The 57,138-nt window shown below is 60.2% G+C and carries 51 protein-coding genes and 1 pseudogene (2 of these 52 cut by a window edge); 37 read left to right on the forward strand and 15 right to left on the reverse strand.

Annotation, left to right across the window (positions count from 1 at the left end; genetic code table 11):
- Positions 1-977, forward strand: the 3' portion of a protein-coding gene (locus U0023_RS25090) for an ABC transporter substrate-binding protein (protein WP_009762386.1). 592 nt of this gene lie to the left of the window's left edge; only the last 977 of its 1,569 coding nucleotides appear in the window; the start codon falls outside the window, past its left edge; it ends in the stop codon at positions 975-977.
- A 20-nt stretch (positions 978-997) separates the two neighbouring features.
- Here the strand turns inward: U0023_RS25090 and U0023_RS25095 are convergent, their stop codons facing one another.
- Positions 998-1,660, reverse strand: a complete 663-nt coding sequence (locus tag U0023_RS25095) for a GntR family transcriptional regulator (protein ID WP_009762387.1) — start codon at positions 1,658-1,660, stop codon at positions 998-1,000.
- A 208-nt stretch (positions 1,661-1,868) separates the two neighbouring features.
- Between U0023_RS25095 and U0023_RS25100 the strand changes: the two genes are divergently transcribed.
- The 7 genes from U0023_RS25100 to U0023_RS25130 all read left to right on the forward strand — a co-directional run bounded on the left by U0023_RS25100 (position 1,869) and on the right by U0023_RS25130 (position 10,001).
- Positions 1,869-2,759 (forward strand): hydrolase, encoded by an 891-nt coding sequence (locus tag U0023_RS25100; RefSeq protein ID WP_009762388.1) that lies wholly within the window; start codon positions 1,869-1,871, stop codon positions 2,757-2,759.
- 4 nt (positions 2,760-2,763) lie between these two features.
- On the forward strand, positions 2,764-4,311 hold the full coding sequence (locus U0023_RS25105) for an ABC transporter substrate-binding protein (protein WP_009762389.1): 1,548 nt from the start codon (positions 2,764-2,766) through the stop codon (positions 4,309-4,311).
- Positions 4,312-4,332: 21 nt separating this feature from the next.
- Positions 4,333-5,277, forward strand: a complete 945-nt coding sequence (locus tag U0023_RS25110; protein ID WP_009762390.1) for an ABC transporter permease — start codon at positions 4,333-4,335, stop codon at positions 5,275-5,277.
- Complete coding sequence (locus U0023_RS25115; RefSeq protein WP_009762391.1) at positions 5,274-6,089, forward strand: ABC transporter permease; 816 nt, start codon at positions 5,274-5,276, stop codon at positions 6,087-6,089. Before U0023_RS25110 ends, U0023_RS25115 begins: the two co-directional genes overlap by 4 nt.
- A 1-nt stretch (position 6,090) precedes the next feature.
- Positions 6,091-7,791 (forward strand): ABC transporter ATP-binding protein, encoded by a 1,701-nt coding sequence (locus tag U0023_RS25120; RefSeq protein ID WP_009762392.1) that lies wholly within the window; start codon positions 6,091-6,093, stop codon positions 7,789-7,791.
- A gap of 775 nt (positions 7,792-8,566) precedes the next feature.
- Positions 8,567-8,785, forward strand: a complete 219-nt coding sequence (locus tag U0023_RS25125) for a hypothetical protein (protein ID WP_009762394.1) — start codon at positions 8,567-8,569, stop codon at positions 8,783-8,785.
- A gap of 424 nt (positions 8,786-9,209) precedes the next feature.
- Positions 9,210-10,001 carry a MarR family transcriptional regulator gene (locus U0023_RS25130; protein WP_245272950.1) on the forward strand — a complete coding sequence of 264 codons (792 nt, stop codon included), beginning with the start codon at positions 9,210-9,212 and terminating at the stop codon, positions 9,999-10,001.
- Between the two features lie 452 nt (positions 10,002-10,453).
- Here the strand turns inward: U0023_RS25130 and U0023_RS25135 are convergent, their stop codons facing one another.
- Entirely contained in the window at positions 10,454-10,765 is a 312-nt protein-coding gene (locus U0023_RS25135) for a hypothetical protein (RefSeq protein WP_154661070.1), read from the reverse strand.
- Positions 10,766-10,852: 87 nt separating this feature from the next.
- On the opposite strand from U0023_RS25135, the gene U0023_RS25140 reads away from it, so the two are divergent.
- The 8 genes from U0023_RS25140 (at position 10,853) to U0023_RS25175 (ending at position 22,654) form a co-directional block, all read left to right on the forward strand.
- Positions 10,853-15,853 carry an autotransporter domain-containing protein gene (locus U0023_RS25140; protein WP_154661071.1) on the forward strand — a complete coding sequence of 1,667 codons (5,001 nt, stop codon included), beginning with the start codon at positions 10,853-10,855 and terminating at the stop codon, positions 15,851-15,853.
- 332 nt (positions 15,854-16,185) lie between these two features.
- Entirely contained in the window at positions 16,186-17,097 is a 912-nt protein-coding gene (locus tag U0023_RS25145; protein WP_009762398.1) for a LysR family transcriptional regulator, read from the forward strand.
- A gap of 137 nt (positions 17,098-17,234) precedes the next feature.
- Positions 17,235-18,041: a carbon-nitrogen hydrolase family protein gene (locus U0023_RS25150; RefSeq protein WP_009762399.1), complete on the forward strand. Its 807-nt coding sequence runs from the start codon at positions 17,235-17,237 to the stop codon at positions 18,039-18,041.
- An 11-nt stretch (positions 18,042-18,052) separates the two neighbouring features.
- Positions 18,053-18,724 (forward strand): RraA family protein, encoded by a 672-nt coding sequence (locus U0023_RS25155; protein ID WP_009762400.1) that lies wholly within the window; start codon positions 18,053-18,055, stop codon positions 18,722-18,724.
- A 48-nt stretch (positions 18,725-18,772) separates the two neighbouring features.
- Positions 18,773-19,822 (forward strand): ABC transporter substrate-binding protein, encoded by a 1,050-nt coding sequence (locus U0023_RS25160; RefSeq protein ID WP_040638814.1) that lies wholly within the window; start codon positions 18,773-18,775, stop codon positions 19,820-19,822.
- A 37-nt stretch (positions 19,823-19,859) separates the two neighbouring features.
- Entirely contained in the window at positions 19,860-20,972 is a 1,113-nt protein-coding gene (locus tag U0023_RS25165; protein WP_009762402.1) for an ABC transporter ATP-binding protein, read from the forward strand.
- Positions 20,969-21,850 carry an ABC transporter permease gene (locus U0023_RS25170; protein ID WP_009762403.1) on the forward strand — a complete coding sequence of 294 codons (882 nt, stop codon included), beginning with the start codon at positions 20,969-20,971 and terminating at the stop codon, positions 21,848-21,850. Before U0023_RS25165 ends, U0023_RS25170 begins: the two co-directional genes overlap by 4 nt.
- A gap of 9 nt (positions 21,851-21,859) precedes the next feature.
- A complete protein-coding gene (locus U0023_RS25175) occupies positions 21,860-22,654 on the forward strand; it encodes an ABC transporter permease (protein ID WP_009762404.1) in 795 nt (264 codons plus the stop codon).
- A 220-nt stretch (positions 22,655-22,874) separates the two neighbouring features.
- Here U0023_RS25175 and kdgD read toward each other — a convergent pair whose 3' ends face one another.
- The 3 genes from kdgD to U0023_RS25190 all read right to left on the reverse strand — a co-directional run bounded on the left by kdgD (position 22,875) and on the right by U0023_RS25190 (position 25,629).
- Entirely contained in the window at positions 22,875-23,795 is a 921-nt protein-coding gene (gene kdgD, locus U0023_RS25180; protein ID WP_009762405.1) for a 5-dehydro-4-deoxyglucarate dehydratase, read from the reverse strand.
- Between the two features lie 57 nt (positions 23,796-23,852).
- Positions 23,853-24,833, reverse strand: a complete 981-nt coding sequence (locus U0023_RS25185; RefSeq protein ID WP_009762406.1) for a mannonate dehydratase — start codon at positions 24,831-24,833, stop codon at positions 23,853-23,855.
- Between the two features lie 73 nt (positions 24,834-24,906).
- The gene (locus tag U0023_RS25190; protein WP_009762407.1) at positions 24,907-25,629 is read right to left on the reverse strand and encodes a FadR/GntR family transcriptional regulator; all 723 of its coding nucleotides are present in this window, start codon (positions 25,627-25,629) and stop codon (positions 24,907-24,909) included.
- A gap of 115 nt (positions 25,630-25,744) precedes the next feature.
- On the opposite strand from U0023_RS25190, the gene U0023_RS25195 reads away from it, so the two are divergent.
- From U0023_RS25195 to U0023_RS25215, 5 genes are read left to right on the forward strand one after another with little or no spacing between them, the layout of a single operon-like run.
- Positions 25,745-27,343 carry an ABC transporter substrate-binding protein gene (locus U0023_RS25195; RefSeq protein WP_009762408.1) on the forward strand — a complete coding sequence of 533 codons (1,599 nt, stop codon included), beginning with the start codon at positions 25,745-25,747 and terminating at the stop codon, positions 27,341-27,343.
- 15 nt (positions 27,344-27,358) lie between these two features.
- On the forward strand, positions 27,359-28,384 hold the full coding sequence (locus tag U0023_RS25200; protein WP_009762409.1) for an ABC transporter permease: 1,026 nt from the start codon (positions 27,359-27,361) through the stop codon (positions 28,382-28,384).
- Positions 28,385-28,431: 47 nt separating this feature from the next.
- A complete protein-coding gene (locus U0023_RS25205; protein ID WP_407667444.1) occupies positions 28,432-29,286 on the forward strand; it encodes an ABC transporter permease in 855 nt (284 codons plus the stop codon).
- Entirely contained in the window at positions 29,273-30,124 is an 852-nt protein-coding gene (locus U0023_RS25210; RefSeq protein WP_009762411.1) for an ABC transporter ATP-binding protein, read from the forward strand. Before U0023_RS25205 ends, U0023_RS25210 begins: the two co-directional genes overlap by 14 nt.
- Positions 30,121-30,858 (forward strand): ABC transporter ATP-binding protein, encoded by a 738-nt coding sequence (locus U0023_RS25215; protein WP_009762412.1) that lies wholly within the window; start codon positions 30,121-30,123, stop codon positions 30,856-30,858. The genes U0023_RS25210 and U0023_RS25215 overlap by 4 nt, the downstream gene beginning before the upstream one ends.
- Before the next feature lie 133 nt (positions 30,859-30,991).
- Here the strand turns inward: U0023_RS25215 and U0023_RS25220 are convergent, their stop codons facing one another.
- Together U0023_RS25220 and U0023_RS25225 are read right to left on the reverse strand one after the other, a co-directional pair.
- Positions 30,992-31,408 (reverse strand): hypothetical protein, encoded by a 417-nt coding sequence (locus tag U0023_RS25220; RefSeq protein ID WP_009762413.1) that lies wholly within the window; start codon positions 31,406-31,408, stop codon positions 30,992-30,994.
- Between the two features lie 21 nt (positions 31,409-31,429).
- Positions 31,430-31,561 carry a hypothetical protein gene (locus tag U0023_RS25225; RefSeq protein ID WP_009762414.1) on the reverse strand — a complete coding sequence of 44 codons (132 nt, stop codon included), beginning with the start codon at positions 31,559-31,561 and terminating at the stop codon, positions 31,430-31,432.
- A 66-nt stretch (positions 31,562-31,627) separates the two neighbouring features.
- On the opposite strand from U0023_RS25225, the gene U0023_RS25230 reads away from it, so the two are divergent.
- Complete coding sequence (locus U0023_RS25230; protein ID WP_322883839.1) at positions 31,628-33,937, forward strand: putative bifunctional diguanylate cyclase/phosphodiesterase; 2,310 nt, start codon at positions 31,628-31,630, stop codon at positions 33,935-33,937.
- Positions 33,938-34,245: 308 nt separating this feature from the next.
- Positions 34,246-35,088 (forward strand): transporter substrate-binding domain-containing protein, encoded by an 843-nt coding sequence (locus U0023_RS25235; protein ID WP_009762416.1) that lies wholly within the window; start codon positions 34,246-34,248, stop codon positions 35,086-35,088.
- Positions 35,089-35,144: 56 nt separating this feature from the next.
- Here the strand turns inward: U0023_RS25235 and U0023_RS25240 are convergent, their stop codons facing one another.
- From U0023_RS25240 to U0023_RS25250, 3 genes are read right to left on the reverse strand one after another with little or no spacing between them, the layout of a single operon-like run.
- Entirely contained in the window at positions 35,145-36,047 is a 903-nt protein-coding gene (locus U0023_RS25240; protein WP_009762417.1) for a polysaccharide deacetylase family protein, read from the reverse strand.
- A 14-nt stretch (positions 36,048-36,061) separates the two neighbouring features.
- Entirely contained in the window at positions 36,062-36,835 is a 774-nt protein-coding gene (locus U0023_RS25245) for an SDR family NAD(P)-dependent oxidoreductase (RefSeq protein WP_009762418.1), read from the reverse strand.
- 14 nt (positions 36,836-36,849) lie between these two features.
- Positions 36,850-37,626, reverse strand: a complete 777-nt coding sequence (locus U0023_RS25250) for an IclR family transcriptional regulator (RefSeq protein WP_009762419.1) — start codon at positions 37,624-37,626, stop codon at positions 36,850-36,852.
- A 94-nt stretch (positions 37,627-37,720) separates the two neighbouring features.
- On the opposite strand from U0023_RS25250, the gene U0023_RS25255 reads away from it, so the two are divergent.
- From U0023_RS25255 to U0023_RS25265, 3 genes are all read left to right on the forward strand, one after another.
- Positions 37,721-38,461: an SDR family NAD(P)-dependent oxidoreductase gene (locus tag U0023_RS25255; RefSeq protein WP_009762420.1), complete on the forward strand. Its 741-nt coding sequence runs from the start codon at positions 37,721-37,723 to the stop codon at positions 38,459-38,461.
- A 95-nt stretch (positions 38,462-38,556) separates the two neighbouring features.
- Positions 38,557-39,669 carry an oxidoreductase gene (locus tag U0023_RS25260; RefSeq protein ID WP_009762421.1) on the forward strand — a complete coding sequence of 371 codons (1,113 nt, stop codon included), beginning with the start codon at positions 38,557-38,559 and terminating at the stop codon, positions 39,667-39,669.
- Between the two features lie 54 nt (positions 39,670-39,723).
- Entirely contained in the window at positions 39,724-39,873 is a 150-nt protein-coding gene (locus U0023_RS25265) for a hypothetical protein (protein WP_154661072.1), read from the forward strand.
- 192 nt (positions 39,874-40,065) lie between these two features.
- On the opposite strand, the gene U0023_RS25270 is transcribed toward U0023_RS25265, so the two are convergent.
- Together U0023_RS25270 and U0023_RS25275 are read right to left on the reverse strand one after the other, a co-directional pair.
- Positions 40,066-41,181, reverse strand: coding sequence for an IS110 family RNA-guided transposase (locus tag U0023_RS25270; RefSeq protein WP_009762422.1), 1,116 nt, complete (start codon positions 41,179-41,181; stop codon positions 40,066-40,068).
- Positions 41,182-41,312: 131 nt separating this feature from the next.
- Positions 41,313-41,887: pseudogene (locus tag U0023_RS25275) on the reverse strand (IS6 family transposase).
- Between the two features lie 466 nt (positions 41,888-42,353).
- Between U0023_RS25275 and U0023_RS25280 the strand changes: the two are divergent.
- A complete protein-coding gene (locus U0023_RS25280; RefSeq protein WP_009762423.1) occupies positions 42,354-43,292 on the forward strand; it encodes an N-acetylglucosamine kinase in 939 nt (312 codons plus the stop codon).
- A gap of 109 nt (positions 43,293-43,401) precedes the next feature.
- Entirely contained in the window at positions 43,402-44,397 is a 996-nt protein-coding gene (locus U0023_RS25285; protein WP_009762424.1) for an SIS domain-containing protein, read from the forward strand.
- 30 nt (positions 44,398-44,427) lie between these two features.
- On the opposite strand, the gene U0023_RS25290 is transcribed toward U0023_RS25285, so the two are convergent.
- On the reverse strand, positions 44,428-45,459 hold the full coding sequence (locus U0023_RS25290) for an ROK family protein (protein ID WP_245272951.1): 1,032 nt from the start codon (positions 45,457-45,459) through the stop codon (positions 44,428-44,430).
- 616 nt (positions 45,460-46,075) lie between these two features.
- Here U0023_RS25290 and U0023_RS25295 point away from each other — a divergent pair.
- The 5 genes from U0023_RS25295 (at position 46,076) to U0023_RS25315 (ending at position 51,153) form a co-directional block, all read left to right on the forward strand.
- Complete coding sequence (locus tag U0023_RS25295; protein ID WP_009762426.1) at positions 46,076-47,347, forward strand: ABC transporter substrate-binding protein; 1,272 nt, start codon at positions 46,076-46,078, stop codon at positions 47,345-47,347.
- Between the two features lie 74 nt (positions 47,348-47,421).
- Complete coding sequence (locus U0023_RS25300; protein ID WP_009762427.1) at positions 47,422-48,315, forward strand: carbohydrate ABC transporter permease; 894 nt, start codon at positions 47,422-47,424, stop codon at positions 48,313-48,315.
- Between the two features lie 14 nt (positions 48,316-48,329).
- Positions 48,330-49,229 carry a carbohydrate ABC transporter permease gene (locus tag U0023_RS25305; protein ID WP_052600626.1) on the forward strand — a complete coding sequence of 300 codons (900 nt, stop codon included), beginning with the start codon at positions 48,330-48,332 and terminating at the stop codon, positions 49,227-49,229.
- Positions 49,230-49,338: 109 nt separating this feature from the next.
- On the forward strand, positions 49,339-50,445 hold the full coding sequence (locus U0023_RS25310; RefSeq protein WP_009762429.1) for an ABC transporter ATP-binding protein: 1,107 nt from the start codon (positions 49,339-49,341) through the stop codon (positions 50,443-50,445).
- Positions 50,446-50,475: 30 nt separating this feature from the next.
- On the forward strand, positions 50,476-51,153 hold the full coding sequence (locus U0023_RS25315; RefSeq protein ID WP_009762430.1) for an HAD family hydrolase: 678 nt from the start codon (positions 50,476-50,478) through the stop codon (positions 51,151-51,153).
- 285 nt (positions 51,154-51,438) lie between these two features.
- Here the strand turns inward: U0023_RS25315 and U0023_RS25320 are convergent, their stop codons facing one another.
- Together U0023_RS25320 and U0023_RS25325 are read right to left on the reverse strand one after the other, a co-directional pair.
- Positions 51,439-52,428 (reverse strand): SIS domain-containing protein, encoded by a 990-nt coding sequence (locus tag U0023_RS25320; protein ID WP_009762431.1) that lies wholly within the window; start codon positions 52,426-52,428, stop codon positions 51,439-51,441.
- 77 nt (positions 52,429-52,505) lie between these two features.
- Positions 52,506-53,396, reverse strand: coding sequence for an AraC family transcriptional regulator (locus tag U0023_RS25325; protein WP_009762432.1), 891 nt, complete (start codon positions 53,394-53,396; stop codon positions 52,506-52,508).
- Positions 53,397-53,650: 254 nt separating this feature from the next.
- Here U0023_RS25325 and dctP point away from each other — a divergent pair, with 254 nt between their 5' ends.
- The 4 genes in view from dctP to U0023_RS25345 are tightly spaced (at most 8 nt apart) and all read left to right on the forward strand, a layout consistent with a single transcriptional unit that may run on beyond the window.
- Positions 53,651-54,673, forward strand: a complete 1,023-nt coding sequence (dctP, locus tag U0023_RS25330) for a TRAP transporter substrate-binding protein DctP (protein ID WP_195904191.1) — start codon at positions 53,651-53,653, stop codon at positions 54,671-54,673.
- Between the two features lie 8 nt (positions 54,674-54,681).
- On the forward strand, positions 54,682-55,161 hold the full coding sequence (locus U0023_RS25335; RefSeq protein ID WP_009762434.1) for a TRAP transporter small permease: 480 nt from the start codon (positions 54,682-54,684) through the stop codon (positions 55,159-55,161).
- Positions 55,158-56,450 (forward strand): TRAP transporter large permease, encoded by a 1,293-nt coding sequence (locus tag U0023_RS25340; protein WP_009762435.1) that lies wholly within the window; start codon positions 55,158-55,160, stop codon positions 56,448-56,450. Before U0023_RS25335 ends, U0023_RS25340 begins: the two co-directional genes overlap by 4 nt.
- Positions 56,450-57,138 carry the 5' portion of an L-tyrosine/L-tryptophan isonitrile synthase family protein gene (locus tag U0023_RS25345; RefSeq protein WP_009762436.1) on the forward strand. It continues 424 nt past the right edge of the window, so 689 of the gene's 1,113 nt are visible here — the first part of the coding sequence; its start codon is at positions 56,450-56,452; the stop codon falls past the right edge of the window. Before U0023_RS25340 ends, U0023_RS25345 begins: the two co-directional genes overlap by 1 nt.

Consider the following 57,138-nt stretch of genomic DNA (forward strand, 5'->3'; position numbering starts at 1 on the left):
CTGAGTGGCGCCGCGGCGAATTCGTCAAGCTTACCAAGTTCGACGGCTATGCAAACCGCGGCGAAGGTAAGCCTGACGGCTATGCCGGATCGAAGCGCCCGCTCGTGGACGAGGTCCGCTTCATCGTGATTCCGGACAGCGCCGCCGCGAAGGCCGCGCTGCTGCGCGGCGACGTGGACGTGGTGCCCGACGTCGCGAATGCGGATGTGAAAGAGATTAAGGGCAACGCAAATCTGGGTCTGTCCATCGCACAGAACATGGGCTTGAGCACACTCCTGATGCAGACGCGCGATCCGCTGCTCTCGAACGTGAAGATGCGCCAAGCCATTGCGGCTGCGCTCGACACGCCTCAGATCGCCCAGGCGGTCACTGAAGGTTTGGCGCAGCACAACAACTCCGTCGTCCCGCTGAGCTCGTCCTTCCACACTGCGGCGCACGACAAGGGATATACATACGACCCTGAGAAGGCGAAGAAACTCCTGCAGGAAGCCGGTTATAAGGGCGAGCCGCTCGTAATCCTCACCAACAAGCGCTACCCCCAGACTTTCGCGTCATCGGTCATTGCCCAAGCCATGCTCCAGGCGGTCGGAATCAACGCGAATCTGGAAGTGCTGGAATGGGGCACCCAGCTCGACCGATACAGCAAGGGCAACTACCAGATGATGGCGTTCCCGTATTCGGCGCGGCTCGATCCCTCGCTGAGCTACGAATCCGTCATGGGTCCCAAAGACAAGCAGCCACGCAAGGTCTGGGACAGCCCGGAAGCCCAGGCCCTGCTTGAGAAGTCCATGGTCACGACGGCTCCCGAGGAGCGCCAAAAGATCTTCGACGAGCTCCAGAGCCGGTTCCTGACGGAGGTGCCGTTCGTGATGCTCTACAACGGCGTCGAGGCGAGCGCCTTCCGCAAAAACGTCCAGGGCTACACCGCGTCCGTCCTGTCCAAGCCGCGCGCTTGGGAGGTGAGGATCGCCAACTAACGGCGCGCTCAGTCCAAGGCTCAGCCTCTCTCGATCGGGGAAGGCTGAGCCTCTGATGCCGAGGACATTCCCGTTTGCCGGATGTGGGCGGCCAGAACATGCCTGAGTGCCTCTACATTTCGTGCCTCGAGCGCATCGATCATCATGACGTGCTCGCGGCCTGACTGTTCGATCCGCGCGCGGGTCTTCCACTGTGTTGCGGGCGCCGAAGGGCCGCGCCCACGCAGTTCTGTGACGACGTTGACCAGTTCCCTGTTGGTGCAAAGCCTTAGGAGACGCACATGAAACGCGATGTTCGCCTCGTATTGCTCGAGAATCGTGCCAGTCAGGATCAGTTCCTCAAATCGGGCGGCGAGCCGACGGAGATCTCGAAGGTCAGCCGCGCTGACGCTTTGGATCATGGACTCGGCGGCGGCCGTTTCAAGAATGACCCGGACATCTCGGATTTCGTCGGCCTGCCGGTCGTCGAGCGCATGGACGTGGTATCCGCGGTTCGGCACATGGCGGACCAAGCGCTTCGCGGCCAATTGATCGAGGGCGCGGCGAATATCCATACGGGTTGCGCCGTAGCGGTTCTCGAGATCGATCTGTTTCAGCCAGGTCCCCGGGGTAAAGACGCCGGCCTGGATGTCGCGCGCCATGACGTCGACGAGCTTGGAAAGGGATTCAGTCGTGGCAGTCATCAGGGTAGCGGGCCCTCGGTTGCAAGAAGCGGCGTCATTCATGCGGGAGCCGGCTGGCTGGAACGACCGCCGAAGATGCTCATCGTGCAAAGTCAATAAATGGCCGGTCGCACACCGTACAAGAAAAAATGCCGTCATCAGTATTGCCAAGATCGGTTCCAGGTGCAAACATTTTGGCGCCAATCTTCGAGCCAATCAGGTTTGCCTCATGGACATAGCTCAAGCCTCCCCTCGCGCCGAGGGGCTCAGCAAGGTCGATCAAGGACAACAGATCTATGATCGTGGTCACACCACGGTCGTGGCCAGCAGGAAGGATCCCCGCTTCTCCTATTGTCTCTACGTGCCGCCGACCCTGGGCTCGGGCGAGTCGCCGGCTCTCGTCGTGGCGATGCACGGGACGGGGCGGGCCTTCATGACCTATCGCGATGCCTTCGCGGAGTTCGGGCGCTGGAACAACTGCATCATCTTGTGCCCGCTGTTCCCGGTTGGAGTACTGGGCGACGGGAACCGTGACGGCTTCAAGTACATGCAGGAAGCCGATATCCGTTACGATCACGTGCTCCTGTCCATTGTCGAGGAAGTTGGCGAACGGTACGGGATCGACGTCGCGCGGTTCGCCCTCTTCGGCTACTCGGGAGGCGGCCACTTCACCCACCGGTTTCTCATGCTCCACCCGGATCGCCTCTGGGCCGCGTCCGTAGGCGCGCCCGGTTCGGTGACGTTGCTCGACCCGACCCGCGACTGGTGGGTTGGAACGCGGAACGTGAAGGAGCGCTTCGGCATCGACATCGACGTGAAGGCCATGGCCCGCGTTCCGGTGCAGATGATCGTCGGTGCTGCGGATCTTGAGACTTGGGAGATCACGCACCGGGAGGGCGGACGCCATTGGATGCCCGGCGCCAACGATGCGGGACGGACCCGCCCCGAGCGCTTGGACAGCTTGCGCCGCTCCTTCGAGGCGCATGGCATCAAGGTCCGCTTCGACCTGGTGCCGAATGTGCCCCACGATGGCAACCGTGTCGTCAAGCACGTTCAGACTTTCTTCGCCGATGTCCTGAAGGACGGGCGCGTCGCACGGAATGCGAAAGCGGAGGGATAGGACCATGAAAAAGACCATTGCGGCCGCACTCGGGGCGGCACTCGCGACGGCGGCTCCCGCTGCGGCCCAGACCGTAACGGTGGCGCTCAATGCCGACATCCGCAGCACCAATCCAGGCGTGAACCGGGACGACAATACTGATGCAGTGGTGCTGCACATGGTGGAAGGACTCGTCGGCTATAAGCAGGACGGAACTGTCGCGCCGCTCCTGGCCGAATCCGTCTCCCAGTCGCCGGACGGGAAGACCTACACGTTCCGCCTCCGCAAGGGCGTGAAGTTCCACAACGGGGCCGATCTGACTGCCGAGGACGTCCTATGGAGCTGGAACCGCTACATGGACACCAAGACGGACTGGCGCTGCCGCTCGGACTTCGACGGCCGCTCCGGCCTGAAGGTCGAGAAGGTCGAGGCGCCCGACGCCTCGACAGTCACCATGACCCTCGACCGCCCCAGCGCGCTCTTCCTCGATTCCATGGCGCGGACCGATTGTGGCATGACGGCGATCCTGCACAAGAGTTCGGTCAAGGAGGACGGGAGCTGGGACAAGCCCGTCGGCACAGGCCCGTTCAAGTTCGGCGAATGGCGCCGAGGCGAGTTCGTGATCCTGTCGCGCTTCGACGGATACGAGTCCCCGCCCGGCGACAAGCCGGACGGTCTGGTCGGAGCCAAGCGGACTGCCTTATCTGAGGTGAAGTTCCTCGTGGTGCCTGATGCCTCCACCGTGAAGGCGGCCCTCGTCTCGGGAGCTGTCGACGTGGCGCAGGTGCTCGACACCGACGTGCCGGAGCTGCAGAAGGCATCGAATGTCGAGGTCGGCCTCTTCCCGTCGGCGACGAAACACACTTTCCTGTTCCAGACGCGCGATCCGCTTCTCGGCAACGTGAGGCTGAGGCAGGCCATCGCGGCTTCCATCGATATGCCGCAGCTCGTGGCAGCGGTCTCGAACGGCCACGGCAGGCCCAACAACTCGGCCGTGGCCGTCACATCAGCCTATTACGACGACGTTCAGCGTAAGGGCTATGCTTATGACCCTGCCAAGGCGCAGCAGCTCTTGAAGGAGGCAGGATACAAGGGCCAGCCGATCAAGATCATCGCCAACAAGCGCGTCCACGTGCCGAGCTTCAGTGCGGCCGTGATCGCGCAGGCGATGATGCAGGCAGTCGGCATCAACGCGGAAATCGAAGTGCTCGAATGGGCGACCCAGCTCGATCGGTACAACAAAGGCAATTACCAGATGATGTCCTTCTCGTACTCGGCGCGCCTCGACCCTGCCCTGAGCTACGAGCAGTTCTCCGGCCCCAAGGACAAGCAGCCACGCAAGGTTTGGGACGATGCGGCGACCGAGGCGCTGATCGAGAAAGCATCGGCAATCTCGGATCTGGCTGAGCGCCAGAAAGTCTTCGACGAGCTTCACCGGCGCCAGATGGACGCGACGCCACTCATCATCTTCGCCAACGGTCAGGAGGCATGGGCCCATACGAAGCGCGTCCAGGGCGCAGATCCGTGGGAAGGCAAGCCTCGCGCGTGGGGCGCCCGCGTCGTGGCGAACTGATCGAGAAAGGGAGGGAAGACCATGGTGCGTTTCGCACTCAGACGGATCCTCATGGCCGTCCCGACCCTGCTCATCATGGCAGTCTCGGTGTTCGTCCTGATCCGTCTCATTCCGGGGGACCCGGCCTCTCTCATGCTCGGTGACCTCGCGGATCCCGCGAGCCTCGCCGATCTGAGGCAGCGTCTGGGGCTTGACCAGAGCCTTCCGATTCAGTTCGGGATCTGGTTCGGCAATGTCCTGCAGGGCGATCTCGGAAACTCCATCACGTCGAGCCAGCCGGTCCTGCCGCTCGTGCTCGACCGGTTTTGGGTCAGCGCCAGGATCGTGTTCGTTGCGGTCCTGTTCGCCACGGCGGTCGCGGTTCCGGCGGGCGTGATTGCGGCGTGGCGGCAGAACAGCACCCTGGACCTGGCGCTGGTAGGTACGGCGACCGTCCTGCTGTCCATTCCTACCTTCTGGCTAGGCCTGCTGCTCCTGCTCTTGCTTGGCCTAAAGCTCGAATGGCTGCCCGTCGTCGGCTACGTCTCTTTCACGGAGAACCCAACGGCGGCGCTTCTCTACATCATTATGCCAGTCATGACCCTGTTCCTGCACGAGATGGGCGTCCTGATCCGCATGGCACGGGCGAGCACGCTGGAGGTGCTGCGGCTCGACTACATCACCCACGCCCGCGCGAAGGGGCTCTCCGAGAGCGCCGTGCTGTGGCGGCACGCCTTTAAGAACGCCTTCGGCCCAACCTGGACCCTGATCGGCCTCGTCCTCGGAAACCTGCTCGGCGGCATTGCAGTGGTCGAGACGGTGTTCACGATCCCGGGGCTCGGGCGGCTCCTCGTCGACTCCATTTTCGCCCGCGACTACCCGGTCATCCAGGGATGCCTGCTCTTTGTGGCCTTCGTCTATGTGGTCGTGAACCTTATCGTCGATCTCCTGTATCCCGTCTTCGACCCGAGGGTGACTGCGGAATGAAATTACCAGCTCCCAACGCCGCCCTCGGCGGCGCCGTCGTCGGCATCGTGATCCTCAGCGCACTCTCCGGCGCCCTCTGGACACCATTCGATCCGCTCAAGATCAACTTCGCGGCACGGCTGCAGCCGCCAGGGCCCGTCTACTGGCTCGGCACAGACGAATTCGGCCGCGATGTCCTGAGCCGCCTCATGGCGGCCGCGGCCACGAGCGTCTGGATCAGCCTTCTCACGGTCACAGCGGCCGTAACGGCCGGAACGGCTCTCGGTGTCTTCGCGGGCTACGTGCGCGGCTGGACGGACCGTATTCTCATGGCATTCAACGACGCGCTCCTAGCTTTCCCGGGTATCCTTCTGGCGCTCGGCCTGCTCGCCGTCATCGGCGCGAACAAGTACGGCATCATCCTAGCGCTTGGGCTGGCCTATACGCCGTCCGTGGCGCGCGTGGTGCGCGGCACCGTGCTGTCCCTGCGCGAGAAGGAGTTCGTGGAGGCCTCACGCGTGATGGGCAATTCGGAGATCTTCACCATGGCGCGGCACATCCTGCCCAATTGCGTCGCGCCACTGACAGTGCTTGCAACCTCCATGTTCGGCTGGGTGCTCTTGTCCGAGAGTGCCTTGAGCTTTCTCGGACTCGGCGTGCCCCCCCCCGCGCCCACATGGGGTAACATGCTCGCCAGCAGCCGCTCCTTCATCGCGCAGGCCGTCTGGCTCGGTATCTTCCCTGGTCTGTGCATCTCGCTGACGCTTCTCGGCATCAACCTTCTGGGAGATGCCCTGCGCGACAAGCTCGATCCACGCATGCGAGGAGTGTGATATGGTCAAGACCGAACTTCTCAGCGTCGAGGGCCTGAGGCTCACGGTGGCGCATAGCCAGATGAACGTTGTCAAGGGCATCAGCTTTACGGTGGCACCTGGAGAGATTGTCGGCATCGTCGGTGAATCCGGTAGCGGCAAGACCCTCGCGGCCCGCGCCGTCATGGGCCTGGAGCCGCCCGCCATACGCCGCACCGGCGGCACCATCCGGTTCGAGGGCAAGGACATCGCACAGCTTTCGCCCGGCGAATTGCGGAAGCTGCGTGGCGCGCGCGTCGGTATGGTGTTCCAGGAGCCGATGACCTCCCTCAACCCGTCCATGCTCATTGGTCGGCAACTCGACGAAGGTTTGGCGCTTCACCGGAAGCTGAGCCCCGAGGAGAGGCGGACGCTCATCCTCGACATGCTCCGCCGTGTCGGCCTCAAGGATCCGGAGGGTGCGCTCCAATCCTATCCTCACCAGTTCTCTGGAGGAATGCGCCAGCGCATCATGCTGGCCTCCGTCATGCTCCTCCAGCCGGCGCTTCTCATCGCTGACGAGCCAACGACGGCACTCGACGCGCTCGTTCAGCGGGACGTGCTCGAATTGATGGTCGAGCTCACGCGGGCGCGGGGCACGGCCGTCCTCATGATCAGCCACGATCTCGCAATGGTAGCCCGCTATACCGACCGCATCATCGTGATGCAAAAGGGCGAGATCATAGAGGAGGGCGTCACGCAGGACCTGCTGCGCGAGCCCAAGGATCCCTATACCCGGAAGCTCCTGACGGCGATGCCGCATCGCCTCCCGGCGCGGAGCATTACGGAAGCGGCGGGGCCCATCGTCGAGGTCCGCAACCTCGTGGTCGATTATGGCGGCCGACAGGGCTTCCTGCGCAAGGAACCGGGCAAGCGGGTGCTGCACGGAATTAACCTGTCCATTCGGCCGCGGGAGGTCGTGGCGCTGGTCGGTGGGTCGGGCTCTGGCAAGACGACACTAGGTCGCGCGATCGCAGGCCTCCTGAACCCGACCGGCGGAGAGATCCGCTTTGCGGGACGTTCCATCGTGCCTGGAAGCGAAGGCTGGAACGATTATCGCCTCGACTGCCAGATGGTGTTCCAGGATCCTTATTCCTCCCTGGATCCCAGAATGACCATCGGGGCGCTCATCCGCGAGGCCCTGCGCCTCGTGCCGACCATGCGCAGCCGCGAGAAGACGGAGCGGGTTCGCGAGATTCTGAACGAGGTCGGCCTGAGCGACGCTTATGTGGAGCGCTATCCGCACGAACTCTCGGGTGGCCAGCGTCAGCGCGTCGCCATCGCCCGCGCGGTCGTGCGCCGGCCAGCCTTCGTCATCGCGGACGAGCCCGTCTCAGCCCTCGACGTCACAGTGCGTGCACAGGTGCTCGACCTATTCGCAGACCTGCAGGAACGGCACGGCTTCTCGTGCCTCTTCATCAGTCACGATCTCGGCGTGGTCGAGCAGGTCGCCGACCGGGTTGTCGTCATGCAGGACGGCCGGATCGCCGAGGAGGGGACGCGCGACGCCGTGTTCGACGCCCCGCAGCATCCCTATACCAAGCGTCTTCTGTCGGCGATTCCGATCCTGGTGCGCACGGAACAGGATGGCGTCCGCCTCCGCTGGCGCGACGAGGAGGCCTCACCCGAACATGGGGCAGAGACGCCGAGGCCCGAGGCCTACGCTGCCCTCGGGAGGGGATGAGGAATTGTGGGCAGTTCAGCGGCTGCCTGTCCGTGGCCCCGGGCGTTGTCGTTCATCATGCCGGGATACCAGTGCTCGAATACGGCATTGTCAGGTCTGGATGGCGCCCATTCGGCAATCGGATTAAGCTGATGCAGCCAAACCGCTTCACCCATCCGGGAGGTGATTAGCGACCCATATAACCAAGTATGGCCGTATGTCCTCCATTTTGGTGAGACGAACTTCCGTCTGTTTTGTCGCGTACCTGATGAACCGAATGCGGGCGAGAACAACTCATGCCTCTTCATGGAGTGGCGGCCGTCACAATGATCGCGTTGGTCGGGCTGATGGTGCAGGCTGATGCGCAGGCGCCGTGCCAAGACTACCTGCGGCTGCGCAACGCCGACTCAGGAGCTTGGGGCCACAAGAGCGTCACGCTCGAACCGCTGCGAAGCCTTGCATCGTGCCTCCTTGGCCGCGGAGACACCTCTCATGTACGCAGGTGCATATCATGAGCCCTGCGCCATTTCCGGCGAACTGTTGAAGCAGGTGGAAGGATACCGCCGCGAGGTATTACAAGCTCGCGACAGCGCCTGTGCTGGAGGCCCTACTCGACCGTATCCGGTAGAGATCCTCTACCGTTGAGAACCTAGGAAATTGCTTTCTTCAGGCGCGAAGAACGGGTCGGCCTATTCCTTTGTTGAGACGACATCCCCGTTCGCGAAGCCGACAACGGCCTCCCTGCCACCGACCATCTCGATAGCGATGGTCCTGGAAGACCGCAAAGGAGAGCGAATTGCGCTTGGGCCGACAGCGCTTGGAGACCGGGCTCTGGAGCACGGATGTCGGCCAGACCGAGACCGATCATGCCGGCTGCCATCCTGCGGCACGCGGCTTAACCAACTGCCTGCCGTCGCTGGCGGCGGGCAGGGAAGGGGAGATCGAGAAGCAGGAAGGTTTCTGGCAGGTGCTGGGGAGGCGCTGGTCCTTGCCCGCAAGGATCGCGAGCAGGTGATCCTCGCATGGGAACTGATGAGCCGGGTCAAGGCCAAGATCCGCTGCAACTCGAAGCAGCCGGGGCTGTCGAGCTCTTTTTGTCCTATCCGCCAGTGACGGTGCCCCGTGCGGCCAAGCTGCTGAAGGTTATGCCTGATGCCGTCAATTTGTTACTGGCCCTGCCCGGGGCCTGCCGCGCGAGCTCACCAGATCCACCCACTACAGAGCTTGGGAATTCGTGTAAGATATCATTCCTTTCCCGAATCCTCAGCTCGTGAGAGCCGCCTAAGGATCGCGTCCCTCAATCGCAGATGCCATCACCAGTGCGAAAGCTGCTCCATCCCGCGATTCACAAGCACACTGCCCATCCCACATGGATGCTGGCGAAAAGGCTGCTCGGAAGGCCAGACTTTCCGGATGCGCTGCTGGAGTATTGTGTGGCGATGACACAGCCGCCGGGAGCCTCCTGGCCAACCAGTAAGGTCTTCGCGCAGAAGCTGCGCTACCTCACCTGCTACTTCCTGATCGGCAGCTATGCTCGCTGGCAGAGGGGGGATGGGGAGCCGCCCACTCTCGCCGCCCTGCAGCGCGCCGCTGTGGCCAGCCCCCGGCAGGTTGCTGGCTTCATCAAAGACCTGAGGCATGGCGGCTATCTTATTGCCGAACAGCAGGAGAGCGACCGCCGCCGCTATCTTCTGCGTCCGACAGCGGCACTGATCCACGAGGTTGCGCGCTCGCCACTGGCTTTTCTCGCCGCGTCTGAGCGGCTGGAACGGTCGTCGAGGCCTCTCGTCGAAATAATCTCATCTTCGCCGGAACAGATGTGCGACTGGCTCGGCCGATCTGTGGATTCCTACCAGGAGGATGACAGTCTCTTTGCACCGTTCCGGGCGATCGTGCAGATCACGGAGCGCGAGTGCGGCTATCCGCTGATGGCCGCTGTCGTGGGGGCGCATCACGCGACGCAACTCGGTACGGAAGTTGGCCTGCCGTCGCTGACCTACCGCGGGCTGGCCGAACGCTTCCAGGTGTCCCGCCAGCACATCGGCAACATGCTAACCGAGGCCGAGAGGCAAGGCTGGTTCAGCATCGCTCCGGGTGGTTATCTGAGGGAAATCCCCGCGGACTTCATCGCCGAGTTCGAAACCTGGGCGGCGGGCCAGATGGCGCATTATCGGCTGCTCGCGGATCTGGTGAGCAGCCGTGCCGGCACAGCACCGGAGACGACGGCCTGATGACGAATTCCTGATCCTCCAGGATCAGGAATTCGATGCAAGGTTTGGACTGTCAGACACCTTGGTTTTGACCGATAAACCGGCATGGCGGTTAGGCTCCCTCGTCGGACCGTCTGTTCCCCGCCGCCGGCGCACCGCAGTCAATCGCGATACTGAGATCCGAGATGCATGACCTGATCCCGCCCGTTCCTCCCGCTACCAGGCACGGCTCCTTCCGGGCCGTCTTGCTCGGCTCGGTTGCGCTTTGTGCACTGGTCGGCGCGTCAAGCGTCTTGGCCGACGGGGGAGACGGCGGCCTCTTCTCGCTAGGTGGACGATCGTCCTTTTCCGGAACCGGAGGGGAAGGCGGAATTGTTGTCAGAGGCCTCAGTGGCGGAGGCGGAGGCGGCGCGGGCGATACTGGTGGAAATGGCGGCGAAGCAAATGGCTGCGACGATGCCGATTGCAGAATCTTATCCGGGACCGCCGCGGGTGGCGGCGGCGGTCAACCCGGTGCGAGAGATGGCCTCGGAGGCGATGGGGCTGACGGTCAAGACGCCACTTGGAGAGGCGGCGGCGGCGGTGGCGGCGCGCATGGCTTCAACAACGCTTCCGGACCAATCCCGAACCGGGAGTTGAGCGGCGGCCGGGGTGGCAAAGGTGGAAACGGCACCACCGGCGGTGGCGGTGGCGGTTCTGGAGGCTTCGGTCTCGTACTGCAGAACACCTCCGATTACATCGCCATACAGCGGGCCGTTGGTGGTGCCGGTGGGGATGGGGGTCATGGCGGCCAAGGCCAGGGAGGGGGTGGCGGCGATGGCGGGATAGGGCTTGCCGCCACCGCCGCCGATTCACTGGCTGTGCGCGCCGTCATGTTGGGCGGCAAAGGGGGGCGCGGCGGCGGCAATGACAGGCTCGACGGCCTCGGCATTGGAAAGGGTGGTCGCGGCGGCGCGGGCGTTTACTCGACCAGCCGCTCCACAAGCATCGAGGCGATGGTTGTCGGGGGCGACGGTGGCGACAGCAACAATGATCAAGGCGGACATCAAGGCGGAACCGGCGGCTCAGGCGTGGAAGCGTCCGGCGCCGTAACGGTCTCGGCCGAAATCCGCGGCGGCAACGGCGGAGTCAGCATTAATGGCGCATACACCGGACTCGGGGGCATTGGCCTCATGCTCATGGGTTCGAACCACGCGAATGTCTTCGCTCCCATCCGCGGCGGCGTGGGTACCACCGGCGGAGCCGGTATTTTCCTTCGTACCGATGCAGATGTCACCGTCAATTCACGCGTGCGGGGTGGTGATGGACTGGATACCGGCGGCATCGCCATTGATGGCGACGGTACGGGACACGAGATTAACCTGCAGGCGAATGCTGTCGTCAGCGGGGGCCTAGCCGGCGGCGTGCGCGGCGCCGCGATGCGGGTCACAGGGGATAGCACGCTCAATCTTTCCGCCGGCGCCGTTATCGAGGGAGACATTGTCATCGACTACGGCAACTGCCCTACAGGCAGCTGCTACATGAGTACGCTCACCGTCAATGTGCCGTCGAACTACAGGTATGATGGGTCATTCCGAGGCATCGGCAGGCTGGAGAAGCAGGGCAGTGGAACGCTCACCTTGTCAGGAGCCAACGCTTACGGGGGCGGGATCGTCATCGGTCAAGGCACTCTGGCACTGACAGGCGTAAGCAGTATTACGAGTGCAGCCAGCCTTCGCTTGGATGGCACACTCGACATCTCGGGCTTGTCGGCATCAAGCACGACAATCCCGAGCCTCGTGCCGACAGCGCTTGGAGAGCCGGCACCCGGCAACATCATCCTCGGCAACAAAACACTCCAAATCAACCAAGGCGGCATCGCTGAATTCGCCGGCCGGATCACCGGTGCAGGATCCGTCATCAAAGATGGCGCGGCGATGCTCACGCTCCATGCCGAGCAGGGCTACAGCGGCGCCACCATCGTCCGCGGGGGCAGGCTCGATCTGACCGGATTCGGCAGCATCGCAAGCTCAAGCGCCGTCCAGGTCGACAGCATGTTGAGCGTCTCGGGCGGAGAAACTTACCTCCTGCACGATCTATCCGGTTCCGCGACAGGCAGGCTTCTCCTGGTCAACGGCAGCTCGCTCAGTATCGCTCAGGAGGCACACGGTACCTTTGCCGGCAGCTTGGAATCTTACGGCACCGTGAGGAAAGCCGGCGCCGGGACGCTCACGCTGACGGGCGACAGCACCCGCTTCGACCATATCCACTCACCCTTCATCGGGACCATCGCAGTCGACCAAGGGACACTGGCATTGGCAGGCAACGCTAATCTCGGCCGATCACGAGGTCTGAGTGTCGACGGTGTGCTTGATATTTCCGGCCTGACGGCTGCTGGAACCACAATCGCCAACATTGCCGGGAGCGGCACCGTCGCGCTCGGCGACAAATCGCTGACCGTTAATCAGACGACGGACAGCACATTCTCGGGTGGATTCAACGGAGCTGGCTCGTTACAGAAAATGGGCACCGGCAGGCTCGTCCTTTCGGGCACCAGCACGCATGCCGGCGGCACAACGGTCGCCCAGGGCGTGTTGGAGCTGTCGGGATTGCTCCGTGGACCTGTCACAATTGGACCAAGCGGTATTCTCAATGCGGCCGGTGGTGCCATCGAAGGCTCAGTGACCGTCGAAAACGGTGGCACACTGTTTGGTGGCCCGAGCGGCGGCACGCTTCGCATGGGCAGTCTCAGCCTCGCCGCAGGATCGACGACCAATGTTAATCTCAACGCACCTTCGGAAGATGCGCTGTTCGATATCGTCGGCCCTCTTACCGTTAATGGCACACTCAATGTGACGGGCGGTGGAGCCTATGGCACCGGCATCTACCGGATTTTCTCCACGAACGACACCGTGACGGATGCGGGCCTGGCTCTCGGTTCGACGCCTACGATCGAGAACGTGATGACGCGGCTTGATATCGGCGAACGCACGGTGGATGTGCTGGTTACAGGCGACGGGACGGCGCTTCAATATTGGAGCGGCAATGGCATGGACAGGGGTGGAAGCGGCACGTGGAGCGACACGACACGCTGGCTCGAACCTGATGGTCGGCAGCGCCTCTGGCTGAACGGTACTGGGGTCTTCGGCGGCCCCGCAGGACGGATCACGGTCGAGGGAGCCCAGCGGATCGGCACGCTCGAGTTTCTGACGTCGGGCTACGAGCTCGTGGCAGGCAGTGGGGGCGAACTCCTTCTCGACGGGGGCGGTCGCCTCTGGGCCGAGGGCGCTCAAACGACCGCGACGGTCAATGCTCCGCTCACCGGCACGGGGAGCCTCACCAAGATCGGGGCGGGCACCATCGTTCTGGCAGGACAGAACAGCTATTCCGGCGGGACCTTGCTGCAAGCCGGAGCCCTGACGCTCGCGGCGAACAGCGCCCTTGGTACAGGGCGCCTCGATGCACGCGATGGCACAAGGCTGTCATTTGGAGCCGATGGGCTCAACGTCGCCAATGCTATGGCGCTCACCGGCAACCTCATTATCGCAACAGATCCGGGTCTGGCTGCTACCTTGTCAGGCGTGATCGGCGACGGCTTGATGCCGGGCCGCGTCGTCAAGACAGGCGCTGGCCAGCTGACGCTGACCGGCACCAACAGCTATACGGGCAACACCGTCATCTCCGCCGGCACATTGCAGATCGGCGAGGGCGGGACAAATGGGTCGATCCTCGGCGACGTCACCAATAACGGCACGCTGGTTTTCAACCGGAGCGACGACGTTACGTTCGGCGGAGCCGTCATTGGGTCCGGTGCACTCGTCAAGCAGGGCGCAGGCCGGCTCACGCTCAGCGGTGCGAACCGCTATACCGGCGGCACGACCATCTCACGGGGAACACTGGTCGGGAGTTCGTCGAGCTTTTCTGGCAACATTGCCAACAACTCCTCCCTTGTCTTCGATCAGGCTCATATCGGCACTTATTCCGGATCCATCTCGGGATCGGGATCTGTCACTAAGCAGGGGTCCGGAACGCTCATCCTCACCGGCAGCAACAGCCACACGGGTGGTACAGTCATTAAAGAGGGAACGCTGCAGATCGGCGACGGCGGCAGGATGGGAAGCATCTCCGGCTCGATCGTCAATAATGGCGCGCTGGTCTTGAACCGCTCCGGGAGCTACGACATTAACGCCTCCATCCGCGGGACAGGGACGCTCGCGATCATTGGCGGTACAGCGAACTTCACCGGAACGGGCTACGAGGGACCTGTGTCGGTGGAAACAGGGGCTTTCAACCTCACGCCCAATTCACACTGGGGCTCGATCGTTACGATTGGCCAGGGCGGCACGCTGGGCGGCTCGGGCACGATTGGCGGGCTGGTCGTCCGTCGGGGTGGCACCGTTTCGCCCGGTTACTCTCCTGGGACGCTCAACGTTACCGGCGACATAGCCTTCGATGCCGGCTCGAGCTACACGGTCGATGTGACGGTGGATGGGGACCACGATCTCATTACAGCGAAGGGTGCCTCCAAACTCTCAGGCGGCACAGTGAACGTCCGAGCCGCCCGCGGTCTCTATGCCGCCACGAACACTCACGCGATCCTGAGCGCCCAAGGCGGCGTAACCGGCAAATTCGCCTCCACCTCCTCCGATCTTGCCTTCCTGACCCCTTCGCTCTCTTATGATTTGAGCAACGTCTATCTCACGCTGACCAGAAATCAGGTCGATTTCAGCGCCCTTGCAGAAAGCCCGAATGCACGAGCGGCTGCGACGGCTGCCGAGACGCTGGGTTTCGGCAACAACCTCTATGAGGCCCTGGTACTACTGTCTGCAGACCAGGCGAGCGCCGCCTTCGATGCGCTCTCGGGCGAGGCGCATGCCTCCGCCGCCGCTGTGGCCTATGGCGATGCCGCACAGGTGCAGAACAGCATCCTCACCCACCTGCGCCAGCCGCTGACCTCCCGCCTGCCCACCTTCGTGCAGGGCTCCTACACGGCCGCTTACGCGGCCGATGCTCCCGGGACAACTCCGCAGCCCGTGGCAGTGGTGCCCGCGTTCGATCCCCGTCGCTTTGCCCTGTGGGGCGAGGGCTTCGGCTCCTGGGGCAAGATCGGCGGCAACGGCAATGCCGCGGGCCTCGAAACCTCCACCGGTGGGTTCATCCTCGGCGCCGACGCGCAGGTGGCGGAAGCCTTCCGTCTCGGTCTGGCCGGTGGCTTCACCCGCACCACCTTCGACATCGACGGCCGGCTCTCGTCGGGCAGCAACGAGAGCGTCTTTGCAGCACTCTACGGCTCGTCCTCCTGGGGAGCGCTCAGCCTGCGGCTGGGCGCGGCTTATGCCTGGCACGACATCGATGTGAACCGCACCGTCCGCTTTCCCGGCTTTGCTGGCGCGATCGACACGTCCTACGATGGTTGGACCGCACAGGCCTTTGGCGAGGTGGGCTACCGGATGGGCCTAGGCCCGGTGCAGCTGGAGCCGTTCGTTGGAGCCTCGGTGTTGCGGCTGCACACCGACGCCTTCCAGGAGGAGGGCGGGCCCGCAGCGCTCACCGGCTCCGCCCGGGATCAGGATCTGGCCACCACGACGCTGGGCCTGCGGGCCGAGGCCCGCCTGAGCGACACGGTCCCGCTGATCGTGCGCGGTCTCATCGGCTGGCGCCATGCCTATGGCGACGTTGAGCCAGAAGCGCTCCTCGCCTTCAGCGGCGGTGCCACAGCCTTCACGGTGGCGGGCACGCCGATCGACCGCAATGCGCTGGTGGCGGAGGCCGGGCTCGACTGGCAGATTACTCCCGACATGACGCTCGGCGCCGCCTATGTGGGCCAGATCGGTGAGCGGGCGCAGGAGCATGCCCTCAAGGGTAACTTCACCTGGCGGTTCGAGACACGGTGAGGTTGCCGATCGAGCTGGCGATTCCGGCGCTAGACACATTCAGCGTCTGTGCGGATCGCAGAGTACTTGAAATGTCATTCTGTATTGAGCAGTGGTCAATCTGGGGACGGCGTCATTCTGGCGCCTCTCGGAAGCAGAACCAAAATCTGCGCTCGCCAGGAACATCGGGCGTTCAATAAGCCGCTGGAATGTGGAAGGCCAAGCGGTATCAGAGATTTACCGCAGTGCCTCTTACGATCTCCGTACCTCTCTAGGATCCAGTACTTGCATCACCTGCAAAGGAGCCTTTAGGCTCTAAGAAAGCAGCTCCGGCCATCAAGGGATGCTCGTAAATGAACCTGCGCTTCGTCGAAACGTTTCTTTGGGTCGCGAGGCTGGGTAGTTTCAGCGCTGCAGCCGAGAGGCTTAACACCACACAAGCTGCAATTTCGAACCGTATTGCTACCCTGGAGCGAGATCTGGGGATTCGACTTTTCGAACGGGATGTCCGTTGCGTTCGCCTTACCAGCTTAGGGCAGCAGGCGGTCCCGAAAGCTGAGGAACTGGTGCGGGTCGCCAACGAGTTCCGAGAGGCCGTCAGCGATCCCGGAAGCCTGCGCGGATCGATTAAGATCGGCACGATCGACTCCATCGTTCATGCTTGGCTTCCGCAGTTCATTGAACGCATTCGGGCCCGCTATCCCAGCGTCGCCATAGATCTCAATACCGATACGAGCCTCAGTCTTGCGCGTGAGGTTGCCGAACGACGTATCGACCTTGCCCTCATCATGGGGCCGGTGATCGCGCCCGAAATCATTAATCTCGAATTATGTACATTCGCATGTACCTGGCTTGCCAGCCCGAAGCTCGGCCTTCCGGACAAACCACTGACACTGGCAGAGATAGCAGACCAACCGATCCTGGCCTATTCTAAGGACAGCGTTCCCCATCACCGGGTCCTGCGACAGCTTGCCGATGCAGGGATCGAGGACCCGACGATCTATAATTCCAACTCCCTCGCCACTATCATCCGGCTGGCCCAGGATGGTATCGGTATAACACCACTCCCAACTGTAATCGTGCGGGAGCAACTCGCGGCTCGAACGCTGGTGGCACTCGACGTAACGCCAGCCTTTCCGCCACTTAGCTTCCACGCGGTCTATTCCGACCATCCGGACAACTTGATTTCGGCCGTGATGGCACAAATGGCGCACGAGGTCGCCCACAGCTTTTCATTGGCACAGACGGACGGAGCCTCCTGGTAGACCGATGCCGAATGGGTCTACGTGTCATTGTGCGGTGCCGAACAAGGAAAACTTTGGCTCCAGGGAAAGTATTTCGCGTTTGTGCAAGCTCGCACGTCTCGCCCACATTTGACCGTAGGTTCAAAGGAGGCCGTGACGTGAAAGTCAGTCTGATTCAGATGAATTCCCAGAACAACAAGGCGGAGAACTTGAAAACTGCAGCCGCGATGATCGAGAAGGCCGTCAGCGAAGAGACGCCCGATCTCATCGTCCTGCCAGAGTACTACGCCTATCTCGGCGAGGGACGCGACAACGTCCACGGCAATGGCGAGTTCTTCCCGGACGGCGAATCCTACAAGCTGATGTCCAGTCTTGCCGCCAAGCATCGGGTGACCATCCATGCCGGCAGCGTCGTCGAGCGCGAGGGCAACAACCATTACAACACAACCCTGGTGTTCGGCCCCGACGGCAAAGAACTCGCCCGTTACCGCAAGATCCATCTCTTCGACGTCGATGTCCCGGGCGGCATCAGCTACCGCGAGTCGGACACGATCAACCGCGGCCAGGACGTCGTGACCTACAAGGTCGGGGACGTCACTGTCGGTTGCGCGATCTGCTACGATATCCGCTTCCCCGAACTCTTCCGCAAGCTGCGCGACGCGGGCGCCGACGTGATCGTCCTGCCGGCTGCCTTTACGCTGATGACCGGCAAGGACCATTGGGAGACACTGGCCCGCGCCCGCGCCATCGAGACACAGACCTACTTCCTGGCGGTCGGTCAGGTGCTCTCGCACGCGGACAGCAAGAAATGGTGCTGGGGCCATTCCATGGTGATCGATCCCTGGGGCCACATGGTCGCCCAGTGTTCCGACAAGGTCGCAAGCACCAGCGCACGCCTCGACTTGGACTACATTCAGCATGTGCGCCGCAACGTTCCGGTGGCCCAGCACCACGTCCTGGCCTGAGGAGAGCGCCCATGTTCACCGTCAATCCGATGCCGAAGCAGATCTCGCAGGACTTGGTCGACCTGCTGGAAAAGGTTGAGACCGCGACCGTCGGCCACTTTCTGCATTCGGGCTTCGTCGATCGCGAGCTGCGTGCGGTGCTGCCCGAGAAGCGTGTTGCTGGCACCGCCGTCACGGTGCGGCTACCGCACGCGGACAGCACGATTCTGCACTACCTCACCAAGCTCGTCCGCCCAGGCGACATCGTCGTGGTGGATCGCTGCGGCGACACCAAGCACGCATGCTGGGGCGGCGTCGTCACGCATTCCATGAAGATCGCGGGCGTGAAGGCCGGCATCGTGGACGGCCCCGCCACCGACTTCTCGGAAATCCGCAACGTCGAGATGCCCATGTGGTGCCGCGGCCCGTCGCCGATCACCACCAAGATCCTGGGTCTTGAAGGCGCGATCAACGTGCCGGTCACGGTCGGTGGACAAGTGATCGAGCCGGGCGACGCGATTCTCGCCGATGAGAGCGGGGTTCTAGTGCTCAATCCGGCCGAGGCGAGGGCTGTGGCGGAGCGGGCCATCGGCATGCAGGAAAACGAGATCAAGTTGCTGGAGCGGCTTCGCAACGGCGAGAAGCTGCCGGACATTTCCGGCGCAACCCGGATCGTAGAAGAAAAGGCCCGGCGCGTCGCCTGACGCGCCGGTTCGGGAAGGCTAATCAATAAACAGAGGGATTAGACAATGATGAAGCTTCGTGTTCTGCTCGGTGCCTCGGCGGTTGCTTTCGCCGCCGCGACGCCTGCCTTGGCCCAGACGAAAACAGTGACTCTCGCCGCCTATAGCGGCATCTTCCAGGACCACTACACCAAGGCGGTGATCGAGCCGTTCATGAAGGCCCACCCGGACATCAAGGTCGAGTTCTATGGCATGCCGAACTCGGCTCAGATGCTCGGCACGCTCCGCGCCCAGAAGGCCGCACCTCAGATCGATGTCATGATCATGGACGTGTCTGTCGCCAAGGCGGCCACTGACGAAGGCCTGTTCGACAAGGTCGACGAGAGCGTCTCGAAGAACGTGGCCGATCTCTATCCGACCGCCCGCATCGAGGGCGTCGGCGGTGTCGCGGTGACCTTCGACAATCTCGTTCTGCTCTACAACAAGGATCAGGTGAAGACGCAGCCGACCTCGTGGAACGCGCTCTGGGACAAGCAATATGCCGGGAAGGTCACGATCCCGGCCGTGCCGGATATCCAAGGCACGACTCTCACGGTCATCGTCAACAAGATGGCAGGCCAGGAGGACTACAAGAAGTCCGTCGAGCCCGGCATCAAGAAGCTCGGCGAACTCGCTCCCAACGTGCAGACCTGGGATCCGAAGCCGGACGTGTATACGCCCATCGCGAACGGCCAGGCGGCGCTCGGAATCGGTTGGAACGCCCGCGCGCAGGTGTATGCGGACACGTCCGGCGGCAAGTTGGGCGTAGTCCTGCCGCAGGAAGGAAGCGGCTTCCAGATCAACACGATCAACCTTGTGAAGAGGGCCCCGGCGGGTGACGCCGCCAAGACCTTTATCGATTACGCGCTCACGCCTGAGACCCAGGCGGCGTTCACGGAGGCGATGTTCTACGCGCCGACCAACACGAAGGCTCAGGAGAAAATCTCCAAGGAAGCACTCGCTCGCACGGCGGCGGGCTCGATGAACAAAATGGTCGCCATCGACTGGATTGCCGTCGCCGGAATCCGCGATGCGATCACCGAGCAATGGCGCCGTCGCGTCATTCCGCTGAGCCGCTAACCGCAACCGCCGCAGCCAAACGCCTCTGGAGAAAGCCATGATGCATCAGACAATCCGCTCCGGAAGTCCGACCGTATCCGGTCGCGACGTGCACCTGCGTCTCGACGGACTCTCGAAGCGCTACGGTGACTCTGTCGCCGTCGCATCGCTCGATCTGGCGGTTCCGAAGGGAGAGCTGGTGGCGCTCCTCGGGCCTTCCGGCTGCGGCAAGACAACGACCCTGCGCATGGTCGCTGGCCTCATCAAGCCGACAGACGGGCGCATCGTCGTCGGCGGACATGACATCACTGTGATGCCGCCCTATCGACGCGACATGGGCCTCGTGTTCCAGTCCTATGCACTCTTTCCCCATATGAGCGTGGCGAAGAACGTGGCCTTCGGACTCGAGATGCGCTCAGTCCCAAAGGCTGAGATCGAGCAGCGCGTCAAGCAGGCGCTCGCCATGGTGCGTCTGGAAGCTCTTGCCGAACGCAAGCCGCGGGAGCTTTCGGGTGGGCAGCAGCAGCGCGTGGCCCTTGCCCGTGCTCTCGTGATCCGCCCATCGATCCTCCTTCTCGACGAGCCGTTATCGAATCTCGACGCCAAGCTGCGCGATGAGATGCGCAATGAGATCCGCGACATCCAGCAAAACCTCGGCATCACGGCGGTCTTCGTCACGCACGATCAGGTCGAGGCGCTCAGCATGTGCGACAAAGTCGTTGTCATGCGCGGCGGGAAGCTCGAACAAGTAGGAACGCCGGTCGACGTCTACGAGCATCCGACAACCCCGTTCGTCGCCTCCTTCGTCGGTCGCACCAACCGCCTGGAAGGCACGGCTCAAGGGGACGGACGCGTTAGCATCGGTTCCAGCGAGATTCGGGTGCCAGGCCGGCCGGGCGGCAGGGTCGAGATCATGGTCCGCCCGCATCGCATGAGGCTCGTCGAGACCGGTTCCGGCCAGGACGCCGCCGAGGGTGTGAACCGTGTCGCCGGACGGCTGAGCCGGGTCACCTTCATCGGCGACCTGCTGCAGTATCACGTCGATGTGAACGGAGCGGAGATCGTGGTCGAGGTGGCCTCCGATCATGGCCGCGGCTTTCGGACCGTGGGGACGCCGGTCGCCGTGCTCTGGCGCATCGAGGACACGATGGTGTTCGGGAGGTGCGCATGACGGCGATCTCTGCCCCGGCTGCTCCCGCTGCGCCCTCCCTGGCCCTCGGCCGGACAGGCACGGCGACGGTTCTGCTGCTACCCATCGCGATCATCAATACCATCGGGTTCATCCTGCCGGTCCTGAACCTGGCGCGGATGTCCTTCAATGAAGCACTGACCGGCGGCGGCGTGCGCGAAGCCTTCACGCTCGCCAATTGGGCCGGCCTCTTTGCCGACTCCTTCTATGTCGAGCTGATCCTGAACTCGATCACGGTCAGCCTCGGCATTACGCTGGCGACTCTCGTCGTGTCCTATCCGATCGCGCTTTATCTTCATCGAAGCTCTGGGCGGTGGCGCACCGTTCTGACCGTATTGGTCATCTCGCCCCTGCTTACTTCCGCGGTGGTGCGCACCTACGGCTGGATCGCGCTTCTCTCCGAACAGGGGCCGATCGCCAGCTCCATTGCGGCGGTGGGCCTCACGCCGCCGCGACTGATGTTCAACACCACGGGCGTCGTCATCGGTCTGACCGAGATCCTGATGCCCTACATGATCCTGTCGCTGCTCGCCGGGTTCGGACGCCTCGATCCACGGGTGGAGGAAGCCGCGATGACGCTTGGTGCACCCCCAGCGAAGACGTTCTGGCGCGTGATCCTACCGCTGACGCTGCCCGGCATTGCGCTCGGCTGCCTACTCTGCTTCGTCCTGGCAGTGTCCTCCTTCATCACCCCGAAGCTACTCGGGGGAGGGCGGGTCTTCCTGCTCGCGACCGAGATCTATGATCAGGCCATCGTCACCCTGAACTGGCCGCTCGCCGCGACGCTCTCGATGCTCGTTCTGATCATCTTCGGGGCCGCGCTCGCAGCCTATGCCCGTGTTCTCCGCGCCATCGAATAGGAGTCGATCATGGAAGCGAATGAAATCTCGGTGCCCATGAAGATCCTGGTGGCGCTCCTGTTCCTGTTCCTCCTGGCGCCCGTGATCCTCGTCGTGCCGATCTCCTTCAGCGGCGAGCAGATCCTGTCATTCCCGCCAGAAAGCTGGTCCCTGCGCTGGTATGCGGCGCTCGCCGACAATCCGAAGATCATCTCGGCCTTCTGGACGAGCCTCGTGCTGGGTGCGGTCGTGACCGTCATCTCGCTCGCGGTCGCGATTCCCGCCGCCTATGTGATCGTGCGGATGCGGACCTTCGGATCGGCGTTCCTCTACAATCTCTTCACCGCACCGCTGCTGCTGCCCACCATCGTGCTGGGGCTCGCGATCCTCATCGTCTTCGCGTCGATGGGCTTTCTCGGCACCTTCACGGGTCTCGTCATTGGTCATCTCGTGATTACGCTGCCCTATGCTCTGCGCGTGCTCGCGACGACCCTTGGAAATCTCAACCTTGCCTGCGAGGAGGCAGCCTCCACCCTCGGTGGAAGGCCGATTACGGTGTTCCGACGTGTGACGTTACCCATGATGGCGCCCGGCATTGTGGCGGCGACGGCTTTGTGCTTTCTCGTTTCTTTCGATGAGGTGGTCATTACGCTCTTCCTCACGGGACCTCGCCTCACGACCTTGCCCGTTGAACTGTTTCACCACGTGGAAAGCCGGGCCGATCCGCTGGTAGCGAGCGTCTCGGTGCTGCTGATTCTACTCACCCTTGCGGTGGTCATGATCGTCGATCGCACGGTCGGCCTGTCGAGAACCTTCGTGAAGTGAGGAATCGTCAGCTTGTGAGGATTCTCAACCTGTGCAGATTGGAAGCTGATGCCAGAGCGGTGCGCTGGGACGCTACCAGTGATGTAGTGACGGTGATGGAGGTCGATTCGGCCCCAACGCGGTCCGCAAGCTGCACTTTCTGGCCGGCATCGATGAGGAGCGCCTCACCGACTTCGACGAGGCGCTCAGGGTCCTACCGTGACTGGACGCACTGGAGCAACTAAGCCGCTGCAACCTGCTTCCTGTTGACCTCCAGGATATGCTCGAGGGCCGCGAGTTCCTCGGCAGCCAGATCTGTCAAAGGGGGCCTGACCGGGCCAGGGTCGCGCCCAACCGACTTTAAGCCCGCTTTGATGATCGAAACAGCATATCCCTTCTTGCGGTTTCGCAGAGCGACAAGCGGGAAGAAGAAGTCTTTGAGGATCTGATCGACGACAGGTTGATTGCCGGTCCGCAGCGCGGAGTAGAACTGCTGGGCCAAGTCCGGCAAGAAATTGAACACCGCCGATGAATAGGTCGTCACGCCGGCCGCATAATAGGCCTGAGCATAGGCCTCGTGGGTCGGCATACCTCCGATATAGACCAGCCGGTCCTTGAGGCGGGTGGTGATTTCAATGACTTTGTCGACGTCGCCGACGCCGTCTTTGAAGCCAACGAGGTTCGGGCACATCCCGCATAGCCTTTCCAGGCTCTCGGCGGTAAGAACGGCATTGTCCCGGTTGTAGACGATCACGCCGATTCCGACAGCGTCGCAGACCGCCTTGACGTGTGCAATGAGGCCTGCCTGCTCGGCGAACATCAGGTAAGGAGGCAGGAGCAGGATTCCATCGGCGCCCGCCTTCTCAGCGCTCTTGGCGATCTCTACGGCCAGCGAGGTGCCGTAGCCTGCACCGCTGATGATCGGCGTCGTGCCTGCACCTGCCTTGGCGGCTCTGACGACCTGCGGTACTTCGCTGGGATTTAGAGAAAAGAACTCGCCCGTCCCACCCGCGGCAAACAGGGCTGCTGCGTTGTAGCCCGCTAGCCACTCCACGTGCTCGCGGTAGCCGCCCTCGTTGAAACTCAGGTCATGATTGAAATGCGTTACCGGGAATGACAGCAGCCCGCTGCCAACCGCTGTCTTGAGCAGGGTGGGATCCATGTATCTGTCCTTATGCGAACTAAAGGGTGCGTCCCGCCGGCGAGCGGGGCAAAGACATTAGCGGGCGGTGTGGTGAAGGCTCTGGATGAGCGCTTGGATGTAGCCATAGCAATAGGCAAAAGCGACGCCTTGGGGATCGCGCCCGCTGATGGTCGGCACGTGATCCGGCATCAGCATGTATTGGTACCCGACCTCACTGTAGACCTTGAGCGAGCGCGCCATGTCCATGTCCCCCTCATCAGGGAACGTTTCCATGAATGACAACTTGCCGCCTCGGATGTTTCTGAAATGGACGTTGAAGAGCTTGCCGCGGGTGCCGAACCACCGGATGATGTCGTCGATCTCCTCACGCGGGTTCTCGAGCATCTCGCCGACGCTCCCTTGGCAGAAATTCAAACCATGATAGGGGCTCTCGTGCATCAGGACGAACTTCTTAAGTCCTTCGATCGTGCCGAGGACACGCGTTACACCCTTATAGCCTGGCGGTGTGTAGGGGTCGTGGGGATGGCAGGCAAGCCGCACCCTGTTCGACTCCGCCACTGGCACGGCGCGGGCGAGGAAGTAGTCGATACGCTCCCAGTTCTCATCCTCTGACAGGATCCCGGCCGAACCCGGAGCAGCGCCCTGGTCAGCCAGTTCCCATCGGAAGCTGGCATTGCGCGAGCCGCCGCGACCGGGCTCGTCGGGCGTGCGTGGGATACCGATGAGGTTGAGGTTATACTTGGCGGCCGGAATGCCGGCGGTCGCGCAATCCTCGATCAGCTGGCAAATGGCGTCGATCTGCCGATCACGGTCGGGGCCAGCGAGCAGGATGTCTGGATAGGGGGCGGTTTCGATCGGACTGGAGGGCAGGGGAAGCTGGATCATGTCCAGCCTGAGGCCGAAGCTTTCGACCTTCTCCCGATGGCGCAGGAGGTCATCGAGCTTCCAGCTCGAAGATTTCCCAGGCGGGTCGGCGCAGATGTGTTTCAGGCCCAGCTGGGCAAAGACCCGGTAATCATCGTCCTCTCGCGCCGCTACTTGCGTCCCCACATACACAGGCGGTTCCTCCATTGGCAGAGCGTTGCTGCATCACCAAGTCATAATACGACTGATGACTACTGTCGAGGGATTATTGCTGCTGAGCGAGCAGACGATATCGCTTCTGGCTCGCGATCAAGTGCGCTCTCATGGCTTGGCGGGCACTCTCGGCATCCTGATCGCCGATCGCGTTCAGGATCTGCCCATGCTCCCAATGCACCTTACGCAGGTACTCCGGATCGGAGGCATCAGGAAGGGTGGGGAACTGGCCCCGTGGGATGGCCCGTGGACCAAACGTCTTGAGAGCCTGAACATAAAAACGATTGTTGGTGGCCTCGGCGATCGCCATATGAAACGCGTAGTCGGCATCAACCGTCGGCGCGCCGCTGGCGATTAGTTGCCCGAAGGTCTGGTGCGCCTCGCTGATGGCCGCCTCCTGCTTGGCAGAGCGACGATACGCTGCAATGGCGGCCGCCTCGGTCTCAGTCGCAAGGCGAAACTCTAATAATTCCAGAGTTTCCGGGATGCTCTTGATCTCGATAGACGTGAGGACTGGGCGGTCTTGGGCGTTCAGGTCATGGACGAAGACACCCTTCCCCTGGATCGAGCGGACATACCCGGAGGCGCGCAGATCCGCGATCGCCTCGCGCACTACGGTTCTGCTGACGCCAAATTGCGCCTCGAGCTGGGGTTCTGTCGGAAGTTGATCGCCCGCGGCCAGCACACCGCTCTCGATCTGACTGCGGAGTTGATTGATCACAGCCTGTGCCAGTCTTTGCCGTCGCGGCGCCTCCGGGGTGTCAATCGAAGTCATGGCCAGCCTCCTGTCTCCTCCGAAGCCCTATTGCAAAGTTGGTGGAAACATTCATACTCATAATACGACATACCACATACTTCTTATAAAGATGGTACTATAGGGAAGAGAAACAATGAAGCTTTTTCGTTCGGGCGTGTTCGTCGTGGCCGCCTTTGCTGCTTTTGCCCTAAGCGCCACAGTCGGCCATGCAGCGACACCAAAAGATCAATTGGTGATCGGCACCTCGCTGGCGCAGGTACTCTCGCTCGACCCGCAACAGGCGACAGAGGCCAAAGCTCTTGAGGTCATGGCCAATCTCTATGACCGCCTGGTCGCGACCGATGCCAACGGGCGTGACAAGATCATCCCTCAACTCGCTGAGAAATGGGAGATCGATGAGAAGGGGATCACGTTCAAGCTCCGCGATGCGACGTTCGCGTCTGGAAACCCCGTTACAGCAAAGGACGTGGTTTATTCGCTCACACGTCTGCTTAAGCTCGACCAGTCTGCTGCGGCCAACTTCAAGCGCATTGGCTACACCGGCGACAACATTGAAACGCTCGCACGGGCGATCGATGACAAAACCTTCCGAATTGATCTCACTAATGCAGTGGCCGCTGACTTCTTGATGTATCGGCTCGCCATGGTGGTCGCGAGTGTTGTCGACAGCGTCGAGGTTCAGAAGCATGTCGTCAACAACGACTTCGGGAATGCTTGGCTGCGCACCAACTCGGCAGGTTCAGGTCCGTTTACCCTCAACCGGTGGACACCGAACGAGATCGTCATCCTTGAAGCAAACCCTAAATACGTGACGGGGAAGCCCCAATTACGCCGTGTCGTGATGCGACACGTGCCTGAAAGCCAAGTTGAGCGCTTGATGCTTGAGCGTGGCGATATCGACATCGCCAATGCCCTCACCGCCTCGGATCTGAATGCATTCAAAGACAAGAGCGGCTTCGTCATCCAACGGGTGCCGACCTTGGGCTTCTATGTGCTTGCAATGAATGCCAGCAATCAGCACCTATCGAGCCCGCTGGTTCGTGAAGCGATCGCCTACGGGATCGATTATGCAGGTATTGAGCGGACAATCCTCGGTCCTTACGGCAAGACCCGGACGGTTCCAGTTCCAGAAACCCTGTCAGAGGCTATCCCGAGCCCTGATTGGAAGTTCGACGTGGAAAAGGCCAAGGCGCTGTTGGCGGAGGCCGGCTATCCTAATGGCTTTAATCTGACACTTAAGACCATCTCGCAGACGCCACGTGTCGATATGGCGACGGCCATACAGGCCTCTCTGGCCCAGATTGGCATCAAGGTGACTATCCAGCAGGGTAACGGCTCGGATATCATCGCGGCTCATCGAGCCCGCGACTTCGATCTGCTGATCCCGCAGACCGGTGCCTACATGCCGAATGCCTTGGGCTCAATGGAACAATTCTCGTCGAATCCCGACAACTCGCGTGAAGCCAACAATGCCGGCAACTTCGTCTGGCGTTCGGCCTGGGATATTCCGGAGCTGACGAAGCTCACGGATAAGGCGTCCGTCGAAACCGATCCGGCAAAGCGTAGTGAGATCTTCAAGCAGATGCAGAACCTGTTCGTTGAGCTCAAACCTGCCGTGCTGCCGATGTTCGAACGTTTCGAACCAATCGTGCTCAATGCCAAGGTTAAGGGCTATTTGGGTCATCCGAGCCTGATCACGCGCCTGGAAGGCGTCACCAAGGCGTCCGAGTAAGGTGAACGGCCGAACATGAAGGAGCTCACATTCTCCGAGCTGGGCAAGCGCATTCTACAGTTGCTCGTCAGTCTCTTCATCCTCCTGTGCGTTACCTTTGTGATCGGTCGCTTGCTTCCGACAGACCCGGTGGGCGCCATCGTGGGCGAGCTGGCCGATCCAGCGGCTTACAAAGCCATGCGAGCGCGTCTCGGCCTCGATCTGCCGGTCTATCAGCAGTTCTGGATCTACCTTCAAGGGTTGATGCAGGGGGATCTTGGTCAGGCTATCCTGACCGGGAACACCGTCGCGAGCGATCTCGCGCAGGCATTTCCGGCGACCCTTGAGCTCGCTACCCTCGCCATCCTGATTTCCACACTGGTCGGGGTCCCGCTGGGGCTCGCAGCGGCCCTGTTCCGCGACACTCTGGTGGATCAGATCGCGCGCTTCATCGCCCTGTTCGGCCACTCTGTGCCCATTTTCTGGTTCGGCATCGTCGGCTTGGTGATTTTCTACGCTGGTCTTGCCTGGGTTGGGGGGCCGGGCCGGGTTGACGTCTATTATGAAGGAATTGTTCCCAGTGTAACTGGCATGATGCTGATTGACAGCCTCATCGCAGGCGAGGTCGAAGTCTTCTGGAACGCCTTATCCCACATCATCCTGCCAGCCTGCATTCTTGCGTATGCGGCAATGGCGTACATCACGCGGATGACACGGAGCTTCACACTTGAGCAGCTGAGCCAGGATTATGTGATTGCTGCACGCGCCAAAGGTGTGAGCCCTGCCGGCACGGTAATCGGACACGTATTGCCCAACATCGGAGTGCAGCTCATCACTGTCCTGGCAATCTCATATGGCAATCTGCTGGAGGGAGCGGTCGTGACCGAGGTCGTCTTTTCCTGGCCAGGCATCGGCCAGTACATGACCAACGCGCTCATGATCGGAGACATGAACGCCATTCTGGCAGCGACGATCATCGTCGGCATTATTTTTATGATCCTGAACTTTCTGGCCGATGTCGCCTATGCGGTGCTCGACCCAAGAACCCGGGAGGCGACATAATGGCTGCGTTCGAAACAGCCGATGTGCCGGTGCGTCGGGAGGCATCGATGATGCGTTATATGGTGGGGATTCGCCGTGCGGGGCACAAACTCGCCCAGGAGCCGCTTGGCCTTGCGGGTTCCGTGATCCTGGGGCTGGTGGTGTTGATCGCGATCCTTGCGCCTCTCCTGGCGCCATACGATCCTACACTCCAGAACTTGGACAATGCCCTCCAGGCGCCGAGCGCCGCACACTGGGCCGGCACTGACGAGTTCGGTCGGGACATCTTCAGCCGACTGATCTATGGCACACGAATTACGATCCAAACGGTTCTGGCTGTGTCCCTAATCGTCGGCCCCTTTGGCCTGACCGTCGGTGTCGTAGCGGGTTTCCTTGGGGGGCGAGTTGATGCTCTGCTTATGCGCGTAACCGATATCGTGCTCTCGTTTCCTTCGCTGATCCTTGCCTTGGCATTCGCCGCCGCCCTTGGAGCGGGCCTCAACACGGCGATCATTGCGATCTCGCTCACTGCTTGGCCGCCGATCGCCCGATTGGCTCGCGCGGAGGCACTGGTCATACGCAACACTGACTACGTCGCTGCCGCTCGCCTTTATGGCGCTTCGGCCTGGAGACTTTTGTTTTTCTATATAGCGCCGATGTGTATCCCATCCGTGGTCGTGCGGCTGACGCTGAGCATGGCTGGGATCATCCTGACGGCTGCTTCTTTGGGTTTCCTTGGGCTAGGCGCGCAACCGCCTGCCCCCGAGTGGGGGGCCATGATCTCGAATGGACGCAAGTTCATGCTTGATCATTGGTGGGTTGCTGTGATGCCCGGCGTCGCCATCCTGATCACTAGCCTTGCGTTCAACGTCGTCGGCGACACCCTCCGTGACATCCTGGATCCCCGCCATGCCCGCTCCTGATCAGCAGACGCTGCTCTCCGTTCGAGATCTCAGTATTGCGTTCGGGAATAACCTGGTCCCCGCTGTCAGGAACGTGAGCTTCGATATCGGACGCGAAAAAGTCGGCATCGTGGGCGAGTCCGGATCGGGGAAGTCCACAACCGGCCGCGCGATCATGCGCCTTCTTCCGCCGGCGGCTCGCACGACTGCGGCAGTTCTCACGTTCAATGGGATTCCACTTCTGGACGCTTCCGAGCGAGATCTGCGGAAGATAAGGGGTAAGGACCTAGCGTTGATCATGCAAGATCCACGCTATTCACTCAATCCCCTTCTCACCATCGGCCGGCAGGTGGCGGAGTCTGCTTTGCTTCATTTGAATGCTGACAACAAAAGCGCCCGCCGGCATGCTGCCGAGATGTTGTCGCGAGTGCGCATTGCCGACGTCGAGAGGGTAATGGGGCTCTATCCTCATCAGGTATCGGGTGGGATGGGGCAACGGGTGATGATCGCTATGATGCTGATGTCTAAACCCAAACTCGTCATCGCCGACGAGCCGACCTCGGCTCTAGACGTCAGCGTACGTCAAGATGTCCTTAAACTGCTCGACGAGTTAGTGAATGAAAACAATTCCGGCCTTATTCTCATCAGCCACGACATCCGCATGGTGGCGGCTTTCTGCCAGCGCATCCTGGTGATGTACAAAGGGCAGGTGGTCGAGACCTTGTCCGACCTTCAGGCGGCAACCCATCCCTATACCCGGGCTCTCATTGCTGCGATGCCGGATCCGCGCCACCCGACACCGCGTCTCAAGACACTGGACCGACGCGCTTTGGAGGCTGCAGAGGCAGGCGTACGATGATTTCCGTTGAAAATTTAGAAATCGCCTTTGGCTCTGGAAGCACCCGCAACCAGGTTGTCAAAGGCGTCAGCTTCAATGTCGCGGAAGGTGAGACGCTTGGGATCATCGGCGAGTCTGGTTGCGGCAAGTCGACCGTCCTGCGGGCCCTGGCCGGGCTTGAGCGGAATTGGACCGGAGCTATCAGCTTAGGCGGCCAAAGCGTGCACAAGCAGCGCTCCCGCGACGAGCTCAAGAAGGCCCAGATGGTGTTTCAGGATCCGTATGGCTCACTTCACCCACGCCACCGCATTGGAACGGTTTTAGCCGAACCCCTGCGATCGATGGGGTTCGGGAGTGGCCTGGATCGCGTGCCGGATGCCCTGCGCCAGGTAGGCTTGCCATACGAGTTCGCAAATCGCTTCCCCCACGAACTGTCGGGCGGTCAGCGCCAGCGCGTCGCCATTGCTCGTGCCTTGATCCTTTCGCCGCCCATCCTGCTTCTCGACGAGCCGACATCGGCCCTCGATGTATCGATTCAGGCTGAGATTCTTAACCTTCTTGCCGACCTACGAGATGAAAGGAGGCTGACTTACGTTCTCGTCAGCCATGATTTGGCCGTGATAGGTCACATGTGTGACCGGGTGCTGGTAATGCAGAACGGACAGTTCGTCGATCATCTCACAAAGGCGGATATACAAGCAGGAGTCACTCATGCTGACTATTCGCGGACGCTGTTCGACGCTAGCTTGATTTAGGCCGATGGCTCCTGTGTCAGTCCACCTTTAGACGACGGATCTCGCCCCATTTCTGCGCCTGAACAGCCGTCGCAACTTCGCCTCGGTGAGCCTTCTCATCTCCGCACGACGCCCCAATCTAGCAGGCGATGGTTCACAGCATGTGGCCGATCATGCAAGATTGATCGCGAGAGGTGATGTTATCGGTGATCGCCCAGTGAACGACTTTCTCGTCGCCGTCGATCTCAAGAAGCATCTCAAAGGTTGCAAGCTCCGCGTAGACGCCGAAGTACCCGACATGACGGTTTCCCCACGAGGGCAGACTAATCCTGTCGATCTCGAAGGTCAGGGCGCGACAGCGCGCCAAGACCTGATGCAGCACCTCGATCGGGTAACGTTCCCGAACCGACGGTGCCAGGAGTTGGCGAAACGCAACGACGTCACTGTCCTTGTAGGCCCGGAGCAGGGCCTGGGATATGTTGATTACGGCATGGGGACCAGGTTCCGCTGCCACCAGACTGGACAGGAAGCATGACGCGAGCGTGGCGGGAAGAAGCAGGTTCCACTTCATGATAGGTCTTAATGCCTCGCTTCACTTCTTACGCCGGTAGACCTCAGTGAGATGAGCCACATTACTCAGGTCCGGTCGGATTTCATATTGCTCGGCCGCCAAGCGCGGATCCGAGCGATCGACCGATTTCAGCAATGGCGGCGTTGCGATCATCGAACGAGCTCTCTGTCTCCGTCATGTAGACGCTCACGATGATTGGCCTGCTCCCGGGAGGAATAGGTGACATCGTTTCATCAGATGAGGCGGCGACCCGCGCGATGGATAGTCTTGCTTGGGTGCTTTGTCGCCGGTTCTGCAACCCTCGGAGCAGGGTTTGTTTCGGTGATCCTCTACAACAAGGACATCTCAAGCGCTGAAAATACCCTGCGTAATCTCTCTCTTGTCTTAGCAGAGCAGACAGAGCGCGCTTTCCAGAGCATCGACCTTTCTCAGCAGACTGCCCTTCAAGCTCTAGACGGCTTGGAGGAGGCTTGGTCTCATGATCTAAAAGCAGCAGCGCGAACCTATAGTTTCTACCAAGTTCTGGTGAACCAGGTTGAACAACTGCCTCACGTTGAAGCGCTCACCCTAGTTGACGATAAGGGAAGGCTACTGAATTCATCCCGGTCATGGCCGATCCCTGAAATGGACGTTTCGGATCGGCCCTACTTCAAAGCATTCAGGGACAATCCTGACCTGCAATTGATGATAGGCGAGCCCGCAGTAAGTCGGGTATCCGGCACGCTGACGGTGCTTGTGGTCCGCAGAATGACCGGCCCAAGCCGCGAGTTCACGGGCCTCATCATTAGTGCGATTGCCTTGGACTATTTTCAGACCCTGTATCGTGAAATCGCGCTATTGCCTGAACGTGCGGTCACTTTGGCGCGGAGCGATGGTGCTCTTCTCGTGCGTTACCCTGAGATACAGTCAGCCCTAACAGATGCACATAGCGTGCGCCTGAATTCGCCAAGAGCCTTTGTTGGGCGAGCGGGAGGGGTCACTAGGAGCATCAGTGTTCTCGACGGCAAAGACAGGATCATTGCAGTTCAAAACCTGAAGCGTTATCCGCTGGTCCTTCTCGTCAGTGATACAGTGGAGACAGCGCTCTCGACATGGTACTATCAAGCAGCACTCCTGGCCGCAATTGCGGCCCTAATGGACGTAGCTGTGGCGATGGCTTGTCTGCTTGGAGTTCGGCAGATCCGTGCAACCGCGAAGAGAGCCGAGGCAGAGAGCTTTCTGGCTCGCCATGACACGCTCACCGGCTTGCCTAACCGCATCCTTTTTAATGAGGAAATCGAGCGAACTGTAAGGGAAGCCAAGCAGTCGGATCGGACGTTCGCAGTACTGCTGCTCGACCTTGATGGGTTTAAGGAAGTGAACGATACACTTGGGCATCAAGCAGGTGATGAACTGCTTCGGAACGTGGGCGCGCGGCTTCGGGCATGCATTCGAAAGAGTGATCTGATTGCACGAATTGGAGGTGATGAGTTCGCCGTTGTGCAGCGAGATGTTGAGCATCCCGATGAGACGAGCGCTCTTGCAAGACGCCTCATCGAGACCATGCGCGCACCATACAGGTTGTACGGTGACCTTGCGTCCATTGGCATAAGCGTTGGCATCGCCTTCGGTCCTGATGGTGACCAGGACGCTGATCAATTGATGAGGCGGGCCGACCTAGCTCTCTACAGTGCGAAGAGAGAAGGGCGAGGAACGTTTCGGCTCTATGAACCAAAAATGGATGAAGAGCGTCTTGCTCGCCGCGCACTCGAACGCGATCTCGCGCGGGCTGTCGAGGCTGGAGAACTTGAACTCTTCTACCAGCCAATTTTCGACCTCCGCACCGATCTCGTTGTCGGATTCGAAGGACTCTTGCGTTGGCGTCATGCGAGACATGGGCTGGTTTCCCCACACGAGTTTATACCAATAGCAGAAGAAACTGGCTTAATCGGGCCAATCGGTGAATGGGTTATTCAGCAGGCGTGCCATCAAGCGGCGAATTGGCCAGCGTCTATAAAGGTGGCTGTTAATCTCTCGCCGGTCCAATTCAAGACTGGCGACGTCATGGCGGCGGTCACGCACGCGCTTGCATCGTCAGGGCTGCCTGCAGAGCGGTTAGAGTTGGAAGTTACTGAATCGACGCTTTTGGATGCGGGGGCCGTGGGTGACATTCTTCAGCAAGTCAAGACTCTCGGAGCCACCATTGCGCTTGATGACTTTGGCACTGGCTATGCCTCGATGAGTTCTCTACGCAGCTTCCCGTTCGACAAGATCAAGATTGATCAATCCTTCGTCCAAGAGATGAATAGCTCATCCGGTAGCGCTGCGATTGTGTATGCCACCCTGGATCTGGCGCGTCGCTTAGGCATTGCTACAACCGCTGAGGGTGTGGAAACAGAGGAACAACTCGGTGTACTTCGCGCAGCCGGATGCACGACGGCGCAGGGTTACTTGATCGGTAAGCCAATGCAAGCTGAGCACATCCCGTCTTTCTTGGTGCAAAGCGAAGTGCATCCTCTCAGATTGCAAAGCTCCGTAGAGGGCACATGAGCCGGGTCAAAAATGGATAGATTGAGCCTGTAATTGGAAGTTGTATTCGTCAGAGCAGCGGGGCAGATTGTGACCAACGCTGGATTAACATCACACCCGGATCACCCGCATGGGGCAGATCATACCTTCACCCACAGGCATCGTTCACATATCCGAACGCTATCCCGCTTGGAGAATGCGAGCTACTCGCTAGACTACCACCGCTATGGAACTTTTCTGCGGAATCGTGTCAGCTCGTTATGCAGGCAGCGAGACGGCTTCGATGAAAAGGCACCGAGAACGTATTTTCGCTAGCTGAGGGAAAGCCCATGAAAGGCATCAGAGGAATTAGTATCGGGATCGCTTTCGCCGCATTGATCGGCGCCTACAACGCGCCCGCGTCGGCCAAGGAGTGGAAAGAAATCACCGTAGGCGTCGAGGGCGCGTTCCCGCCCTTCAACCTGATGACGGCGGATGGGAAGCTGGATGGCTTCGACATGGATGTCGCCAATGAGGTCTGCAAGCGCGCCAATCTGAAATGCACCTTCGTCGCGCAGGACTGGGACAGCCAGATCCCGGGACTTCTCGCCCAGAAATTCGACGCCGTTCTGACAATGGGGCCGAACCCGAAACGTCGCGAAGTGATCGATTTCACCACGCCCTACGCCATCACACCGAATACGTTCCTGGTCGAGAAGAGCGGCCCCCTCGCCAATCTCCCCGGCACCGGAACGAACGTGTCCGTCAATGATGGAAGCTCGAAGGAGGTTCTCGATGCGATCCGTGCGAAGCTGAAGGGCAAGACGGTCGGTGTCGCCCTGTCGACCAGCCAGCAGCAGTTCATGGAAGAGAACTTCAAGAACGATGCGGAGGTGAAGACGTACAAGTCGTCCGAGCAGGCTCAGCTCGACCTCGGTGCCGGCCGTATCGACGCGCAATTCGACAACATCGTGTTCGTCACGAGCATGGTCGAGAAGAGCAACGGCAACCTCGTGGCTTCCGGCCCCATGCTCACCGGCGGCATCATGGCGACCAATGTCTGCATTGGGATCCGCAAGAACGAGCCGGAACTCAAGGAGATCCTGGACAAGGCCATTCAATCGGCGGCCGCTGACGGCACGCTTCGCACCCTGTCGACCAAGTGGTTCAAGACGGATGTGAGCCCGAAATAGGGGACCGGGTCTGGGGCTCGATGCCCCAGACCCTCACGACATGAAGAACGCTGCCGCTATCCTGCGGCCTTTGCATGGCGGACGACGTCCGCATGCGTGCCGAACCACACATCGGGCCGCGCCCTGATGGTCCGGATCAGCTCCTCCAGAATCCAGATGCGCGACCGGTGCCCGATGATGTCGGGATGCATCGTCAGCTGAAAGATCCCGCCTTCGGAATAGGCGAGCTCGAACTCCTTCGAGAAAATGCCGAGGACGTCGGCCGGCGCAATGTAGGGCCGCAGGCCGGACCAGCGGTCCATGTGGAGATAGGCGGCGTCATCCCGGATCCACTCCACCGGCAGCTCGATGATGCCTGTCGGCTCGCCGTCCATGACGAGCTCGTAACAGTCGTTGTCGGCCATCAGAGATGAATCGTAGAGGAGACCCATCTCCTTGGTGATCTTCAGGGTGTTGGGGCTGAAGTCCCATGACGGCGTGCGGATGCCCACGGGTCGGGTTCCCGAGATCCGTTCGAGAGTGTCGGCGGAGCGCATCTGCAGGTCCCGCTCGGCCTGCTCGGGCAGGAGCGTGTTGCGCTCGTGAATCCAGCCATGGAGTGCGATTTCGTGCCCGTCTTCCGCGAGCTGGCGCTGCTCGTCTGGATAGAGCAGTGCGGCGACCGCAGGCACGAAGAAGGTCGCCTTGACGTCGAACCTGTTCAGGAGCGCGCGAATGCGCGGGACGCCCTGGCGCGTCCCGTACTGCCCCTGAGACATGACGCTGATCGAGCGGCCGCCGTCTCGGAGCTCGGCGGTCTCATGGTCGGAGTCGAACGAGAGCGCGACGGCGCAACGGGCACCGTTCTGCCAAGAGCTCGGGCGCAGCGAGGTGCCGGCCCGAACCCCGTTGACGACCCGGCGCCACTGCGCCTCCGGCCACTGCCAGGGCTCCATGGCCGCTTTGCTTGGTTCTTCCATCGTCTTTCTCTCCATCAATTGGGCCCGCCGCTCACGGGCAGAACCTGGCCTGTGATCCAGCTTGCATACTCGGAAGCGAGGAACAGAACGGCATGAGCGATGTCCTGAGGCTCGCCCAGCCGGCGCATGGGGATGCTTTCGATCATCGCGCGCTGGCCGTCGGGGCCATAGGAGGCCCATTGGCGCTCATAGTCGGGGCTTGTCCGGAGAAAGCCGGGCGCGATGGCATTCACGTTGATCCCGAACGGGCCGAGCTCGTATCCGAGCTGCCGCATCAGCCCGAGCTGTCCCGCCTTGGCGCTCGCGTAGGCCTGAATGCCAGTCAGGCTGATGCCGAGACCCGCGCCGCTCGAGATCATGACGATCTTTCCGCGGCGCCGCTCCTTCATGCGCTCTACGACGGCCGCCGCGACGAGGAACGCACCTTTGACGTTGACGTCGTAGATGTCGTCCCATTCCTGCGGCGTGACCTGTTCGACGGGTTTCCTGGTCTGTCCTCTGACGCCGCCGGCGACATGAACGAGCACGTCGAAGCCGCCGCACTCGGCCTCCATCGCGCGGACGCCCGTGGCGATGTCGTCGGGATCCGTGACGTCGAGCCTGCGCACCTCGATCGCGCCGCCGCGCTCCGCGCGGCACGAGGCCTTCAGCTCCCTCAGCTCGTCTAAAAGGATATCGGTCGCGTAGACCCTTGCCCCGCGGGAGGCGAAGCCCTCGACAATGCCCCGTCCGATCCCGCGGCTGGCCCCCGTCACCAGGACCGTCCGACCTTCGAAATAAATGTCCATGTTCGTTCCTGATGTTAAGCGCCCTTGAAGCCGAGCTTCGAGCTGAGAAGTCGCGCGTGGCTCTCGATCGCGTCGATCATGCGTACCTTGGAGTTCTCGAAGCGCTGGGTGATCGTTGCCACGTTGAGAGCCGCGATGACCTCGCCCGAGGCATCGCGCACCGGCGCCGCTACGCCGGAGCCTCCGAGATAGGCCTCCTGATCGCAGATGGCGTACCCGTCCCGACGCACGGCCTCGAGAATCCGCCTGATCTCGAGCCGGTCCGTGATGGTGTATTGCGTGTGGCGGATGAGACGCTCGCGGCCAAGATAGTCATCCACCCGGTGCGGCTCCCAGAAGGCCAGCAGCACCCGGCCCATAGCCGTGCAGTAGGCGGGGTCCGATCCCGACAGATCCGCTTCGAACCGGATGACTTGGCGGCTGATGCTGCGGGCAACGGGCTTCACGCGACCGTCGCGTTTACGGACGCCGAGAAAGACAGTCTCGCCTTCCGCGTCGCGCAGGCCGTCCATGATCGGCTGGGCAACAGCGATGAGCAGAGCCTCGCGCCCGCTGCTCCAGCCTGGGCCGTTCCGGCACCCCTCGTGCAGACGATAATATTCTGACTCTTCGCGGGTGACATAGCCCCGGGAGACCAGTGTCGCCAGTAGGCTGTGAGCACTGCTCTTCGGGTAGCCGAGCTCGTCCACGATGTCCTTGAGGCTCATGGGCTCCGACGAGCGGGCGAGCAGCTCCAGCAACTCCAAGACCCGCACCGCGGATTTAACTTCGAAGTCCGCATTCTCGTTCATGTATGTGAACCAAGTTCCACTTGTCGAACAAAGATCGATCGGGAACACTTTGTCTGTCAAGAGAAACCCGTACGCGGAATGATGAGAGGTTGAATTGAAGCAGGTTGCGATCGTCACCGGAGGGGCAAGAGGCATTGGGCGCGCATGCGCACTGGATCTGGCCCGGCAGGGCTTCGATATCGCTCTCGTCGATCTGCTCGAGGAGGAGATGGCGGCCACGGCGGCGGACATCCTTGCCCTAGGTCGTGATGTGCGTACGTACCAGGCGGACGTGGTCCTACACGGCCGGGCGTGTGAGATCGTGCGCGATGTTCATTCCGCCTTCGGGCAGATCGATTTCCTGCTCAACAATGCGGGTCAGTCGCAGCCGAAGGGAATTCTCGAGACCACCGAGGACGAGTTCGACCGCGGCATGGCGATCAACCTGAAGAGCTGCTTCAACTACATTCAGCACGCAGCCCCGATCATGCTGGAGCAGGGTAGGGGGCGCATTGTCTCCATGTCGTCGCTCAATGCGCTATCGGGCGGGGTCACCGCCGCGGTCAGCAAGTTTGCCTATGCGGCCGCGAAAGCCGGTATCCTGGGCATGACCCGGGCTCTGGCCAAGGAGCTGGGGCCCACGATCGCAATCAATGCCATCTGCCCCGGAGTCATCCTGACCGAGGTCGGCACCGACGTCACGGCCCGCGAGAGTGAGATCGTGAAGGGTATTGCCCTGGGCCGCCTCGGATGTGCCGACGATGTCGCCCGCCTCGTGACCTTCCTGGCAACATCGGAGCCGTGCTTCATCACGGGCCAGACGTTCGTCGTCGACGGATTCCAGTTCAACGTCTGACGGCGCAGGCCCGGCAGGGCATCATGTTCCCATGCCGCGTAAACGACGCGGCTTTCCCACCGAGAGCTGAAGCCTCGCAGTCTTCGGAACCGACAATGTCCAATTCTCCTCCGCTTTTTTCGCCAATCCAACTCGGCCCGATCGATCTCCCGAACAGGATCGTGGTCGCGCCCATGTGTCAGTACTCGGCGCACGACGGATGCGCTTCGACCTGGCACCTGCAGCACCTGATGAATCTCGCAATGTCGGGCGCCGGCCTCGTGATGATCGAGGCCACCGCGGTGGAGCGAAAAGGCCGCATCACCCATGGCTGCCTCGGCCTTTACTCCGACGAGAACGAGCTGGCGCTCGAGCACGTCCTGCGCGAAGCCATGGCGGTTGCGACGCCCGGCACCCAATTCGGTATCCAGCTCTCGCATGCAGGTCGCAAGGGATCTGCTCAGCGTCCGTGGGAGGGCGGCGGCAACCTGCCTGATGCGGAATCCTGGGGGACGCTTGCCCCATCGGAGGTTCCGCATCGCGAGGGCTGGCATGTTCCGTTCCAAGCCGACGGGGATGATGTGGAGCGGATCATCGGGGCGTTCGCTCACGCAGCCGTGCGGGCCGCACGCATCGGGATCAAAGTGATCGAAGTACACATGGCCCATGGCTACCTGCTGCACCAGTTTCACTCGCCGCTCTCAAACCGCAGAAATGACAGCTGGGGCGGAGATGCCGAGCGCCGTATGTCTCTGCCGCTCACCGTTGCGCGGGCGGTCCGAAAGGCGGTGCCCTCATGCGTGGTGGGGGCACGGATCACCGGCAGCGACTGGGCTGAAGGTGGCCTGGAGATCCGCGACGCGGTCATGCTCGCAAAGGCCATCAAAGACCTGAGACTGGACTACGTTTGCGTGACGTCGAGCGGCATTCCCAGTTCCAGCCCAACCATCACTGATCCCGACACGATGCAGATCCCGCTCGCCGCAACCGTCAAGGCGGAGGCGAAGATCGTCACCCGTGCAGTCGGATCAATCGTGAACCCCAACGAGGCAAACGACATCATCGCGAGTGGGCAGGCCGACCAGGTGGCTATTGGCCGTGCCTATCTTGATGATCCGCGCTGGGCCTGGCATGCGGCCCATCTTCTGGGCGGAACGGTTCAGTATCCGGGTCCATACGCTTGGGCGGCCCCGGCTGAATGGCCCGGAATCGAGAAAATTCGCCGTTGACGAAGGCGCGTAAACTGGCCTTCGCAGTCGATTTCGAAGTGACGGACCCGGCACATGGCTGATCTGATCTCGACCGGTGGCCTTGCCCTTCCCGTCTTGCCAGAACTTGGTCAGGAAATGATTTGGATGCTCGCTTTGTACAATGCGACCAGCTTTGGACCCGGGGCGTTGTCATGTCTGGATGGCGCCCGTTTGGCAATGTGATTGTTGTTGACGTTTCGGCCTAGCGGGGCGGGTGCAGTCATGTCTCCGGCCTTTGAACGCGGTGCTGCATGACCGCTGGCCCTGATGTTTTACGCTGGAAGCTGGTCCCTCTCACGTTATCGCGCTCGACTGGCGCAAGACGATGCCACGGGTTTCCCAGTTTCGGCGGTCCATGTCCGCTGTGGCTTCACATCATCTCATCATCACCGTGCCAACTGAGTTGCCCTGAGGGGCGAATAGTCTGAGCTCGCTGTCTATGAGGCCGCCGGCGCGGCGGCTCCCGTGCTCCCCCGGCTGGTAAGCCGTGCTCCTGGCCATCACCGCCCAGGCGCTCCGGGCGATCTTGTTGGCCAGGGCCACGGCCACCACCTTGAACGGTTTCTTGGCCAGGAGGCTCCGGGCCCAGTCCGCCAGCGCCGTCCGGGTCTTGCCCGACTTCAGGCTGTAGAGCGCCGCGTGCGCGCCGACGACCAGCAGCTTGCACAGGTGCCGGTTGCCCATCTTGGAGATGGAGCCCAACCGCGGCTTACCGCCGGTTGAGGGCTGCCGCGGCACGAGACCGAGATAGGCGGCAAACTCCCGACTGCCGTGGAACAGGCTGGCGTCTGGAACACTGGCCGAGAGACAAGAGGCCACAATCGGGCCGATGCCCGGAATGCCGGCGAGCCTTGTGCTGACCGGATCGCTGCGGTGGGCGGCCAGAATGGCTTTGTCGAGCCTGGCAATCTGCGCCTCGATCTCAACCAGCATTGCCGCCAGAGGCTGGAGCGCTATCCGAGCGGTGGCGGGGAGATCGGGACTGGCGTTATCATGGATAAGGGCAATCAGCTGGCGCGTGTTGCGAGCGCCTTGTGCTACCACGATGCCCAGCTCTGCAAAGTGACCGCGCAGGGCATTGATCAGGGCTGTCCGTTGCCCGATCAGGAGATCGCGGGCTCGGTGCAGCATGAGGGTGCTCTGCTGCTGCGGGCTCTTGACCGGAACGAAGCGCATCGACGGCCGTGTGACCGCCTCGCAGATCGCCGCCGCGTCCGCTGCGTCGTTCTTCTGTCGGCGCAGATAGGGTTTGACATAGGCGGGAGGGATCAGGCGGACCTCATGGCCGAAAGCCATGAGCGTGCGGGCCCAGTGGTGAGCCGTCGCGCACGCCTCCAACCCGATCAGGCAAGGTGGAAGGGCGCTGAAGAAGCCCGGCACCTGGCTGCGCCGCAGTGCCTTGCGCAGGACGATCTTTCCACTCCTGTCGACGCCGTGCAGCTGGAAGACGTTCTTTGCGATATCAAGGCCGATCGTGACAATCTCTGGCATGATGTGTGGTTCCTCTCCGGTTCTTCAACATGCCTATTCTGGCACGTCTGACGCTGGTGGAGGGCGCCATCCACGACATCAGGTTAACAGGCTGAGGTCGCAGAGCCTCATAGGATCAGGCTGTCAGAAGCTTACAGCATGGCCAGTGACTTCGACCCAAGTGCGAAGGCCCAGGCACGGGCACGGCGATGACTTGCGGCGTTGGTATCGGCGGGGCGGCCAATGAGATTTGCAACCTGATCATGAGTTGAGAGGAAGCGCTGGGCATGTCCGGCTGACTCGAACCGTTTCATAATGCGCTCGCGTCGTCGGGTCGGCCGATGAGAATTCTCAGCGCCATTGTTCAGGCCTCTATGCTACCGATGCTCGACACCGGGCATGACTTCTCGCTTTGCAGCGGCATAGCTGACCAACTTGTCCGTGATCATCACGGGAGGGGCCATGCCCCCATGCTGATCGACGGCGCGCCAGAGCCAATGCTTCCGGCCCGCGATGTTGATCACAACCTCATCGGATGCCATTTGTCACCCGGCGCAGGAAGACGGCGGCGGATCTCCTTGGCAAAGGCTTGGCCAAACTTCAGAGCCCATTGGCGGACAGTCTCGTGGCGACCTCAGTGCTTCGTTGCGAGCATCTCCTCAACCATGCGCAGGCTGAGCGAGAACCCGAAGTAAAGCCACACGGTATGGCTGATCGGGGATGTCACATTAACTGAGTATAGCCGTTGGGCTGACCAACAAGGTCAGCATTTGCACAACCCAAGTCGTTGATTTTCCTCACAGCGAGATTTTTCCTTGACGAGTCCAAGGTAGTATTCGCCGTTGCTGTGACATCACTGTCTCAGCTTAACTCCATAGCACCAACCGAAAAGTATCGTTGGACAGGTCCGAGAACACTTGCCATCGGCAACTTAGAGGTTAGACGAGCCCTAACCTATAGGTGGACATTCGCTAGTACCTTAGTTTCGGAAGTTACGTTATTATATGTCCAGATATAAGGCATTTCCAAGCTTGTCGCGCGATGCAGGTGATTATTTGCGCTTTACTGCGATGCCTTTGAAACATTGTTATCTTCGCTCGATACAGTAGCTGCCACCTTAATTCCTATACAAATGCCTTGCCATCTCCGGTTTGTTTGTTAGGTTGCATAACATACTCGATTGGAGAATGCGTATGCCCGGCTTGGCTGTCGGAATCGACATTGGCGGAACGAAGACACATCTGCGGGCTTACGATCACCAAAACTCGGTTCGGGACTTGATTCTCCCCAGTTCGCAATGGCGCGTTCGGGATTGGGACGCCGATGCACGTGCCTTGGTTGCCTTGGCACAGCAGCTGACCGATGGGGCTAAGATCGTGACGATGGCGATCGGTGCCCATGGCTGTGACAATCAAGCCGAATGCAGTGCTTTCGAGGCCGCTTTTGGTAGGCAAGCCGTGTATCCGGTCAAGGTCATCAATGACTCCGAGCTCCTACCGGCTGCTCTGTCCCAGACCGTTGGTATTGGCGTCGTCTCAGGAACAGGCTCTATAGCTGTTACGCGCAACAGCGACGGCAAGATGCTCGTTGCCGGTGGCTGGGGTTGGGTGATTGGTGACGAAGGCAGCGCCTCTGGGCTCGTGCGAGAAGCCGGACGAGCCGCAGCCGATCACATCGACACTGGCGGTTCGGACAGTGAGCCGCTGATCCAACTTCTCTTCGAAACCTTTGGCATCGACAACTCCGCCCGGATTGGCAGCTCCATTGCTGGGTCGGGGAGCGCCGCAGTGCTTGGACAACACGCGAAGGCCGTCTTCCAGGCCGCCGAGATGGGATCCACCCTCGCGCAACGCGTCATTCGGGATGGAGCAGGCGCTCTCGTCGAGTTGGTCGCTCGCCTGAAGCAGGTGGGGGCCGAGGCGACAAGTGCCGTAGCTGGTGGTGGCGTAATCGTGGCGCAGCCAATGCTTGCCAACGCGTTCCTCGAACAGATGGAGGAACGCTTCAATGGCGCGATTTCGGCTGAGATCTATGCTGGTCCCCCGGTAGAAGGCGCCTGCTTCATCGCCAAGACTATGAGAGACCGCCTTCAGGCAGGGCAGGGGACTGCACCCATGAGCAAGATCGCCTGAGCCGCTGCCGCCCAGAAGCAGCAGCCTCGCACAGTATTAAATGGGAGCGCGATGCCGGTCGGCTCGGTTCCCGATGTTTCCAGCTCCTATTTAACAGAAGGAAGTAGAGATGAGTTACAGATCGACGATTGCACGCCAACCTGACGCCCTTAGGCACTGCATCGAGGTGGCTGCGGCCGATGTCGAGAAGATCGATATTGCTCCCTTGGCCTCCGGTCTGACGGCAGTCACCGGCATTGGCGCGAGCTATGCAGCCGCTGTTGTCGCTGCGGGAGAGCTTCAGCGCAGGGGCAAGCGGGCGGTTGCGATCCGCGCCGTCGATCTCATGCAGGGCGGAGGGCTGGCCGATGCCATCCTTGCCCTGTCCTCCGGGGGACGCAGCATCGAGCCTGTCACAGCCATCAAAGCGAACCCAAGGGCGGCCTCTGTTGGCATCACCAAGGAAGGCAATAATCCGCTCGCTGCGGTGGTTCAATCGCATATTCGATACGATAGCGGATCGGATGCGACACCGTCGAGCACGGGCTATACCGGGTCACTCGTTGCGGCCGGCCTTCTGATTGATCGCGTGGTGGGATCATCCTCGGCAGATTGGGCGGCCCTGCCGCAACTTGCCTTGGAGATGCTCGAGCGCTCCGCGGCGAAAATGAGCCGGATCGGTGAGATCTTCCGTGATCGTCGCGCCATTGACTGCGTCGGCGCCTGCTCATCGCTCGGAACTGCGGATGGCGCCGCGTTGCTGATCCGCGAGGCCGCCCGAATCCCAGCCGCCCCAGCCGACACCCTGTACTACCTCCATGGTCCCATGGAAGCGATGGACAAGACTACGGGCGTTGTGGTCTACGGCGACGGCCGTGAAATCAAGCTGGCCCAGGATCTTGCTGAGATCGGTTGTGCCGTTCTGCTTGTCACATCGAGTGATATGGTGGAGGACAAAGGAAGCCTCAGTGTGCTGCGCGTGCCAGCGCTTGAGAACCAAATTGCGCGTGGCATCCTTAATATACTGCCGGCGCAGCTCCTAGCAGCGACATTGTCGGACGCGGCAGGTCTTACGGATACCAAGTTTCGCTACCGACAGACCGACACCAAGATCAAGGCGGACTGATCGCTTCCATACAATCGACAATGCGGCCAGTCAGGCTGCATTGTCACCCATGAGACGTTCCTGTGCATGCTCGGCCGCCAGTTTCGCGATGCCGAGCAATGTAGCGTTTGTGCCAAGTGAGCTTGTCACAATCTGTGTCGGGTAGCTCAAGCGATCTACTGCTTCTTGAACATAGGGCAGGAGGACTGGATTGCTACCGATGCCCCCGCCCAGAACGACAAATCCGGGATCAATAATGCTGACGCACGCAGCAACGAGGCGGCCGATGTCTTCAGCGTGACGCTTTATATGAACGATTGCTGTGTCATTGCCCTGTTCGGCCATCGCAAATAGGGCTGCAGCATCCTCTGGAGCCTCACTGTCGACTGGCCAAGCATTCGTGACGCGATGCATGAATGCCTCAGAGCCGATGTAGTTTTCCAACTCCTCGGGAACTGGCTCGCTGGTCGGGGTCCATGGGAAGGGAAGATAACTAATTTCGCCGGCCGCCCCGTTGCGCCCACGTACGAGTTCGCCCTTGAGCACAACTCCCATGCCGATCTTTACGCCCACCTGCAGAAACGCGAAATCCGCCCGGCCTGAGGCGGAACCGTATTTGCTCTCAGCAATCGCAGCACAGTTAACATTGTTTTCAAGAATGAGTGGAATATTGTTCGGCGGCTCGAAATCGCTGAAGAGATTTGACTGGCGAGTGGGAGAGGCGTTGGATGCGCCATCGTCGCTAACCCGCGTGGGCACGGCAATGCCGAGCACGCGCAACGGACCCCAGCTCTCCTCTGTCTTATCCCGAGCCTCTCGGACGGCCTGATCGACGACGCTGCTGATTTCCGCACTCAGATGCCGTTGATTTGATCCGAGCCTGTAGGTGCGGGAATACAGAGCTCTACCGTCCAAGGTGCTGACGCGTAACCGAATATGCGTAGAGCCAGCGTCGATAGCGATGATGTGGCCGGCACCTGAGCCAAGCCGATACATGGCCGCCTTACGCCCGGTGAGGCCTTGGACCTCCCCGATGACTTCCACATAGCCCAGCTTGCTCAACTCACCCATCGCAGCAGACATGGTCGGCCGCGAGAGGTTCAAGGCCTCGCAAAGCTGCGGCCGGGTTGCGGGTCCGGTCGATAGGAGGCGACAGAAAACTGCCCTCGCACTTAATGTGAAGCTTGTACGGGGGGCAAAAGAGCCGAGTTCTACAATCGCCACGCGCGCACCTTGATCATGACTGGGACCTTGGGACATCTACAAGAACCTGTGCCTCTTAGTAAAGGTAGCTGCTCTGGCAGGAATGGCTTAAGCGCAAGCATTCATAAGACTGCCAGGACCACTTGAGCCATCCTAAATGGCTACAGTAGATGCACAAAAAAATCATATCCGCCTGAATCGACACGGCGACATATGCACACCTCATTACACACCATGACTAATATGAGGTCAACTGCTTATATTAAGCTGCAGGATCACGGTAGTTCTTGAATTATACTATGCTATCCACGCTGGTCAAAACAATCGTTCTGAATTATACGGTCGCCAAATCAGACTAACCGCAATTCAAGCGCCACCGGAAAAGACCGCTTGCCAGCATGAGTTTGTTTGTTAAGATGCATAACAATGGCGCTGGTAAGGAAGTCGCTGAGGAAGGCGAGTGGCCGGCCCATAGGCAGCAAACCCAGAGGCAACCATGAAATTCAACAGACTTCTCAGCACAGGAACGCTCCTGGCTGCGGCCATACTGACGACCGGCGCCCTGCACGCTCAGGAGAAAGTCGTTCTCGACTACTGGGTCTATTCTGATTTTGCTCAAGGCGAGGCACTCAAGCTTCAGCAGAGCTTTATCTCCGAGTTCGAGGCCAAGCACCCAGGCGTCAAGATCAACATCGCTGGGAAGGGCGACGATGACCTTCTCACTGGCCAGATCGCCGGCGCCGCCAGCGGGACGGGCCCCGATGTATTTATGAATTCCACTTCGGCCGGAGCCGCGCTCGTCCAAGCCGGTGCACTGAAGAACGTCTACGAAGACTGGATGGCGATGCCCCAGGAATACCGCGATCAGTTCAACAAGGATCTGATTGCGATGTGCACGCCTAAGCCGCAGACGATGTACTGCCTGCCCTATACGGGCTTCGGCTCTTTCATGTTCCGCAACCTGACCGTTCTCAAGGAAGCCGGCATCGATCCAGCCACTCCGATCAAGGATTGGAACGATTGGGTCGCGCAGATGGAGAAGGTCAAGGCTAAGGGTAAATACGGTATCCCGGACATGACTCAAGTTTGGGGATCCTTCCTGAACATCTACTCCGGCATCGCCGAGCCCAACGAGTGGGGAGCAGACTTCGAGAAGAAGAAGACGCTGATCAATCCTGACAAGTACGCCAAGACAGCCGAGCTGTTCGTCAAGATGAAGCCCTATTCCACGGGCACGAGCATCAATGACCAGGCCACTCGGGACCTGTTCATCAGCAACCAACTCGCGTTCTACATCAACGGCCCCTGGGCCAATCCTCCCTTCGAGCAGGCTGCCAAGAACTCGAACCTCAAGTATGACTGGGTTCTCATCCCCGGCGCCCACGAGGGGAAGAACGGCGGCGTACAGGGCTATGAATTCATCGGTGTGGCCCCCAAGAAGAACGCCAAGCTCGCATGGGAGTTCGCTGCCTACGTGACCGAAAAGCAGCAGATGGTTCGATGGGCTGCTGCACTTGGTCGCTATAATAGTAATCAGGCCTCCCTGACGGATCCGGCCGTTGCCAGCCATCCGCTCCTGGCAATCACCTATAAGGCTGCGAAGACCGCTCTCTTCAACAAGCCACCGTTCTTCTCCGGCGTGTATCCGAACAGCTATTGGTCAGCCATCACCGACAATGCGTCGGCGATTGAAGATGGGAATATGACTCCTGAAGAGGGAGCCAAGAAGCTGATTGAGGAACTCAACGAGATCCTCTCCGACGGTTGATCTTGGGTCCTGTAAGCTCGTGATGGCCGGGGCTCCTGCTCCGGCCACAGTCGAGGTGATTTAAGAGGGATGGCATGTCTGCCCGGGTGACAAAGACCACGCCGCATTACCTAATGCTGCTACCATTCATGCTTCTGTTCGCTGTATTCTTCCTTTATCCTATCGTCAGCGGATTGATTTACAGTTTCTTTGATTGGGCTGGAGCGCAGCCGACAACCTTTGTCGCATTAGAGAACTACACAAAAGTTCTCAATTCCAGAAACTTCAATAAGGCAGCGTCTAATCTTCTACTTTACGTGTCGATCACAGTTCCATTGGGACTAACAATCGCTTTCTGCCTTGCTTTGCTCGTGGACAGCTTTTCCGGCTTCTGGGCTAAGTTCTTCCGCAGTGCATTCTTCATGCCCGTCGTGATGCCGCTGTTCCTCGCAGCAACGATCTGGCGCTGGATGTATGCGCCGAATTTCGGTCTTCTGAATACTATTCTTGGATGGTTCGGCTTCGAATCGGTTCAGTTTCTTAACAACGTGAACACGATGCTGTACTGCCTGATTGCGGTCGACGTCTGGGTGTCTGCCGGGTTCAACATGGTGATTATCCTTGCGGGCCTTAAGAACGTACCGAAGCACTACTATGAGGCTGCGCGGCTGGATGGCGCCAACAAGCTCCAGCAAATTTTCTACGTCACGATCCCATCGATCCGCCCTGTCCTGTTCTTCGTCGTCACCTACAGCCTGATTTCAGCCCTTCAGGTGTTCGATGTCCCGTGGCTTCTGACTGGCTCCTCCTTCGCCGAGTATGGCGGTAGGGCCAACACTCTTCTTTTCCCAGTTATGGATATCATGGGACGTGGGTTCGGCGCGGTGAAATTCGGTCAGGCCGCTGCTTATGGCTTTATGCTGACCGCCCTTATCATTGCAGTCACAGCTGTGATGTTCGCGCTCCGCAAGAAAGTTGGTGAAGTATGAGCGATGTTGCGAACATGGAAGTATCCGTCGCCCGATCAAAAGCGACAGGGACCAGACGGGCGTCCGAAGCACGCCGTCGCATTTCCGATGCGACTGTCTGGACTGTGCTCAAATGGACTATCGCCATCTGTGTGGCGATCGTCGCCATCTTCCCCCTCTGGTGGATGTTCAACGTCGTGTTCTCAGAACCTGGTGTTCCGGTCTCGATCAACCCGCGCCTGTATCCGACGTCGATCAGCGCTGGCCTGCGCAATATCGCGATTATCTTCACCGAAACAGGCTACCTGCGGGCGTACTATATCTCAGTTGTCTACACACTCCTGACCATCGGCGGCATCCTGCTTGTCAGTTCCATGGCGGCCTTCGAGTTCGCACTATTTGACTTCCCTGGCAAAAAGATAATGTTTGCCATCGTGATGCTATCTCTGATGGTACCAAAGGCGGTCACGCTCGTTCCAACCTACCTTCTGACAGTGCAACTGGGATGGCTGAACACGATGCAAGGGCTTGTTGTGCCAGGGCTTGCGTCAGCCTTCGGATTGTTCATGCTCGTTCAGTTCATGAAGAGTCTCCCAACCGAGATGATCGAAGCCGCGCGGCTGGATGGGGCGAACCACTTTCAAATCTATCTGCATGTCGTTCTGCCTCTGTCCAGAAATGCGCTCGTAACCCTGGCAATCCTCACCTTTATGCATACCTGGGGCAACTTTAGCTGGCCTCTCATCGTTGCGCCAAACCCAACGATGTACACCGTCGGTCAGGTAGTGGGATTGTTCAACGCTCCCTATTCACACACGACGGTTGACATCGCGATGACGGCCAACCTGCTCGCGGCGGTTCCTCCTCTGATCTTCTTCTTGATTTTCCAGCGACAGATCGTTGAGGGCATCGCTTCCTCAGGGAGCAAAGGCTGATCCAAGTCACCATAGCTTGAATTCTTTGGGCTCGGAGGTCCTCCAAGCCTGAAGGATTCGGCCCTGAGATCAAGATCACTCGTTTTGACAGACAAACAAGGTTGCTACTATGTCCGACCTGCAGATCGTAAACGCATCGAAGACTTATGGAACGGTTGGTGTTCTCAACCAGGTCAACCTTGAGATTTCCTCGGGCGAATTTGTTGTCTTTGTTGGCCCCTCCGGATGCGGGAAATCCACTCTTCTGAGAATGATCTCGGGGTTAGAAGAGATCAGCTCGGGCGAGATCTGGCTCGACGGGCGGGTAGTCAACGATGTCGACCCCGCAAAACGCGGGGTCGCGATGGTGTTCCAGAACTACGCGCTCTACCCTCATATGACGGTCTTCGACAACATGGCGTTCAGCCTGACCATGGCCGGCGCTCCCAAGAAGGAGCGCATGGAGCGGGTCGAGAAGGCCGCGGAGATTCTGCGACTCGGCCACCTGCTGGATCGCCGTCCCGGTCAGCTGTCAGGCGGTCAGAAGCAGCGCGTGGCCATTGGGCGCGCCATTGTCCGGGAGCCGAAAGTGTTCCTCTTCGACGAACCCCTGTCAAATCTCGATGCCGAGTTGCGCGTCCAGATGCGCGCGGAGCTCGTGCAGCTGCATGCCAAGCTTAAGTCGACCATGATCTATGTCACGCACGACCAGATTGAGGCAATGACCCTGGCGGACAAGATGGTCGTGATGAATGGCGGCGTCATTCAGCAGGTGGGTCGTCCTCTCGATCTTTATGACGATCCGAACAACAAGTTCGTGGCCGGATTCATTGGCACGCCCAAGATGAACTTCCTGAATGCGCGTGTGGCCCAGGTATTTGACGATCGGGTGGTCCTGAGCCAAATCGGCGGCACCGACACGGGCATCCTGGAGGTTCCGTTTCATCAGTTCGATCAATCCATCAAGGAGGTTCAGATCGGCGTGCGACCGGAGCATGTCCGGATCCTCGGCAATGTTGAGCCCTCCGCATCCATGCCCGTGACGGTCGCGCTCGTCGAGGAACTCGGCGACATGACGGTCATCCATACCGACCTGCCGAACGGCGAGCGGTTGACGGCGCAGAGCCATGGCGGGCGCTATGCTGGCATTGCCAACGCCTGTGCAACGGTGGATGCCACCCATGTCCTCGTGTTCGACAGGGAAGGCAATCGTCTCAGAGGTGCGAAGCTGTCCTGATATCGCCCTCTGATCAGGATCGATCCTGCCATGAACCAAATCGTGCTCACGCAACCTTGCGCAGTCATCTTCGATATGGATGGCCTCCTGCTGGATACGGAAGTTCTTTATCGTGAGGTCATGGCGGAGGCCTGCTCGGAGTTGGGCCACGAGATGGCGGTAGAGATCCACAGCCGCTTGATCGGCGTTCCAAAAGATCGCGGAGCCCAGATCTTGCTCGGGCATTTCGGTTCTGACTTCCCGCTTGCCGTGTTTCACGAGCGCACCGCCGCAGCCTTTGCCGCGCGGTGCGCGAACGCCGTTCCGGTCAAAAAGGGTGCCCACGAGTTGCTCCAGGAACTTCGTACGCGGGGGATCCCGACGGCTGTGGCGACATCGACCCACCGGGAAGCGGCTCTCGATCACCTTCACAAAGCAGGTCTCCTCGACTTATTTGAGACTGTTGTCACACGCGACGATGTCGAGCACGGCAAGCCGCACCCAGAGAGCTTTCTTACGGCAGCTCAGCGACTTGATGTCGATCCCAGGACCTGTTGGGCTCTAGAAGACTCTCACAATGGAGTGCGGGCTGCTCATGCGGCTGGTATGGCAACTATCATGATACCAGACCTCTTGGAACCGACAGCAGAGATCTCGAAGCTCTGTGCCACTGTTCTTCCCAGCCTCTTGCATATGGTGGGAGAATTGACGCGGGTCACTGGACGCTAGTTCTTGAACTCTGTGTCGTTGGGATCAGAGTATACCAACTAATGTACGCAGCACTGAAGCTGAGTTGGTGCCCGCTCACAGAGGGACACGAATCATGAGTATTAGATTAGTTCATGGACACCCATGCATTCGTGATTTCATAACGCCGGCATGGCTCTATTGCAATGCAGGATCCGCATATACGGTACATAGCGGCTTCATAGATGCCTCACCATGAATAAACGAGCGCGGCACCCGAAGATGCTGCGCTGGGCCCTTTTTGGCGAACGCCGATCGGCTCCGCGGCTAGATAATCTTTGTATCGGCCTGGCGATAACGAAACTTGGCGTTTGCAAGACCCCGCTCAGCCGAAAGGCGGGCGACGAGCAGTTGGACGGTCACGATCTGAAGAATGCTATCCGCCAAGGGATTGCCGACGCTTGGTACATGCAGTGCGATTAGATTAGCGCTGTCGCGCACGTCACTCCGATCTGAGATCAGAAGCGTTGGGCATCCGAAAGCGGCTGCATCCTGGGCCAGTTTGACCTCTCGCTTGCTTCCGTGAACCACCAAACCCATGCGCTCATCCAGGGCTTCGACTGGTCCATGGAGGAAGTTGCGCAGATCGAAGCCCGATGCGGGCAAACGAGCGGCCTCCCGAGCAAGCAGGGCTCCTTCGTAAGCCGTGCCGAGCAACTGGTGCTCACCGACGAAGTCGATGCTTACGGCGTTCGCAAAGGCCTTGGCAGCGCGCTCGACGGTCCCATGCGAAGAAGAGAGAACTTTGCTGGCGGCCTCAGGAAGGCGCTCCCATGCCGATATGCTTTGCCCAGCAAGATGGTCCGCCAGCATTCCGACGGCCTGCAGCGTCGTTGTGAAGCTCGGAGCGCTCGGACTTGCCTCAAGGCCGCAGCGAGTGACAATAACGCCTTGAACCACTGTCGAAAGAGGGTTCTCGGAATCCTTAGAAATGGCGTAAAGATTGCCAGTCACACTGCGCATCGCGTCGACCATTTCCAAGCTTCGGCCGGATGCGGAGAGTGCGACAAAGGATTCGGCCAGTCCCGACCGCTGCTCCAACAGGTCCGTCGGAGTGAAGGAGCAGGCCCGAAACCCACGTGACCGGAATTCCGCCGCAGCCGCCACTGCGGCGTATAGGCTGCCTCCAATTCCGACAAAGCCGATGCTCCCCTCCTTTAGGGGAGAGGCGTCGACCCGTAGTAGCGATTCCGCGATGGCAAAGCGGCTGGATTCCAGGCGCTCTGGTTGAAGGTCGATGCTCTCACGGAAGTTCATTTGCCATTTCCCAGTTGAAATCCTCAACGGGGAATAGGCGAGCCGAGCGCCGGGCTCTTGTACGTTTGTGCGAGATCCTACGAATCTGTGGGGCTTGTTTCCAGCTTGGCCTTACCAAATCTGCTACGCGCAGCACCCAATTGCGACGCGACGACTCTCTGGAACTCGCCTGGCGTCATACCGTACGTCCGGCGGAACTCACGGCTCATGTGGCTCTGGTCGCTAAACCCGGCTATGCTGGCGGCCTCGACCAAACTGACACCCGCCGAGATGGCGCGTTGAGCGGTCGCCACCATCATCTGAACACGGAAGCGACGTGGCGGCATTCCGCTGTTGTGGCGAAACCGGCGCGCGAATTGAAAGCGGCTCATCCCGAATTCTGCGGCGATCTCGTCGATTCGGTTCGACGCTGGGTCGAAGGCATCATCGGCTGATCTTTGCAGAAGCTGACGATGGCGCGCGGTCTCCTTCAGCGAGCTTTCCGTCTCCTCATCACAGACCAGGCGCTGCCGTGCGGCGCAGGCCGCAATCAAAGCCGTGACCGCGTCGATATTGACCTGTTGCGGATCCTGAAGAAGGCGCGACCGAAGATTCGTCATTGCGTCCAAAAGAAACCTGTCCTGCACGACGGGTCCCAGCAGTCGGGCCAGGGGGAGGCCTGGAAACAAGCCTGAGCAGGCCGTGAACCAAGCTTCCTGCGAAAAGTAGATCACAAAGTAGCGGTTCAGGCTATCGGTCCAGGAGCTGGCATGCGATTCAAAGGGATTTAGAAGGACGATAGAGCCTTTGGGCTGCTCGAAGATCTTCCCACCGGTTTCCAAAGAGGCCGCGCCGTCAATCACCGCGCCAATATTGTATGTGGAATGACAATGCATCGAGCCTGGCTCGGCCGGAGCGGCGATGTCGAACAGGTCGATTTCGCCGTCAATCCGCCAGTGGCGGACCTCTCTCGTTGTCGCCTCCGTCACCGCTCACCTCCACGATAACTTTTTATTCATTCCGGTCCCCTGCACACTGTTGATGGCGTGCAGAGGAGGCGGATGTCGTCACGGCAAGCCAGCGTCGACCCAACCTGTATGTTTTATGCTCCAACTGCCGGAATGCTGCAACCGCCACGATGCTGCACAAACATTCAAGATGGCAGACTGAACAGACGACTAGTCTGACGTCTGCGCTGGCAAACAAAGCGTGGAAGATCCAGATCGGGAACACAGAGGCAAAGATGACACTATATCACAGATCGGGGGCGTTCCTCGCGGCCGCATCCATGCTCCTCTCTGTTGGGACGGCCTATGCCGCCTCAAGCGGGGAGCAATGCGCCGCCGAGCTCAGCGCTCCAGTCGAATTCCGCATCTCGCATCAGAACTCAACGACAAGCCCGATCCATCCACGGCTGCTCGACGTCGTCAAGGACGTCGATGCGGCGACCAAGGGTAAGATCAAGCTGAATGTCTTCCCGTCCGCACAACTTGGCGGCGAAATGCAGGCGCTCGAGCAGGCTTCTCTGGGGCAGAACATCATTTTCTATACGACTTCCGGTGCCCTTGCGACGGCCGGCGTACCGGAGCTTAGCATTCTCAACGGCCCGTTTCTCACCGAAACGCTCGCATCGGCCCAAAAGCTCGCTCAATCGGAGTTGGTGAAAGGGTGGGAAGACAAGTTGGCGGATGAAGGCGGCCTTCGGATCCTCGCGCTCAACTGGTTCGACTCGCCGCGCTCCATTCTCTCGAACAAGGCATACCCGCAACCGGGCGATCTGTCGGGAATGAAGATGCGCGTGCCGGAAGCGCCGGCTTACGTGCGCACGTTCACACTCCTGAAGACCTCGCCGCTACCGCTCCCATTCTCCGAACTGTATCTAGCGCTGCAGCAGGGCGTGGTGAATGCCGTCGAGGGCGGAATCCGTGGTATGGACGATGCAAAGCTGATGGAAGTGGCAAAGACCGTCACCGTGACCAACCATTTCCGGATTTTCTACGGGTTCGCAATGAACTCAGAGCGCTTCGAAAAGCTGCCTAAGGCATGCCAAAAGGTGATGACAGAGCAGTTCAACGAGAAGGGCGATATCTATTCGGCCGGAATGGACAAAATCACTGAAGAAACCGTCGATTCATTGAAGAAGAGGGGCGTCACGTTCGTGGACGCGGACATCCCCGCTTATAAGGAGGCTACGCGCGGTTTCTACGAGATGTTCCCTGAGTGGCCCAAGGGCCTGTTCGAACAGGTGCAGGCTGCCATCAAGTGAGATCCGCCATGGTCAGAAGTATTGTCGATTGTCTTTGGCGGGGGATCGATGACGATCTCCCAGCTCTTCTGATGGCGATCATCACCGCCATGATTTCGGTTGATGTGTTCCTGCGGGATGCCGCAGGAGCACATATCCCGAACGGTGTCGAGATCGCAACATACGCCTTCGTATGGAGCGTATTCCTCGGCGCGGCAGGTGCGTCGCGTCGAGGTGATCATTTTCACGTTGATCTCGTTCAGAACAGCCTGTCGGGTCGTCCGCGCGTCATATCCTTCGTTCTCGTGGATGCCTTCTGCTGCGTAGTCGCCGCCATGATGACTGTGTCATCATGGCAGTACACGATGCGTAGCTGGCGCCGTGTTTCTGAGGGTCTCGAGATGCCTCTTGGATATTTCTACATGGTCTTTCCCATCGCGTTTGCTCTGATGGCACTTGCCCACGGATGCCACGCCTATCGCAACATCTTCAGGCGAAACTCACCATGAGCCTTCTGCTGACTCTCGACCTGCTCGGTATGATCGTTCTGATGATCCTTGGCGTTCCGGTCACCTTCGCCATTCTCGGGGCGGCTCTCGTCTATTACACGCTTCATCCCGATACCTCGACTTTGATCATGATGCAGCAGGTTCAGACTGCTCTTCGGTCCTTTCCCCTCCTTGCCATTCCGTTTTTCATCCTTGCCGGGACCACGATGGCCCGGGGAGGGATCGCCGAGAGGATCGTCTCCTTCGCGGATGCGTTGGTCGGTCATTGGCGAGGGGGCCTGGCCCAAGTGGGTGTTCTGAACAGTCTGATCATGGGGAGCATGACCGGCTCCGCAATCGCAGATGCGGCGGTGGATTCCAAAGTCCTCGTTCCGGAGATGCGCAAGCACGGCTATTCCCTGAGCTTCGCATCCGTGATCTCGGCCGCCTCATCGGTGATCGCGCCCGTGCTTCCGCCATCTACCTCCATGATCATCTTCGGTCTCCTGGGAAGCGTCTCAGTTGCCAAGCTCTTCATGGGCGGTGTCATTCCGGCTCTCCTGATCGCAGTCGTCCTCATGGCGACTGTCGCGGTGATCTCGCGGTTGCGTGGCTATGTGCCGGTGAGAGCCAAAAGGCTGCCAGCTTCGGAGATCATGAGAAGCTTCAAAGAGTGCTTCTGGGCACTCATGATGCCCGTATTGCTCCTGCTTGGGCTACGGGCCGGGATCTTCACGATCACGGAGCTTGCGGCGATGGCGGCTTTGTACACCCTAATCGTCAGCGGCTTGATATATCGCAGTGTCAGCCTGCGGGATGTCGGCGTGCTGTTCAAGGAGACGGCACGAACGACATCGGCAGTCCTCATCATCATCGGCGCCTCGGCCTCCTTCTCTTATATCTTTGCGATCGAACAAGTCCCTGTTCACGTGATCGAGCTACTGGCCTCGGTCAGCAGCAGCCCGATCGTCATTATGCTCTGCCTCAATATTGCCTTGCTGCTGATGGGCATGATTATCGAGGGGGCAGCGATCATGATCCTGGCCGCTCCCATCCTGGTTGGTATCGCGAACCATTTCGGCATCGACCCTGTGCATATGGGCGTGATGGTCGTCGTGAACCTGACCATCGGAACGCTGACGCCACCGGTCGGAGCAGTCCTTTATACGGTTTGCGCGATCACCGGCTGTCGCACCGGTGAGTTCATACGTGAGCTCCTGCCGTTTCTGGGGGCGCTGCTCGCCGTTCTGCTCGCGATCACGTTCTACTCGCCACTGATCCTGGCGCTTCCCAATTGGATGTATCAGTAATGCAAGCTACAAGCCCGTACATTTTCCCGTTTCGGCCCTTCCGACATCTCGATCGAAGCATCGAGACAGCGGTGTTCACCGGCTCAAAGACGGTTGGTACAAGTTTCTTCAATCCAATCCTCGATCTGCTTGTGCCAAGTCTCGAAGTCCCTGCGGGTAACGCCCTTGAGGATCGTCTTCTGGAGTTGTTCGTCGATCCCCGGGTCGTCTTCGGCGACCCCGCGTTTATCCGCTCCAGGGCAGACGACTGGAAGCAGAGGTTCCGCAATGTCATTGCCCGTGGAGAGCCCATGCTTTTCAGCATTCTCGGCTTTCCCTACAAAATGCCGGTTCCCTTGAAGACCAACCGGCATTTGGCGGATTTCGGAGAGGTCGCGTCGCTGGCTCGGCTGAATGAAATCGGCAAAGCCATTGCGAGGGTTTACGACCCGGGCGTGAAGATTCACGTGTTTACGGAGGGTCCTTTCAGCCAGCTGAACGGGATGCCGCGGGAACTCGCTGACCAATACTTCAAGTCCCTCCAGAAGGTCGTGGAGCGCTTCGGGTTGGGTGAGCACATCGTTTTGCAGGACTTGAGCCTCATCATCGATGAGCAGCCGGACTTTGCCGATGCCTGGAAGCAGCTGACGGAGGAGATCCGGCAAAGGCGAGATCGTGGCGATCGAGAGACGCTGGACGCGATACGCGA

The organism is Microvirga lotononidis, from assembly GCF_034627025.1.
GTDB classification, from domain to species: Bacteria; Pseudomonadota; Alphaproteobacteria; order Rhizobiales; family Beijerinckiaceae; genus Microvirga; species Microvirga lotononidis.

Excerpts from the sequence above, each read along its gene's own strand:
- U0023_RS25295 (WP_009762426.1), top strand. The coding sequence starts at position 46,076 with ATGAAATTCAACAGACTTCTCAGCACAGGAACGCTCCTGGCTGCGGCC.
- U0023_RS25290 (WP_245272951.1), bottom strand. The coding sequence starts at position 45,459 with ATGTCTGCTGCGATGGGTGAGTTGAGCAAGCTGGGCTATGTGGAAGTC.
- dctP (WP_195904191.1), top strand. The coding sequence starts at position 53,651 with ATGACACTATATCACAGATCGGGGGCGTTCCTCGCGGCCGCATCCATG.
- U0023_RS25300 (WP_009762427.1), top strand. The coding sequence starts at position 47,422 with ATGTCTGCCCGGGTGACAAAGACCACGCCGCATTACCTAATGCTGCTA.
- U0023_RS25250 (WP_009762419.1), bottom strand. The coding sequence starts at position 37,626 with ATGAACGAGAATGCGGACTTCGAAGTTAAATCCGCGGTGCGGGTCTTG.
- U0023_RS25120 (WP_009762392.1), top strand. The coding sequence starts at position 6,091 with ATGGTCAAGACCGAACTTCTCAGCGTCGAGGGCCTGAGGCTCACGGTG.
- U0023_RS25240 (WP_009762417.1), bottom strand. The coding sequence starts at position 36,047 with ATGGAAGAACCAAGCAAAGCGGCCATGGAGCCCTGGCAGTGGCCGGAG.
- U0023_RS25190 (WP_009762407.1), bottom strand. The coding sequence starts at position 25,629 with ATGACTTCGATTGACACCCCGGAGGCGCCGCGACGGCAAAGACTGGCA.
- U0023_RS25200 (WP_009762409.1), top strand. The coding sequence starts at position 27,359 with ATGAAGGAGCTCACATTCTCCGAGCTGGGCAAGCGCATTCTACAGTTG.
- U0023_RS25140 (WP_154661071.1), top strand. The coding sequence starts at position 10,853 with ATGTTGGGCGGCAAAGGGGGGCGCGGCGGCGGCAATGACAGGCTCGAC.
- U0023_RS25235 (WP_009762416.1), top strand. The coding sequence starts at position 34,246 with ATGAAAGGCATCAGAGGAATTAGTATCGGGATCGCTTTCGCCGCATTG.
- kdgD (WP_009762405.1), bottom strand. The coding sequence starts at position 23,795 with ATGGATCCCACCCTGCTCAAGACAGCGGTTGGCAGCGGGCTGCTGTCA.
- U0023_RS25105 (WP_009762389.1), top strand. The coding sequence starts at position 2,764 with ATGAAAAAGACCATTGCGGCCGCACTCGGGGCGGCACTCGCGACGGCG.
- U0023_RS25245 (WP_009762418.1), bottom strand. The coding sequence starts at position 36,835 with ATGGACATTTATTTCGAAGGTCGGACGGTCCTGGTGACGGGGGCCAGC.
- U0023_RS25100 (WP_009762388.1), top strand. The coding sequence starts at position 1,869 with ATGGACATAGCTCAAGCCTCCCCTCGCGCCGAGGGGCTCAGCAAGGTC.
- U0023_RS25265 (WP_154661072.1), top strand. The coding sequence starts at position 39,724 with ATGGCTGATCTGATCTCGACCGGTGGCCTTGCCCTTCCCGTCTTGCCA.
- U0023_RS25095 (WP_009762387.1), bottom strand. The coding sequence starts at position 1,660 with ATGACTGCCACGACTGAATCCCTTTCCAAGCTCGTCGACGTCATGGCG.
- U0023_RS25225 (WP_009762414.1), bottom strand. The coding sequence starts at position 31,561 with ATGATCGCAACGCCGCCATTGCTGAAATCGGTCGATCGCTCGGATCCG.
- U0023_RS25210 (WP_009762411.1), top strand. The coding sequence starts at position 29,273 with ATGCCCGCTCCTGATCAGCAGACGCTGCTCTCCGTTCGAGATCTCAGT.
- U0023_RS25310 (WP_009762429.1), top strand. The coding sequence starts at position 49,339 with ATGTCCGACCTGCAGATCGTAAACGCATCGAAGACTTATGGAACGGTT.
- U0023_RS25155 (WP_009762400.1), top strand. The coding sequence starts at position 18,053 with ATGTTCACCGTCAATCCGATGCCGAAGCAGATCTCGCAGGACTTGGTC.
- U0023_RS25285 (WP_009762424.1), top strand. The coding sequence starts at position 43,402 with ATGAGTTACAGATCGACGATTGCACGCCAACCTGACGCCCTTAGGCAC.
- U0023_RS25160 (WP_040638814.1), top strand. The coding sequence starts at position 18,773 with ATGAAGCTTCGTGTTCTGCTCGGTGCCTCGGCGGTTGCTTTCGCCGCC.
- U0023_RS25270 (WP_009762422.1), bottom strand. The coding sequence starts at position 41,181 with ATGCCAGAGATTGTCACGATCGGCCTTGATATCGCAAAGAACGTCTTC.
- U0023_RS25115 (WP_009762391.1), top strand. The coding sequence starts at position 5,274 with ATGAAATTACCAGCTCCCAACGCCGCCCTCGGCGGCGCCGTCGTCGGC.
- U0023_RS25215 (WP_009762412.1), top strand. The coding sequence starts at position 30,121 with ATGATTTCCGTTGAAAATTTAGAAATCGCCTTTGGCTCTGGAAGCACC.
- U0023_RS25335 (WP_009762434.1), top strand. The coding sequence starts at position 54,682 with ATGGTCAGAAGTATTGTCGATTGTCTTTGGCGGGGGATCGATGACGAT.
- U0023_RS25110 (WP_009762390.1), top strand. The coding sequence starts at position 4,333 with ATGGTGCGTTTCGCACTCAGACGGATCCTCATGGCCGTCCCGACCCTG.
- U0023_RS25130 (WP_245272950.1), top strand. The coding sequence starts at position 9,210 with ATGACACAGCCGCCGGGAGCCTCCTGGCCAACCAGTAAGGTCTTCGCG.
- U0023_RS25170 (WP_009762403.1), top strand. The coding sequence starts at position 20,969 with ATGACGGCGATCTCTGCCCCGGCTGCTCCCGCTGCGCCCTCCCTGGCC.
- U0023_RS25315 (WP_009762430.1), top strand. The coding sequence starts at position 50,476 with ATGAACCAAATCGTGCTCACGCAACCTTGCGCAGTCATCTTCGATATG.
- U0023_RS25260 (WP_009762421.1), top strand. The coding sequence starts at position 38,557 with ATGTCCAATTCTCCTCCGCTTTTTTCGCCAATCCAACTCGGCCCGATC.
- U0023_RS25320 (WP_009762431.1), bottom strand. The coding sequence starts at position 52,428 with ATGAACTTCCGTGAGAGCATCGACCTTCAACCAGAGCGCCTGGAATCC.
- U0023_RS25340 (WP_009762435.1), top strand. The coding sequence starts at position 55,158 with ATGAGCCTTCTGCTGACTCTCGACCTGCTCGGTATGATCGTTCTGATG.
- U0023_RS25205 (WP_407667444.1), top strand. The coding sequence starts at position 28,432 with ATGATGCGTTATATGGTGGGGATTCGCCGTGCGGGGCACAAACTCGCC.
- U0023_RS25280 (WP_009762423.1), top strand. The coding sequence starts at position 42,354 with ATGCCCGGCTTGGCTGTCGGAATCGACATTGGCGGAACGAAGACACAT.
- U0023_RS25175 (WP_009762404.1), top strand. The coding sequence starts at position 21,860 with ATGGAAGCGAATGAAATCTCGGTGCCCATGAAGATCCTGGTGGCGCTC.
- U0023_RS25165 (WP_009762402.1), top strand. The coding sequence starts at position 19,860 with ATGATGCATCAGACAATCCGCTCCGGAAGTCCGACCGTATCCGGTCGC.
- U0023_RS25220 (WP_009762413.1), bottom strand. The coding sequence starts at position 31,408 with ATGAAGTGGAACCTGCTTCTTCCCGCCACGCTCGCGTCATGCTTCCTG.
- U0023_RS25195 (WP_009762408.1), top strand. The coding sequence starts at position 25,745 with ATGAAGCTTTTTCGTTCGGGCGTGTTCGTCGTGGCCGCCTTTGCTGCT.
- U0023_RS25145 (WP_009762398.1), top strand. The coding sequence starts at position 16,186 with ATGAACCTGCGCTTCGTCGAAACGTTTCTTTGGGTCGCGAGGCTGGGT.
- U0023_RS25135 (WP_154661070.1), bottom strand. The coding sequence starts at position 10,765 with ATGACCCCCATCCCCACCGGCACCACCAACGGCCCGCTGTATGGCGAT.
- U0023_RS25305 (WP_052600626.1), top strand. The coding sequence starts at position 48,330 with ATGGAAGTATCCGTCGCCCGATCAAAAGCGACAGGGACCAGACGGGCG.